Source organism: Hymenobacter montanus (assembly GCF_014699115.1).
Lineage (GTDB): Bacteria > Bacteroidota > Bacteroidia > Cytophagales > Hymenobacteraceae > Hymenobacter > Hymenobacter montanus.
Map to the genome: position 1 here is coordinate 1 of NZ_JACXAD010000024.1, position 57,671 is coordinate 57,671.

At 61.2% G+C, this 57,671-nt stretch carries 43 protein-coding genes and 1 pseudogene (1 of these 44 running past the window's edge); 26 read left to right on the plus strand and 18 right to left on the minus strand.

The genetic code is table 11. The features are described from left to right. A pseudogene (locus tag IC235_RS18185) lies at positions 1 to 2,606 on the minus strand (FG-GAP-like repeat-containing protein); the annotation flags it as partial. Positions 2,607 to 3,687: 1,081 nt separating this feature from the next. Between IC235_RS18185 and IC235_RS18190 the strand changes: the two are divergent. The 4 genes from IC235_RS18190 to IC235_RS18205 all read left to right on the plus strand — a co-directional run bounded on the left by IC235_RS18190 (position 3,688) and on the right by IC235_RS18205 (position 10,944). Further along, positions 3,688 to 8,544, plus strand: coding sequence for a phosphodiester glycosidase family protein (locus tag IC235_RS18190; protein WP_191006633.1), 4,857 nt, complete (start codon positions 3,688 to 3,690; stop codon positions 8,542 to 8,544). Positions 8,545 to 9,055: 511 nt separating this feature from the next. Beyond that, on the plus strand, positions 9,056 to 9,649 hold the full coding sequence (locus tag IC235_RS18195) for a HupE/UreJ family protein (RefSeq protein WP_191006634.1): 594 nt from the start codon (positions 9,056 to 9,058) through the stop codon (positions 9,647 to 9,649). A 270-nt stretch (positions 9,650 to 9,919) separates the two neighbouring features. Continuing rightward, positions 9,920 to 10,378 (plus strand): excisionase family DNA-binding protein, encoded by a 459-nt coding sequence (locus tag IC235_RS18200; RefSeq protein ID WP_191006635.1) that lies wholly within the window; start codon positions 9,920 to 9,922, stop codon positions 10,376 to 10,378. After that, positions 10,375 to 10,944, plus strand: coding sequence for a PIN domain-containing protein (locus IC235_RS18205; RefSeq protein ID WP_191006636.1), 570 nt, complete (start codon positions 10,375 to 10,377; stop codon positions 10,942 to 10,944). The genes IC235_RS18200 and IC235_RS18205 overlap by 4 nt, the downstream gene beginning before the upstream one ends. A 426-nt stretch (positions 10,945 to 11,370) precedes the next feature. Here the strand turns inward: IC235_RS18205 and IC235_RS18210 are convergent, their stop codons facing one another. After that, positions 11,371 to 11,865 carry a hypothetical protein gene (locus IC235_RS18210; RefSeq protein WP_191006637.1) on the minus strand — a complete coding sequence of 165 codons (495 nt, stop codon included), beginning with the start codon at positions 11,863 to 11,865 and terminating at the stop codon, positions 11,371 to 11,373. 434 nt (positions 11,866 to 12,299) lie between these two features. On the opposite strand from IC235_RS18210, the gene IC235_RS18215 reads away from it, so the two are divergent. After that, the gene (locus tag IC235_RS18215; protein WP_191006638.1) at positions 12,300 to 14,660 is read left to right on the plus strand and encodes a M1 family metallopeptidase; all 2,361 of its coding nucleotides are present in this window, start codon (positions 12,300 to 12,302) and stop codon (positions 14,658 to 14,660) included. A gap of 415 nt (positions 14,661 to 15,075) precedes the next feature. On the opposite strand, the gene IC235_RS18220 is transcribed toward IC235_RS18215, so the two are convergent. After that, positions 15,076 to 16,959 carry a T9SS type A sorting domain-containing protein gene (locus IC235_RS18220; protein WP_191006639.1) on the minus strand — a complete coding sequence of 628 codons (1,884 nt, stop codon included), beginning with the start codon at positions 16,957 to 16,959 and terminating at the stop codon, positions 15,076 to 15,078. Positions 16,960 to 17,443: 484 nt separating this feature from the next. Here IC235_RS18220 and IC235_RS18225 point away from each other — a divergent pair, with 484 nt between their 5' ends. Next, positions 17,444 to 17,779, plus strand: coding sequence for a hypothetical protein (locus tag IC235_RS18225; protein WP_191006640.1), 336 nt, complete (start codon positions 17,444 to 17,446; stop codon positions 17,777 to 17,779). A gap of 184 nt (positions 17,780 to 17,963) precedes the next feature. On the opposite strand, the gene IC235_RS18230 is transcribed toward IC235_RS18225, so the two are convergent. The 3 genes from IC235_RS18230 to IC235_RS18240 form a co-directional block, all read right to left on the minus strand. Continuing rightward, positions 17,964 to 18,641 (minus strand): cytochrome b/b6 domain-containing protein, encoded by a 678-nt coding sequence (locus tag IC235_RS18230; RefSeq protein ID WP_191006641.1) that lies wholly within the window; start codon positions 18,639 to 18,641, stop codon positions 17,964 to 17,966. Beyond that, positions 18,638 to 19,897, minus strand: coding sequence for a pyridoxal phosphate-dependent aminotransferase (locus tag IC235_RS18235; RefSeq protein WP_191006642.1), 1,260 nt, complete (start codon positions 19,895 to 19,897; stop codon positions 18,638 to 18,640). Before IC235_RS18235 ends, IC235_RS18230 begins: the two co-directional genes overlap by 4 nt. 79 nt (positions 19,898 to 19,976) lie before the next feature. Beyond that, complete coding sequence (locus tag IC235_RS18240) at positions 19,977 to 20,963, minus strand: N-acetylmuramoyl-L-alanine amidase (protein ID WP_191006643.1); 987 nt, start codon at positions 20,961 to 20,963, stop codon at positions 19,977 to 19,979. Positions 20,964 to 21,859: 896 nt separating this feature from the next. Here IC235_RS18240 and IC235_RS18245 point away from each other — a divergent pair. Next, positions 21,860 to 22,378, plus strand: coding sequence for a 3'-5' exoribonuclease (locus IC235_RS18245; RefSeq protein ID WP_191006644.1), 519 nt, complete (start codon positions 21,860 to 21,862; stop codon positions 22,376 to 22,378). Between the two features lie 138 nt (positions 22,379 to 22,516). Here the strand turns inward: IC235_RS18245 and IC235_RS18250 are convergent, their stop codons facing one another. After that, a complete protein-coding gene (locus IC235_RS18250) occupies positions 22,517 to 25,582 on the minus strand; it encodes a T9SS type A sorting domain-containing protein (RefSeq protein WP_191006645.1) in 3,066 nt (1,021 codons plus the stop codon). 314 nt (positions 25,583 to 25,896) lie between these two features. On the opposite strand from IC235_RS18250, the gene IC235_RS18255 reads away from it, so the two are divergent. Further along, positions 25,897 to 26,256, plus strand: coding sequence for a hypothetical protein (locus tag IC235_RS18255; RefSeq protein WP_191006646.1), 360 nt, complete (start codon positions 25,897 to 25,899; stop codon positions 26,254 to 26,256). 504 nt (positions 26,257 to 26,760) lie between these two features. Here the strand turns inward: IC235_RS18255 and rny are convergent. The 6 genes from rny to IC235_RS18285 form a co-directional block, all read right to left on the minus strand. Then, on the minus strand, positions 26,761 to 28,449 hold the full coding sequence (gene rny / locus IC235_RS18260; protein WP_191006647.1) for a ribonuclease Y: 1,689 nt from the start codon (positions 28,447 to 28,449) through the stop codon (positions 26,761 to 26,763). Between the two features lie 128 nt (positions 28,450 to 28,577). Then, entirely contained in the window at positions 28,578 to 28,871 is a 294-nt protein-coding gene (locus tag IC235_RS18265; RefSeq protein ID WP_191006648.1) for a cell division protein ZapA, read from the minus strand. Positions 28,872 to 28,906: 35 nt separating this feature from the next. Next, the gene (locus IC235_RS18270) at positions 28,907 to 29,203 is read right to left on the minus strand and encodes a hypothetical protein (RefSeq protein ID WP_191006649.1); all 297 of its coding nucleotides are present in this window, start codon (positions 29,201 to 29,203) and stop codon (positions 28,907 to 28,909) included. 208 nt (positions 29,204 to 29,411) lie between these two features. Continuing rightward, positions 29,412 to 32,390, minus strand: a complete 2,979-nt coding sequence (locus IC235_RS18275; protein ID WP_191006650.1) for a M16 family metallopeptidase — start codon at positions 32,388 to 32,390, stop codon at positions 29,412 to 29,414. 158 nt (positions 32,391 to 32,548) lie between these two features. Then, positions 32,549 to 34,987, minus strand: coding sequence for a phenylalanine--tRNA ligase subunit beta (gene pheT, locus IC235_RS18280; RefSeq protein WP_191006651.1), 2,439 nt, complete (start codon positions 34,985 to 34,987; stop codon positions 32,549 to 32,551). 313 nt (positions 34,988 to 35,300) lie between these two features. After that, positions 35,301 to 35,912, minus strand: coding sequence for a DUF1684 domain-containing protein (locus IC235_RS18285; protein ID WP_191006652.1), 612 nt, complete (start codon positions 35,910 to 35,912; stop codon positions 35,301 to 35,303). Positions 35,913 to 36,258: 346 nt separating this feature from the next. On the opposite strand from IC235_RS18285, the gene IC235_RS18290 reads away from it, so the two are divergent. Beyond that, positions 36,259 to 36,888: a hypothetical protein gene (locus tag IC235_RS18290; protein ID WP_191006653.1), complete on the plus strand. Its 630-nt coding sequence runs from the start codon at positions 36,259 to 36,261 to the stop codon at positions 36,886 to 36,888. Positions 36,889 to 37,079: 191 nt separating this feature from the next. Here the strand turns inward: IC235_RS18290 and radC are convergent, their stop codons facing one another. After that, on the minus strand, positions 37,080 to 37,826 hold the full coding sequence (gene radC, locus IC235_RS18295) for a RadC family protein (protein WP_191006654.1): 747 nt from the start codon (positions 37,824 to 37,826) through the stop codon (positions 37,080 to 37,082). Between the two features lie 126 nt (positions 37,827 to 37,952). On the opposite strand from radC, the gene IC235_RS18300 reads away from it, so the two are divergent. From IC235_RS18300 to IC235_RS18320, 5 genes are all read left to right on the plus strand, one after another. Beyond that, positions 37,953 to 39,188, plus strand: coding sequence for a metallophosphoesterase (locus IC235_RS18300; protein WP_191006655.1), 1,236 nt, complete (start codon positions 37,953 to 37,955; stop codon positions 39,186 to 39,188). Positions 39,189 to 39,630: 442 nt separating this feature from the next. Beyond that, positions 39,631 to 40,302, plus strand: a complete 672-nt coding sequence (locus IC235_RS18305; protein WP_191006656.1) for a carboxypeptidase-like regulatory domain-containing protein — start codon at positions 39,631 to 39,633, stop codon at positions 40,300 to 40,302. 82 nt (positions 40,303 to 40,384) lie between these two features. After that, a complete protein-coding gene (uvsE, locus tag IC235_RS18310) occupies positions 40,385 to 41,386 on the plus strand; it encodes a UV DNA damage repair endonuclease UvsE (protein ID WP_191006657.1) in 1,002 nt (333 codons plus the stop codon). An 88-nt stretch (positions 41,387 to 41,474) separates the two neighbouring features. Then, entirely contained in the window at positions 41,475 to 41,825 is a 351-nt protein-coding gene (locus IC235_RS18315; RefSeq protein WP_191006658.1) for a hypothetical protein, read from the plus strand. Further along, positions 41,826 to 42,395: a hypothetical protein gene (locus IC235_RS18320; RefSeq protein ID WP_191006659.1), complete on the plus strand. Its 570-nt coding sequence runs from the start codon at positions 41,826 to 41,828 to the stop codon at positions 42,393 to 42,395. Positions 42,396 to 42,570: 175 nt separating this feature from the next. On the opposite strand, the gene IC235_RS18325 is transcribed toward IC235_RS18320, so the two are convergent. Next, positions 42,571 to 42,948 (minus strand): hypothetical protein, encoded by a 378-nt coding sequence (locus IC235_RS18325; protein WP_191006660.1) that lies wholly within the window; start codon positions 42,946 to 42,948, stop codon positions 42,571 to 42,573. Positions 42,949 to 43,075: 127 nt separating this feature from the next. On the opposite strand from IC235_RS18325, the gene IC235_RS18330 reads away from it, so the two are divergent. The 12 genes from IC235_RS18330 to IC235_RS18385 all read left to right on the plus strand — a co-directional run bounded on the left by IC235_RS18330 (position 43,076) and on the right by IC235_RS18385 (position 54,941). Further along, entirely contained in the window at positions 43,076 to 43,516 is a 441-nt protein-coding gene (locus IC235_RS18330; RefSeq protein ID WP_191006661.1) for a hypothetical protein, read from the plus strand. 443 nt (positions 43,517 to 43,959) lie between these two features. Next, a complete protein-coding gene (locus tag IC235_RS18335; RefSeq protein WP_191006684.1) occupies positions 43,960 to 44,499 on the plus strand; it encodes an RNA polymerase sigma factor in 540 nt (179 codons plus the stop codon). Beyond that, on the plus strand, positions 44,489 to 45,403 hold the full coding sequence (locus IC235_RS18340; RefSeq protein WP_191006662.1) for a HEAT repeat domain-containing protein: 915 nt from the start codon (positions 44,489 to 44,491) through the stop codon (positions 45,401 to 45,403). The genes IC235_RS18335 and IC235_RS18340 overlap by 11 nt, the downstream gene beginning before the upstream one ends. Further along, positions 45,348 to 46,226: a DUF4097 family beta strand repeat-containing protein gene (locus tag IC235_RS18345; RefSeq protein WP_223847399.1), complete on the plus strand. Its 879-nt coding sequence runs from the start codon at positions 45,348 to 45,350 to the stop codon at positions 46,224 to 46,226. Before IC235_RS18340 ends, IC235_RS18345 begins: the two co-directional genes overlap by 56 nt. 17 nt (positions 46,227 to 46,243) lie before the next feature. After that, positions 46,244 to 47,107, plus strand: a complete 864-nt coding sequence (locus tag IC235_RS18350) for a DUF4097 family beta strand repeat-containing protein (RefSeq protein WP_223847400.1) — start codon at positions 46,244 to 46,246, stop codon at positions 47,105 to 47,107. A 234-nt stretch (positions 47,108 to 47,341) separates the two neighbouring features. Then, positions 47,342 to 47,887, plus strand: a complete 546-nt coding sequence (locus tag IC235_RS18355; RefSeq protein ID WP_191006663.1) for an RNA polymerase sigma factor — start codon at positions 47,342 to 47,344, stop codon at positions 47,885 to 47,887. 188 nt (positions 47,888 to 48,075) lie between these two features. After that, positions 48,076 to 48,915 carry a HEAT repeat domain-containing protein gene (locus tag IC235_RS18360; protein ID WP_191006664.1) on the plus strand — a complete coding sequence of 280 codons (840 nt, stop codon included), beginning with the start codon at positions 48,076 to 48,078 and terminating at the stop codon, positions 48,913 to 48,915. Between the two features lie 176 nt (positions 48,916 to 49,091). Next, positions 49,092 to 49,859 carry a DUF4097 family beta strand repeat-containing protein gene (locus IC235_RS18365; protein WP_191006665.1) on the plus strand — a complete coding sequence of 256 codons (768 nt, stop codon included), beginning with the start codon at positions 49,092 to 49,094 and terminating at the stop codon, positions 49,857 to 49,859. A gap of 234 nt (positions 49,860 to 50,093) precedes the next feature. Next, entirely contained in the window at positions 50,094 to 50,837 is a 744-nt protein-coding gene (locus IC235_RS18370; protein WP_191006666.1) for a DUF4097 family beta strand repeat-containing protein, read from the plus strand. Between the two features lie 344 nt (positions 50,838 to 51,181). Next, positions 51,182 to 53,728: a DUF5916 domain-containing protein gene (locus IC235_RS18375; protein ID WP_191006667.1), complete on the plus strand. Its 2,547-nt coding sequence runs from the start codon at positions 51,182 to 51,184 to the stop codon at positions 53,726 to 53,728. A gap of 57 nt (positions 53,729 to 53,785) precedes the next feature. Further along, the gene (locus tag IC235_RS18380) at positions 53,786 to 54,580 is read left to right on the plus strand and encodes a HipA family kinase (RefSeq protein WP_191006668.1); all 795 of its coding nucleotides are present in this window, start codon (positions 53,786 to 53,788) and stop codon (positions 54,578 to 54,580) included. Beyond that, complete coding sequence (locus IC235_RS18385; RefSeq protein ID WP_191006669.1) at positions 54,558 to 54,941, plus strand: DUF3037 domain-containing protein; 384 nt, start codon at positions 54,558 to 54,560, stop codon at positions 54,939 to 54,941. The genes IC235_RS18380 and IC235_RS18385 overlap by 23 nt, the downstream gene beginning before the upstream one ends. Before the next feature lie 96 nt (positions 54,942 to 55,037). Here the strand turns inward: IC235_RS18385 and IC235_RS18390 are convergent, their stop codons facing one another. The 3 genes from IC235_RS18390 to IC235_RS18400 all read right to left on the minus strand — a co-directional run. After that, positions 55,038 to 55,478: a hypothetical protein gene (locus IC235_RS18390; RefSeq protein WP_191006670.1), complete on the minus strand. Its 441-nt coding sequence runs from the start codon at positions 55,476 to 55,478 to the stop codon at positions 55,038 to 55,040. 172 nt (positions 55,479 to 55,650) lie between these two features. After that, positions 55,651 to 56,361, minus strand: a complete 711-nt coding sequence (locus tag IC235_RS18395; protein WP_191006671.1) for a head GIN domain-containing protein — start codon at positions 56,359 to 56,361, stop codon at positions 55,651 to 55,653. Between the two features lie 148 nt (positions 56,362 to 56,509). Further along, positions 56,510 to 57,671, minus strand: partial view of a M1 family metallopeptidase gene (locus tag IC235_RS18400; RefSeq protein ID WP_191006672.1) — the 3' portion only. Its footprint extends 848 nt past the window's final position; 1,162 of the gene's 2,010 nt are visible here — the last part of the coding sequence; its start codon lies off the right edge, out of view — the gene reads right to left on this strand; it ends in the stop codon at positions 56,510 to 56,512.

The window sequence follows — 57,671 nt, forward strand, 5'->3', positions numbered from 1 at the left end:
CCCTCACTCGCTTGGCCATTGGTGTACAGATAGGCTCCGGCGGCCAGGTCGGCGTAGCCGTCGCCATTCAGGTCGCCCGCCCCGGCCACGCTGGAGCCCATTTGGGCACCGGCCTGGTTGCTCTCCAGGCGCAGGGCGGCTGCGGCCGGGTTGGCGGGCACGGTTTGCAGGCCACTGGCCCCGCCGTAATATACGAACACGGCCCCCTCACCTGCTTGGCCGTTGTTGTACCCAATGGCCCCGACGGCCAGGTCGGCATAGCCATCACCGTTGAGGTCGCCGGCCCCGGTCACACTAACGCCGAACTGGGCACCAGCCTGGTTATTCTCCAGGCGCAGGGCGGCCCCGGCCGGGTTGGCGGGCACGGTTTGTAGGCCGCTGGCCCCGCCGTAGTACACAAATACAACTCCTTCATCGGTCTGCCCGTTGTCGTAGAGATTGGCTCCGGCCACCAGGTCGGCGTAGCCATCGCCGTTGAGGTCGCCCACCCCGGCTACGCTATAGCCGAGTTGGGTATTGGCTTGGTTACTCTCCAGGCGTAGGGCGGCCCCGGCCACGTTCGCCGACATGGTTTGCAGGCCGTCTGCCCCACCGTAGTACACGAACACGGCGCCCTGGCCGCCATTCGGGGTGCTGCCGTATCCAGCGGCTCCGGCGGCCAGATCGGCGTAGCCATCGCCATTGAGGTCGCCCGCCCAAGCTACGCTGTTGCCCATTTGGGCGCCCTGCTGATTGCTTTCCAGGAGCAGGGCCGCCCCCGCCGGGTTAGCCGGCACGGTTTGCAGGCCGGTAGCCCTACCATAGTACACGAACACCACCCCCTCGCTGGCCTGCCCATTATTGTACCAGCCAGCTCCGGTCGCCAAATCGGCATACCCGTCGCCGTTGACATCGCCGGCCATGGCTATGCCGTAGCCCATCCGGGCGGCTTCCTGGTTGCTTTCCAGGCGCAGGGCCGCCCCAGCCGGGCTAGCGGGCACGGTTTGCAGGCCAGTGGCCGCGCCGTAGTACACGAACACTGCCCCCTCGTTGGTTTGCCCATTGTCATAGAACGGGGCTCCCGCCGCGAGGTCGGTGTAGCCATCGCCATTGAGGTCGCCCGCCCCGGCCACACTAAATCCTATCGAAGCAAATAACTGATTGCTCTCCAGGCGTAGGGCGGCTCCGGCCGGGTTGGCGAGCACGGTTTGCAAGCCGTTGGCCCCGCCGTAGTACACGAAGATGGCTCCCTCCTGGAACTCTCCGTTGGTATACAGGGGAGCCCCGACCGCCAGGTCGGCGTAGCCGTCGCCGTTGAGGTCACCACACCCACTAATACTATAGCCAAGCTGGCTATCAGCCGTGTTGGATTCCAGGCGCAAGACGGCTCCTCCTCCAGCCGAGCCGGTAGTTTGCAAGCCGTTGGCGCCGCCATGATACACGAACACGGCTCCCTCGTCGGTCTGCCCGCTGGCGTACGTGATAGCCCCGGTAGCCAAGTCGTTGTAGCCATCGCCGTTGAAGTCGGCTCCTGCCACGCTGGAGCCCAATTGGGCATTAGCCACATTGGACTCCAGTCGCAGAGCTGCCCTAGCCGGGTTGGTGGGTACCGTTCGCAGGCCGTTGGCCGCGCCGTAGTACACGAACACGGCTCCCTCGTTGTTCTGCCCGTTGTCGTAGAGATTGGCTCCGGTCACCAGGTCAGCGAAGCCGTCGCCGTTCAGGTCGCCTACCCCGGTTACGCTAAAGCCGAGTTGGGCGCCTCCCTGATCACTCTCCAGGCGCAGGGCGGCTCCGGCCGGGTTGGCGGGCACGGTTTGCAGGCCGTTAGCCCCGCCGTAGTACACGAACACGGCCCCCTCGTCAATCTGGCCGTTGTCGTACAAGAAGGCCCCCGCGGCCAGGTCGCCGTAGCCATCGCCGTTGAGGTCGCCCACCCCAGCCACGCTATAGCCGAGTTGGGCCGAGGCTTGGTTGCCCAGTACTATGGTGCCAGGGGTACTGGCTAGCGGGTCGATGGTGAGCGGATAGCGGGCCCCCTGGTCGGCCACAGCCAGCGTGAGCAAGCTGTCGCCGGGCGCCAGGGTTAGCCTGGCCGGCATCGGCCGACCCGTGGCATCCCAGGCCCGCAGGTCAGCGTAGTGGAGCACGGCTGCCCCACCGGCGGCGGGGTGAAAGGCCAAGGACTGCCCTTGCTGGCGCACCCGCAGCTCGGGCGCGTGCAGGGCCAGCCGCACCCGCACCGAGTCCGTGGCCGGGCCGGCCGGGCGCTGGTGCAGCACGTAGCTCTGGCGGACGCCGGCCGGCGTGTTGTCGTACACCTCGTCATAGGCGGGGGAGCCGTAGCGGAGCTGCCCGCCCTTGGCGGTGGTCGGGGCCGTGGCGGGGGCCAGCGGCAGGCCCGGCTGCCCGGCTCGGCCAATGCCGCGTAGGGCCCAGCTCACCTGCCAGCGGGTGGCCGCGCTCGAGTCCTGGCGGGGGCGCACGGCGTAGCGACCAGGACTCAGGAAGGTAGCCCGTAGGCCCTGGGCGCGGTTCGGGCTTTGGTAAGTTCCCGCTCCGGGCTGGAAGCGCACGTCGTACTCGCTGGCGGCGATGCGTTGCTGGACCTCGGCCATAGAAGCCATCGAGCCGGAATTAGGGACCGCTACCGCCGGTGTGAAGGGAATTGGGCCGGAGCTAGGTGCCACTACCCCGGTCGGGGACTTCGCTAGCGGGGCCGGCGCTGGCCGGCAGGCCGTAATTAACAGGGACAGGACTACCAAACATCGCAGGAGCGAGTAGTTGTATGCCATAGGTGACATGAGCTTGGGAACTTAATAATTTTATAAAGGTATCATGAGCTAATTATTTTTCAAGTTCTTGTATCGTTAAGTCAGCAATAAAGCTTGATATAATGCAGAATGCTATCCTGATAGGTCGGGTTTTGGGCTTTACTGCCGGGGACGGCTCAACGCACCGGCAGATTTGTAGAATTCGTGTTTCTAAGGGCTGCATTAATCAACCCGGGTGATGGGTTTTCCGCAGTTCGGGATGCATCGGGACTGCCCGTTTGGAGTAGGGTAGGAGCTATACCTATGGAGGTCTTTCGTCGGCTCGCTTCGGCGGCCGGGTTTGCGAGCCCCATTTTTCGCAAGCTGCCCCGTGCTGCCTACTACCAGGAGCTGAAAAACGGTGGTGACTGGCCGACTGCCCGAGCAGCGCGCTTGCCGGACGTTTTTGCTGCAAATCTGGCGCAACGAATTTGACTACACCGACTTAGTGGCGAAGCCGCCTTGGCAGCCCTAAAGCTGTCGGAAGCGGCGAATGGAACAGCGGCGGAGGGACCCGCATCGGGTGGGTCGGGGTGGGGGCTTGGCCGGCGCTTCGGGCCCCGCTGACGTAGTGGTTCTTGTTAATATTATACTTTTTTATTTTGTTGGCAGTGATCTACTCTCAGGTACGGTTGCCTCGATCTATTACGTTCCCCTGCCACCTTTCCGCTTACAAATGGGCAGTACCCGTCCGAAGGGGAATATCGGGCGACATCAATTATTCGGAGGGCCTTGGTTTGTGGAGCCCGAGGTACGGCCGGATTAACGGCGGGTTAACTCTTCGGGGAATAGTTTGCGATTCGGTGAAGTCCAGCGCAACCGGCCAGCTAAGGGCTCACAGCGCCATAGCTTTGCAGCATCCATCTGCTCTTTTCCTAATCAATCTACCTGCTCTATGCCAAAACTTACTTTCCCGGGAATGCTGTTGCCAGGGGTGCTGTCGATACTGGGGCTTTTCCAGCCGGCGCAGGCGCAAAGCACACCGCCGCTGAACTTGCGCTGGGTGCCGCGCCAGGATTTAAACGTGCTGCTGCCGCCTTCGGTGCGCGTGTTCGAAACCAACGGCACCTTGCCCGACGGCGCCCGGATCCGGGCGATGTACACCCGCATTGCCCTGGCCGACCGCAACCTGCGCCTGCGCGCTGTCGGCGAAGAAAGAGGACCGGCGTTCCGCCTTAAAACCACCGCTGAATACGCGGCGCTGAACCAGGCTATCTGGGCCGTGAACGGCGGCTATTTCGGTGCTAACTCCTCGGCCAGCCTCGTCATCACCGATGGCAATGGCGTGGCCCCAAACCAGAAAACAATTCCCCGTAACGGTCGCAACTATACCCCCACGCGGGGCGCGTTCGGCCTGGTCAACCGCGTACCCGACGTGGCGTGGGTGTATGGCCTGGGCGGCTCCCTAGATGGGCCCGATAACACTACCTGGGCTTATCCGAACCCGAGCCTCAACGACCCCACCCAGCCGCCGCAGGCAGTGCCCAGCCCCACGTTTCCGGCCGGTGGGGTGGTCTGGAACGCCAGCCAGGCGGTGGGCGGCGGGCCGGTGCTGGTGCACAACAGCCAGGTGCGCGTCACGGCCGCCGAAGAAATCATTGCCCCCGACATTGCCGTAGGCCGCAACCCGCGGACGGCGGTGGGCTACCTGGCCGGCGACACGGTGATTGTGGTGGCGGTGGACGGCCGCCAGGCTGCCAGCGCGGGCGTTACGCTGCAAGAAATGGCGCAAATGCTGGTGGAGCTGCGGGTCCGTGAGGGCCTCAACCTCGATGGCGGCGGCTCGACCACCATGTTAGCCGCGGGTGAGGTGGTGAATAACCCCACGGACCGCCCCGGGGGCGACCGCAATCAGCTGCGCTCGAACGCCTCGTCGCTGGTGCTGTCGGAGGCAGTGCCGAGCCCGCGCCGGCCGGTTATTGTAATTGATACCAACAACCCGCTCTACTCCGAAAGCGGGCTCTGGACCGCCACCAACCATCCCAGCGCTTACCTGCCCACCGCCTCGCGGGGGGCCACGGTGGGTGCGCCGGGCACCAAGGCGCGCTACAGCCTGGGCCAACTGCCCCGCGGTCGGTACCAATTGGCGGCGTGGTGGACCATTGGTACGGGCAACGCCCGCCGCGTGCCCTACGTGCTGCATCGCGGCACGCGGCGCGACACCTTGCTGGCCGACCAAAACGACCTCTCGACTACGGCCCGCTGGAACGTGCTGGGTACCTTCGACCTGGCACCCGGCGATTACGTGGAGCTGCTGGCCCGGGGGCAGGGAGGGACTCGCGTCATTGCCGATGCCTTGCGGCTAGTGGAGCTGGAGCGCGCGCCAACTACCGTACCACCCCGGGGGGACCTGCGCATCGCGGTGATAAGCGACCTGAACGCGGCCCTGGGCTCGTCGACGTACGAGTGGCAAGTCGACAGCATCATGCAGCGCATTCCGCGCATCTGGCAACCCGACCTGGTGGTGTGCGGGGGCGATATGGTGGCCGGCCAGGGGGTGAGCACCGACGCTATTATGCGCACGATGTGGCAGGGCTTCGACCGCTCGGTGACGTCGAAGTTTCGGCGGGCGGGCATCCCGTTTGCCTTCACCCTGGGCAACCACGATGGCACCCGCTCGCTGCCCATGGAGCGCCGCGTGACGCGTGAATTCTGGCGTAACCCGGCCTACGCGCCACCTTTGGCCTTCGTGGATAGCGTGAATTACCCGGCCTATTACTCGTTCCGGCAAGACCAGGTGTTTGTGGTGAGCTGGGATGCGTCGTCGGACGTTATTATGCCGGCCAACCTGGCCTGGGTGCAGCAGCAATTTAGCTTGCCCGAGGCGCGGGCGGCCCGCATGCGTCTGTTGGTGGGCCACCTGCCCCTGTACTCAATCGCGCAGGAGCGCGACGGGGTGGGCAATGTGTTGCGCAACAACGAAGCGCTGCGCAAAATCCTGGAACGGCTCGACGTGAAAACTTACATCAGCGGCCATCACCACGCCTACTTCCCCGGCCGGCGCGGCGACTTGGAGCTGCTGAACGCGGGGGCGGCCGGCTCGGGCCCGCGCCCGTGGCTCACGCTGGACAAGGCCCCGACGAATACGATTACGATTATGGACGTGTACTACCGCCAGGACAGCGTGGCGTATACGACCTACGACATCTTGCAGCGCAACGCCGCCGACATGGCCACCTTCGACCCGGCAGTGCTGCCGCGCATTATCTACGGGTACGACGGCTCATTTGTGGTGCGGCGCGACTTGCAGGCCGAGCCAGTGGCGGCCACGCTCTCGCCGCTGCATTTGGAGCTGGGGCGCCCGGCCGGCTCGGCGACGGCCACAGCCCGGGCGGTTATCGCCAACCAGCGGGTGCGGGTGACGGGCTCGTTTACTAACCTGGCCAGTCCGCTGCTTGACGACCGCGCGGCCGTGGCCATCGGCGGGGGCAGCCACGGCACTGCCGGGCGCCTGCTGGGCCAGCTTACGGTGCTTTCCAGCGACCGGCGGACCGGCACGTTCAGCGGTACGCTCGACGCGAAGTCGGACACCGTGACCGACCAACTGCGGGCGGGGGCCTTGTTCATCCGGCTGCGGACCCAGGCCAACCCCAACGGCGAGCTGCGCGGGCAGCTCTACGGCGCCGCCAACCAGCCACCCCGCCCCACGGCCGTTAGCTCGACGCGCCCCGCCGATGTCTACGCCGTGCGTAACCTGGAAGCCCTGTTTGGCGTGAGCTGGCCGCCGAGCGAGGAGCCCGACGGCGACCCGGTGACGTACTTCTACCAGCTCGCTACTGATTTGAACTTCAACAACATCGTTTTCCAGGAAGGTACCGGCCGGGCCACCACCGTGCGCCGCCGCGAAGATGCCTGGTATGCCTTGCTCGGCAGCTCGGCCCCTGGCACGGCCGTGCGCTTTTACCAACGCGTGCTGGCCACCGACGGCAAAAGCATCGTGCCTGGTCCAGCCCTCGTCCTGCAGCTGACCAAGAGCGACGAGCCCCTCACCGACCTGGTGGAGGTGCCCGCCCCCGACTTTCGCTACGATGGCAACATCTTGCCCGGTGCCAACGGCTACGGAGCCACCACCGACGGCTTCGGCAAGCTGTGGCTGCTCGACTACTCGGGCCGCCTCCACGTGCGGCTGCCCAATGGCCAACCCGCGTCGTTCTCGCCTTTGCTCAACACGAATCCGGCCCTGGGGCTGACATCCCAGAACACCGGCCTCGGCACCGACCGCGACGGCCACATTCTGATTAGCTCGAACGCCAAGCTCGTCAAGATCAATGCCCAGACCGGCACCCTGATTGCCTCCTGGACGGCCCCGGCGCGCGCCGGCGGCCAGGCCAATACCCTGACTACACCTCGGGTCGATAGCTGGGGCCGGGTATTCGTCGCCAGCCTGTGGGGCGACGACTACACCTACATCCTGCGCCAGGCCGGCGCCACCTTCCGACTGGTACGCCGGCTCACGCTGCCCGACCGCATCCTGAGCCGGGCCTTCGCCATGGAGCCCGACGGCCTGACCTTGTACCTGCCCGACCCCGGAACGGCCCAAATTCAGCGCTACACCAGCCCCGATACCGTGAACTACACGCTCGCGGGCACCATCACGAGCCTGGCGGCGGGGTCGAGCGGGGTGCAGGTGCTGCCCGGCCGGCGCCTGTTCGCGGCCGTGCGAGCCGTGGGCTCTACCCCGGCTTCTTTCCACTTTCGCGACGAAACCAATCAGCGACTCTGGAACCTGCCCCTGCCCGAAGTCGGCAACGCCGAAGCCCGCGGCCTCGGCGTATCAGCCACCGGCGACACGCTGCTGTACTGCGCCTGGAATAACGGCGGCATTCACCGCTACGTCCGCGTGCAGACCGGCGCGCCGGCGGCCGTGAGCCCGATTCGTACATACCGCATCGGCCAGTTGCGCCCGGTGCAGCCCCTGACCGGCATAGCCGACTCGGCCGGCGTGTACTGCCGCCTGGAGGGCGTGGTTAATAGCCCCAACTTCCGGGATGCCGGGCTGGACTTCTCGCTCGTGGATGGCGATAAGGCCATTAACGTGGTGCGCCAAACCGACAACCTGGCCTACCCTGTGCGTCCCGGCGACCGGCTCCGCGTCATCGGCCGGGTGGTGCAGGAAAACGGCCTGATTCGCTTCCAGGCCGACTCATTACGGCGGCTGGCGGCGGGCCAGCCACTGTTTGATCCTATCCTCCAGACCGGCCCGCTCGCCGACAGTACCGAGTCGTTGCCCGTGGAGCTACGCGGCGTCCGGCTTGTTGACCCCGCCCAGTGGACTACCGGGCAGGGCTATCCTGGCTTCGGCGTAGATCTGCAAGATGAGGTGCGCACCTACCGCGCCTACATTCACCATAACTCGGGCCTGTATCAGACTGCCGCGCCCACCGGCTTCTTCACCCTGCGGGGAGTAGTGTATCAGTTCAATCCTGAAGCCCCGTTTCTGGGCGGCTACGAGCTGTGGCCCCGCTCGATCCAGGACCTTGGCGTGCTGCTGGGCACCCAGGGGGGGAGTAACCAGCCGGCCTTCCGCCTGCACCCTAACCCCACTACCGGCCTGTTACAGGTAGAAGCCCCATCCGGCGAGAAGCTACGGCAGCTGGAGGTGCTCAACCTGCTCGGCCAGCGGCTATACCGGGAATCGGTGGACGGCGTGCCCACGGCCCAGCTGCGCGTCAGCAATCTGCCCCCCGGCATCTACCTGCTGCGCCTGATGACTAATAAGCAAACCGCAACCCAGCGGTTCGAGAAGCTGTAGGCTGGATTAGGCTGAATAGACATGAAAAAGCCGCCTTTCTGATTTGAAGGGCGGTTTTTCATGTCTATTCAGGCCTGCCTGCCAGGCATAGTGGCGGTGCCCGGGCTATTTCCGCTACCTGCCGGCCCCTCAGTTGCCCCTGGGCTACTCTTGCGCGCTTTTGATGCTGGGCAATGGCTTCGTACGACCAGGGCTGTTACGGCCGCGAGGGGTTAGCAGCGGCTGGTCAAGAAAAGTACCCCGCCGAAGCGCCGGGGCGTAGGTGGGGCTTTCCCACTAAGCAGCCCACCGCTGTAGCTGCCTGGACAATTACCTGGTTCTGGTGCTGCTGGTAGTTTTCGCCCTACGACCATCGTATCGGCGGGTCGCGGTGGTTAAGAACATTATTGGGGAGAGCAGCGGGCCACTTCTTTTCTCTCCCAGGTAAAGGGAGCCATTTCTGGGTTCATCCACATTGGATAAAAATCCGACCTTCGCCTTTTCGTCTTGCATTCAACTGAAAAAAATAGGAATGTCCGTTTTTCAAACCTACCTCCATCTTGGTTTCTTACATATCTGCACGCTACGGGCGGCCGACCACCTCACCTTTCTGCTGGCGCTGTGCGCGCCCTACGCGCTGGCCGACTGGCGCCGGGTGCTGGCCCTGGTCACCAGCTTCACTGTTGGCCATTCCCTCACCCTGGCGCTCGCTACGTTGGGCATAGTGGCATTGCCCTCCGCCCTGATCGAAGCGTTAATACCGGTTACTATTATGGTTACGGCGCTGGGCAACATGCGCGGGGCCAACCGGGGGCTCAAGGGCAGGAATCAGGAGGCTAGTGTGGCGTTCAATGGTTGGGCGCTGGCTTTTGGGCTGATTCACGGTCTGGGCTTTTCTAACTACCTGCGGGCCTTGCTGGGCCCGGCCAGCCGCCCCATCAAGGAGTTGCTGGCTTTCAACGTTGGGGTAGAGCTAGGGCAGGCGCTCATCGTGAGCATCATTCTATTCGCGGGCCTGGTGGTGTTGCGAATCTTCGGCGTGGCCCGGCGCGACTGGCTGCTGACCACCAGTGCCGCCGCCCTTGGCATTGCCGCCGTTCTGCTGGTGCAGCAACTGACCCATTGATAGCTGAATAATTACTCCAGGTGTTTCGCATCGCACTGTTCAAACTGCACGAAGTAGTTCATCAAGTTGCCAGTGCTTTAGAAGGCGGAGTACGCCGTCTTCCCACGCGGCCTGCACATTATCCGGTTCCGGCGCAGCGGTGGCCTTAGTTAAAAATTGGATACAAGTGCTACACGCAAATCAGCCTAAGTTCGTCACTTAACTAAATTACCGGGAAATCTTTGTTTCGTTTATTTCGTTTATAAATTGCATACGATAATATAACCGGCTATGGAAGCAATACTAGAGAAGCCATCTTTACAAGACCAACGTGTGGCCAGCGCCTCGTTGCCTTATTTCGACGCTTTTCACAAGAGAGGGCTAAAGAAGGGCGGCGACCTAGTTGAGCTCCGATTGCAGGAGCACGACGAAGCTGTGACCATTCCCCGTAAGGCATTGGAGCTGTTGAAGTTCATTCTGTTGAGCATGGCCGAGGGCAAAGCCGTATCCCTCATTCCGTCCGATTCTGAATTGAGCACCCAGCAGGCCGCCGACATGCTCAACGTTTCACGCCCCCACTTGGTCAAACTCTTGGAGCAGGGGGCTATCCCCTTCAAAAAGGTGGGCAGCCACCGCCGGGTGCAACTGGAGCACCTGTTGAGCTATGAGCAACAGCAAGCCCAGCAGCAGCGGCAGCACCTGCAGTTTTTAGTCCAACAGGCCCAGGAGCTTAACTTGGGCTACCAATGATTCACTCGTCCCGCTTTGTTGCCGTGCTGGATGCGTGCGTGCTCTATCCTGCGCCCATCCGAGATTTACTCCTGCACCTGGCCAGCTTAGGACTTTATACACCCAAGTGGACGGAAATTATTCACGACGAGTGGATGCGCAACCTGCTGTTGAATAGGCAGGACCTCACAGCTGAGCAGCTGCGAAAGACCAAAGACGCCATGTGTGGAGCCTTTCCTGATGCCGATGTGGTAAACTTTGAGCCGCTGATAGAGGCGCTGGAGTTACCCGACCCGGATGACCGCCATTTGCTCGCGGCAGCTATTCGGTGCCAAGCAGACGTTATCGTTACGGCCAATTTGAAAGATTTCCCTGCGATCGCGCTGGCATCGTACGACGTGGAGGCCCAGCACCCGGACGCCTTTATCTCCAACCTCATTGACTTGAACCCAGAAAAGGCCCTGGAGGCGTTTCGGACGCAGGTCGCCTTTCTTAAAAACCCGCCCCGGACGGCCGCTCAGATTTTAGATAATTTTCGAAAAGTGGAGATGCCTGTCACGGCCGACAAACTGGCCACCTTGCTGTAGTTCGTCCCGTACTCCTTGTATCATGCAAACTGATTAAAGGGCTGCCTGTGGAGCTTTTGCAGGGCTGCCCGGCCGCCGGTTCAGTCGTTTTCGTTGGCCGGGCCTACGTGCGTGGCCAACAGCAAGCCGCCGGTATCAGGAGTTGGCGTGTGCGGCCCTGGATTTTTTATTTCCATCAAAGCCCTTATCTACTACGCCCCGGGCGCGACTGGTTGCTGACTACCAGTCCCGTCCGGGGCAGTGCCTCCGTTCTGCTGGTGCGGCATCTGGTCTCCTGATGGTTGAATGGTTACGGCTCGCGGCTCCTTGCGAAGTCCCCAATGGCATAAGCCCGGGTTGTGTTATCCGCTTGCTGCCCTGGGCCCGCCCGTATTTACGGGACTGGCCGCTGCTAATGCGGGTAGGGGAGGTACAGTAGGTTTTTTGCTACGGCTGCCGCACCAGTTCCAGGTATTTCGCGTCGCACTGCTCAAACTGCACGTAGTAGTTCATCGAGTTGCCGGTATTCTGAAGGCGGAGTACGCCGTCTTCCCACACGGCCTGCACATCATCCATTTCCGGCGCCACCGCCGACGGCTCAGCGGCCTTCAGGCCAACGAAGGTGAAGCCCGTGGTTGAGCCCTCCCGCGATACCTGTACTTTACCGCGTACTCCTCGGCAAGAGAAAAAGTAGTCGTCCGCCTGCTTGTTTATGATTATCGACAAAGGACACAGGGCCGTATCCTCCACGGTATAGGTTCCGGCGTAGTTGGGAGTGGCCGCCATGCCTGAGCCAGACGCTGTTGTGGGGGTGGAATCGGTGGCGGGCGGTTGAGTCGGGCGCGCGGTAGCCGCAGGAGCAGAGGTAACGGGTGTTTTTGAGTCGCAGGCCGCGAAGGCCAGACAGGTTGTTGCAGTGAGGAGGACGATACCTGTTTTCATCTGACTGAGGAAGCAGACTGGTTTTGCCAACGTAAGTATACGACGAGCGGTAGTCGGGTATTAGCTGCCAGGCCCGGCCGCTGGCCCCGACGGATAGCCATCCGGCCAAGCGCTGGATGTTCCTTCATACCAAACCTGCCCTCCTGGCGCAGCCTTGCGTTCTCTTGCCGGCTTTAGCAGGATGGGTGAGGTCAGATGCTTTCGACCATCAGTCCAGAGCCGGTAGCCGCCGCGCATCGAGCTCCTATACCGCGGAGGCCCGTGCTGCTGGCGTTGCAAATCCTGGGCTCCAGTGGTGGCCGATTAGCTTGAGGCCCGCCCAGCTCCGGCGCCCGTTTCTGCCAGCTCCAATGCCCAATGCCGCTGTCTGCCTACCTTGCTGCCTCATTCCTGGCGGGTGTTTTAGTTTTGTTTTCGCTTTTTACGCTCTTTCTATGCGTCGTTTTTTGTTTGCCGGCCTGCTGCTGGCGTTGGGCACCTCTCAGTTCGCCGCAGCCCAGACCACCAACTCGGGGACCGATAAATTCGCGCAGCTCGAAACGCTGCTGCCCACTGCCAACACGTACCGTACCGCCAGCGGGGCCCCGGGCAAGGACTACTGGCAGCAGCGCGCCGACTACGACATCAAGGTCACGCTCGACGATGACAAACAAGCCATCAGCGGCCGTGAGACCATCACCTACACCAACCTGTCGCCCGACGTGCTGCCTTACCTGTGGATGCAGCTCGACCAGAACATTCTGGACAAGAACTCGATGACGACGGCTACGCAGGTGGGGCAACTGCAAGAAAAGGTATCCTTCCAAACGCTGGAGGGCTTGTTGTCGGACTTCGATGGTGGGTTCAAGATTGAGAGCGTGACCGGCAAGGACGGCCAACCGCTGAAAACCGTAATCAATCACACCATGATGCGCGTGGACCTGCCCACGCCCCTGCGCCCTGGCCAGGCGGTGTCGTTCGACGTGAAGTGGCGCTACAACATCAACGACCAGCTCAAAATCAACGAGCGCAGCGGCTACGAGTACTTCCCCGAGGATAAGAACTACCTCTACGAAATCGCGCAGTTTTATCCGCGCATGGCCGTGTATTCCGACAACCAGGGCTGGCAGCACAAGCAGTTCCTGGGCACGGGCGAATTTACCCTGCCCTTCGGCGACTACCGCGTGAGCATCACGGTGCCCGCCGACCACGTGGTGGGCGCCACCGGGACGCTCCTCAACGCGGCCCAGGTGCTCACCCCCACCCAGCAGAAGCGGTTCGCCGAAGCTAAAACGGCCCGGAAACCGGTGCTCATCGTGAGCCAGGAAGAAGCAGTGCGCAACGAGGGCAGCCGCGCCACCGGTACCAAAACCTGGAGCTTCGCCGCCAAAAACGTGCGCGACTTTGCCTGGTGCAGCTCGCGCAAGTTCATCTGGGATGCCATGGGCATTAGCCAGAGCGGCAAGCCGGTGATGTGCATGTCGTACTACCCCAAGGAAGGCAACCCCCTCTGGGGCAAGTACTCGACCCAGGTCGTGGCGCACACCATCAAAACCTACTCCAAGTTTACCATCCCGTATCAGTACCCGGTGGCCATCTCGGTGCACGGCCCGGTGGGCGGCATGGAATACCCCATGATCTGCTTTAATGGCGGCCGGCCCGAAAAGGACGGTACCTACTCGGCCGAGCGCAAATACGCCATGATTTCGGTGATTATCCACGAGGTGGGCCACAACTTCTTCCCGATGATTATTAACTCCGACGAGCGGCAGTGGACGTGGATGGACGAGGGTCTGAACTCGTTCTGCCAGTTCCTGACCGAGCAGGAGTGGGAGCGCAACTACCCCTCGCGGCGGGGCGAGCCCCGCGGCATCGTGCCCTACATGCTGATGGATAAGAGCCTGCAAAACCCCATCATGACCAACTCGGAGTCGATACTGCAATTGGGCTCCAACGCCTACGGCAAGCCCGCCACGGCGCTCAACATTCTACGCGAGACGGTGATGGGCCGCGAGCTGTTCGACTACGCTTTCAAGACGTACGCCACGCGCTGGGCCTACCGGCATCCTACCCCGGCCGACTTCTTCCGCACCATGGAAGACGCCTCGGCCGTGGACCTGGACTGGTTCTGGCGCGGCTGGTTTTACTCCACCGACCACTGCGACCTGGCCCTCGAATCCGTTAAGTTCTACTCAGTGAGCACGAGCAACCCGGTGGTGGAAAACCAGCGCCGGCAGCAGCAGCAAGCTGGCACGCCACCCTCCATCTCGGCCCAGCGCAATGCCACCGACATCAAGCAAACCCTGGTGGAGGCTAATCCCGAGCTGAAGGATTTCTATAACACCTACAACCCGTTGGCCGTAACCGAGGCTGACCAACAGCGCTACACGGCCTACCTGGGCACCCTCAAGCCTGAGCAGCGGCAGCGCCTGGGCGACCCGCAGCACTTCTACGAGCTGAGTTTGCGCAACGTCGGCGGGCTGGTGATGCCCGTCATCCTGCAGCTCACCTACGCCGACAACTCGCAGGAACTCCGCACCCTTCCCGCCGAAATCTGGCGCCGCAACAACGAGCAGGTGACCAAGATCATCGTCACCAAGCAGCCGGTGATCAGCTTCGTGCTCGACCCCTTCCAGCAAACGGCCGACACCGATCAGTCGAACAACGCCTTCCCGCGCCAGCCCACGGCCTCCCGCTTCGAGCTGTTTCAGCAGCAGGCCGCTGGCAATAATGCTCCCCAGGCGCCCAACCCCATGCAGCAGGCGCCAGCACCCGGCAGATCTCCGCAGCCGCCGGCAAACGGGGGCCCTAAGTGAGCCAGCCAGCTTCCTTGGCCAGGGGAATGCTGTTCCGTCTTCTATTTAAGTATATGCCAACAAACCGAGTAGGACCTGAGGGGCTGCCTTGGTGAAGCCATCACGTTGCGAGCGGTGGTCCATGCCTAACTATGCTTACGTGAACGGCTCATCAGGATGGCCTTTTTGCTGAGGACGTATTTTTTCGGATGGGCTCTAAGTGGCCCTCCCAAAGTACCCGGATCAGCCAAGTGACTACGCCGGCCTTCGGTTCGCGCCACATGACCGCCTCTCATATCCGTTTACTCAGGTTCGGGTAGCCGGGTAAAGGACTCTGCCCGCGGTTGTACCACCACGCATATTCAACTCGCTACCTCATGAAAAAGCCCCTGGAAATATTTCCAGGGGCTTTTTCCGGCCTTCGATGGGCAAAAGCCTATTCGCGTGCCAGCGACAGGGTCAGATTTACGTCCGGGCCGACAACGTGCACCACGTAGCGGCCCGGCGGTAACTGCTCGACGCTCAACGGCTGCTTGCGGGCGCCCTCGAATACGTAAGCCCCCAACTGCCGCCCCATTAGATCAAGAATCCGGACCTGGTAGGTCCCGGCCGGCAACTCCGTCAGGTCCAGGGCGGCGCGGCCGGGCGTCGGGTTGGGATAGAGCTTCGCGCCGCCTTTAGTGAGGCGGGTGAACGTCACTGCCCGTACCGGGCCCCAACTGGCCGTGCCGTCGGTGTCGACTTGGCGCAGGCGATAGTAGACCAGCGCGTGGCCCTGATGCCCCACCCCGGCATCGGTGAAGCGATAGTCCGTGGGACGGGTGCTGCTGCCTTGGCCGCGCTCGGCGCCCACGCGCTCAAACGAGCGGGCGTCGAACGAGCGCTCGATCTCGAAACGCTCGTTGTGGAGTTCGCTGGCCGTCGTCCAGTTCAGCAGCGCGTCGCTTCCCTGAGCCTGGGCCGCGAAGTCCTGTAATTCCACTGGCAAAGGTTTGGGCAGTTGAGTGGTGATGCTGGCGCTGTTGTTGGGGGTGTTGTTGTCGGTTCGCAGGCACGAGCCCACGTTGCTGGTGACCGTCACCGGCGCGTTGGGCATGGGGAAGCTGATGGTGTTAGTCACCAGGTTGGAGCCCGCCGTCGCCTGAAGCGTGGTCGTGGGCGCAAAGGTGACCACCCCGGTGGTGGCGTTGTACGTGGCCCCGGCGGGCAGTGTCACCGTGCCCGCCGCGGGGGCCGGCGTCAGCGTCAGGGTAGGCGTCACGTTGAGGGCGGGGTTCGAGCCGAGGTTGGTGGTCGTGTGGGTGTAGGTCACGGGTTGGCCCGCCGGGGCCGACGCCGGGCCCGTGGGCGCCGTGCGCAGGTCCGCCGTCGGAGGCGTCGGCTGGAGCGTGAGGCTGGCGTTATCGGGGATAGCGCCAGAGGAAGAACTCGGAAGGTCTGGTGAGCTCGAGCTCACACTGGCAGCGATTGATAACGGTGTGTTATCGGTAGGGGGCACGGTGAAGCGGACGATGACATAGTCATAGTACGACCCGACGGGAGCGGAGGGCGACGATTCATCAGAACCGCGTAGGGTGTCCCTGGGGGCCAGCGTCATCACCCCCGTAGCGGGGTTGTATGAGGCCGGCAGGTTCGGGATCCGCTGGATCGACACGATGTTCAGGTTCGGGGGTAGGGTAAGGGTAGGTACCACGCTAATGGCTGGCAGGCCGCCGCCGTTAGTGAAGAGGCATTGCAACCGCACCGTCTCACAGTGATAGGGGTTTGTGTTGCTAATGCTGGTGGCGCCACTAGCAGACAAGGTCACGCCTAAATTCTGCGCCGTCCGCACCACGATGGAGGCGCTGGACGCGTTGTTGCCCGGCGGGTCGTTGACTGCTGTGGCCGAGCTGACGTTGCCGGAGGCCGCAACGCCATCAGGCCTCTGCAGGAGGAAGCTGACCGTGGTGACGGCGCTCTGGCCGGGGCCCAGGCTGATGACGGGCAGCGACACTACCCCGGTGTTGTAATTGTAGGAGCCCTGGGGCGCTACCGTCACGTTATTGAGTTGCCCCGGCAAGGTCAGGGTCCGCACCACGTTGAAGACGCTGGTACTTGCCGAGAGGTTGCGGGTGGTAAAGGTGAAGCTTACGGGCGCGTTAAAAGGGGCTTTGCCGTATCCCGGAACGTGGCCATTGGGGACCAGCTCGGTTTTCAGGTCCTGCGCGGCGACCGAAAAGCCCAGCGCCAGGTTAAGCAAGAGCGCTCCTGCTAGCATCGCGAATACGCGCCGGCCCGCAAAGGCAACTGGCGCCAGCCAAGGAATAAAAGATGTTTTCATAGGAAGCAATACGGTGGAAAGGGTGACTTGGAAAAGCAGGCCAGCGCCATTACTTGCGTAGCAGCCTTGTTATACTCCAAATCTGGTTACAAGTTAAACAGAAATTATTGGGCTATGTTCCAATTTCTTCCTGTAACTTATTGCAATTTTTTTATTTTATTGAACACATCTGCTAGCTGATGTTCAGCGCTCTCACAAGTATGCTAGCGTAGGTAGCGCATGGGCCTAGAAGGTAGCAGGCCTTGCGCCGGCCCCAAAGCTGGGCCAGCTCTCTAGCATTCAGTTTGGGCCGTAGTCTTTATAGTGGCCTGCCCATCTGTTGGCTGGGGTATTGGTAGAGCCGACGGTGCGATGATATCCCAAATGATGGATGTATGGGTAAGACCCGGAAGGCAGGTAGTGGCGGGGGAAAGTTTCTCGAAGTTTAAGCTTGGTAGCGTTTGTCAGGGGGGCCGGCCCGGACAGGGGCACTATATTAGCCACCATGAAAAAGTTATTCGCAATGGGGGCGTGTCTGCTGGCACTAATGGGTAATCCAATTGGAGTTTATGCCGGCGATACAGAGGTTGTGGTGGTCCGCGTGTACGAGGCGGGGCAAAAAGGGGAGATCGTGCTTACCGGACCGAATGGGCGGAAGGAGACAGTCTTGTTCGAAAGCGGAGCGGGCACTAAAAAGCTGGCCGCCGCGGGGAAGGCTTACCACGCAGTTGTGACAAAGCTCTATCAAGAGGGCTATGGGTTGACCAGCACCTTTACCACCAGCGGTAATGGTACCACGCGTTACAACATCACTACGTTGATTTTCACGAAGGGGGACTAGGACCCGTGCTGCCGGCGACGATGCGGGTTAGGTCGGGCTGGCTATGTTATCCCTGATGGTTTTGATGTTGCATCTACCCAGAGCAGTCCTGCCCTAAGCGAGGGCTGTCAGTCATGTCTCATTCGGGTAGCAGGAACAGTATACCTTACCACCGCTTACCTGATGGATGGCGCACCAGCCAGGGTCAGAAAGAGCGCGTTTCCCGCGCTGCACCGCCCACCATGCGCGAAATCAACCCGTGGTCGGTGGTGATTTCGGCCCACACCACGCCGACCACGTGCACCGCGAAAAAGGCGATGATGAAGTACATGGTTACGTTATGAATTTCTTTGAGGGTGTGCTCCAGCTCACCCAAAAAGGGCACGTCATCAGCCCAGGTAAGGCCCAAGCCGGTGATAGCTATGATGGTCAGTGCCAGGTAAAATAACGCGTAGCTGCTCTTGATAAACAGTGATTTACCCATCCTGCCCTTGTCGGCTGCCGGCGCCAGCCGGTAGCGGCGGGCCACCTCCCGCAGCCGGGCCGTAAACCGTAGCTCCGAGGGCCCACGCAGCTCCAGCCCCACGCGCAGCAGCCAGAAGGCCGCCAGCGTCAGCCCAATGTAGATGTGCCACTGCCAAATCCGCTCACTAATGATGTGGGCGAACGCATTAGCCTGCTTCACGGTCAGCTTCACGTTCTCGTGGCCCAGGGATTTCAGGAACTCGGGTACGGCTGAGCGGGCGTCGACGATGACTTTCAAAAACAGAATGGTGAGCAACTGTCCACTCACGAGCAGCGTGTTGCCCCAATGCCACACCCGCAACGGCGCCGTATAGTCGTGAGTGGGAGCTTCGGTGGTAGAGGCAGCGGCTGGGTTCATTGGAGTTGCGTTAATAATGGGGCTGTGAAGGCTGAAGCCACTTCCGTAGTGGTGAGCGGCGGCTCGGTACGGCCGGGGTAAGCCAACAGCGCGCGTTCCAGGCAGTCGAGGGCGGCGGCCAGGTCGGTCCGGTTGATGACGTAAGCCAGGCGCACCTCCTGGCTGCCCAGGCCCGGCGTCTGGTAGAAGCCGTTGGCGGGGGAAAGGAGGAGGGTTTGATTTTCGTAGGAGAAGCTTTCCAATAGCCACTGCCCAAAGGCTTCGGTATTGTCGACGGGCAGGTGAGCCAGCACGTAGAAGGCGCCGCCGGGGCGGGGGCACACCACCCCGGGCATGGCCTGCAGCCGGGCCACGGTCAGGTCGCGCCGGGCCTGATATTCGGCCTTGCTCTCGTCGAAATACGATTCGGGCAATTCGGCTGCGGCCTCGGCCAGCAACATGCCCAGGCCGGGCGGACTCACCCGCATCTGCGCGAAGCGAAAGGCGGCCACGTACACCTGCTTGTTTAGCGTGACTAGCGCCCCCACCCGGGCCCCGCAGGCGCTGTAGCGCTTCGAGATGGTGTCGACCACCACCACATTGGGCTCGGCGCCGGCCAGCTCCAGGGCACTCACGTAGGGCGCGTCGTAGCAGAACTCGCGGTAGGCCTCGTCCGAAATCAAGTACAGGCTGTGCGCTTTGCACAGGCCCAGGATACTTTCCAGCTCGGCGCGGCGGTACACGTAGCCAGTGGGGTTGCTGGGGTTACAGATGAGAATGGCGCGCGTCCGGGGGGTGAGGGCCCGCTCAAAGTTAGCCAGCGGCGGTAGGGCGAAGCCGTTATCGATGCGGGCCGTAACGGGCACGATATTCACGCCGGCCGCAATGGAGAAGGCGGTGTAGGTGCCGTAGAACGGCTCAGGAATAATGATTTCATCGCCCGGGTTCAGGCAGGTAAGCAGGGCGAACAAGATGGCCTCGCTGCCGCCCGTGGTCACGATGATGTCTTCCATTACCACCGGCAGGCCGGCCCGCTGGTAGTAGGCGGCCAGCCGGTGGCGGTAGCTCTCGGTACCGGCGCCGTGGCTGTAGCCCAGCACCCGGATGTCGGCGTTGCGCACGGCGGCCAGCGCAGCCGGGGGCGTTTCGATATCGGGCTGCCCAATGTTGAGCGGATAAACAATCCGGCCTTGTTGGCGAGCCAGCTCGGCGTACGGAGCCAGCTTGCGAAACGGAGAAACGGGCATGGCCTGCCCCCGTCGGGATATTTCTAACATAACCTAAAATTAAACCTTTCGGCAAGCATACGGCCGAAGCAAACCGCCTCGAACTGCGAAATATACGGCCCGATAGCGTTTACAAGTACTTCTTGTAGAGGTTATATAGGATGCGGTTGTCGGCCTCGGTGAGCGGCCCATTAACATTCTGTTGAATGAAATGGCGCTTAAAGGCCTGAATGGCAGCCGGCAGGTTGTGCGTGTCGTAGCCGATGATGCGCAACGCCTCCTGCGGATTGAACGGCGCGGCCGGGCTGTTCAGGCGGGCCAGGTAAGCATCTGCCGCAGTGCTATCCAGCACCGGCGGAACCTTGCCGGGCAAAGCCGGAATACGGGCTGGTCGGGCAGTACTATCGGCTGGCAGTGGTCTGTTAAGGTAACTCCCCATCGGGTCGTACCCCGGAGGGCTGGGGAGCGGCCCGGCATCGTACCACAGGCCAAAGCCCTGGTCGGCCAGCCGCTTCCAGGGGAAAAGCACGCTGGGGTCATTCTTGCGGCTGGGGGATATATCGGCGTGACCGATGAAGTTGGCGGCGGGAATGCCGTAGGCTTTTTTCAATCCCGCCAGCAGGCGTAGTAAGCTGGCTATTTGCGCCTCGGCAAACGGCTCGGTGCCGTTGTTATCCAGCTCGATGCCCAGCGAGCAGGAGTTAATGTCGGTGTTGTTGCCCCACTTGGCCACCCCGCCGTGCCAGGCGCGCAGGTAGTCGTTCAGCAGGTGGTACACTTCCCCGTCGCGCCCGATAACGTAGTGGGCGCTCACCTGCGTGCTGGGCAGGGTAAAGGTTTTGAGGGTCTGGGCCGTCGAGCTCTGCGCCGTATGGTGAATGATGACGTAATTCGGTTTGCGCAGGTTGAAATTGGTGGTGCCCACCCAGTACTGGCCCAGCAGTAGGCTGTCGGTTCCGGGGGTAGGCGGGGGCGTGGCCCGCAGCGACTTGGCGTAGGCTTTCACCTGCTGCTGGTACGAGCGGTTGGTGGTGGCGTAGGGGCTTTGCACGGTGCAGTTGGCGAGGGCAGCAGACAGCGCCGTGAGTAGCAAGCAGAGGCCTTGGTTTCGGTTCATCAGCCGCGAAGTTCGCATCAAACAGGATTATGCCGCCCAGTAAGGTGATAACGTGTCGCATTAGCGGGTCATGTACCGCATTCAGGAACGTATCTCGAAGAAAATTCGCACCACGTGACCAGGGCACCCATGGTCGTGGGTAACAAGGGCGCCGTAAAAATTTATTCCAGGTCTATGTTGAGCCTTGGGGAGCAAGCTCGAAGACAGTAATTCTTACACCCACAAGTCATAGCAAATGCCAGGGTAGTAACGTTATCGTTAAAGTGTATTTACTACCTGGCTTCGGTCAGGTTCATGCTCCCCATCCACCTCGCTTGATAAAAGGTTCTTCCATGACAGCGAAGCGATAAGTCATCTTTCGCGGGGTAATAGATTAGAGTGTATCGCCTATATACAAGCACTTGCTAATCCTTTCGCCGCTTTATTTGAAGAGTTGACCGAGAAAACAGGGTGGTTTAGCGAGGTTGCTACTGTTACGCTTCTGCTCAGTATACTTTTGACCTACAAGTATCCCTGCACGGGGTGGAAATGTGGAAAGGAAGGACCTCTCGTGCAGTGGCGTGCTGGTTGAACCGGTGGGGTAGACACCGCTCAAGCCGAGCCGCTACTTTAGGGCCGTCGCAGAAATGCGACGGCCTTTTCTGTATTAGGCGCTCGTAACAACCGCCAGCCCCAACCTCGCAAGCGTAGCCGTGTGGCTCTTGGGTAACGAGCCAGTACAACGACCCTTACTTGGCTGGGGTAGAGCCGCTGAAAAGCTGCCGCTAAGGACTTAGCACCGGTCGTCTGCCAACTGGTAAAGCGTTCCTTGACTTTATTTAGGTGTGCCTTTTCCTACATTCACTTTCATATTCACATAATCGACCCTCCTTCATCCCATCTCAACAGCAGTAGCAATGGCTTACATTATGGTGGATATCGAAAGTGACGGGCCAATTCCTGGTGACTACTCGATGATTTCTTTCGGAGCAGTGTTGGTGAACGAGGCCCTGGATCAGACCTTTTATGGGAAGCTAAAACCTATCTCCGAGAAATTTATTCCTGAAGCGTTGGCCGTATCGGGGCATTCCCGGGAAGAAGTGCTGACGTTCGATGAGCCTGCCCGGGTGATGGCTCAGTTCAAGGAATGGATAGAAAGGGTTTGTACCGATCGTCCGCTCTTTATCAGCGATAATAATGGCTTTGATTGGATGTTCATCTGCTGGTATTTTCATCATTTCCTCGGCCGTAATCCTTTTGGCCATAGCTCGCAAAACTTAGGTAGTTTATACAAGGGAATCGCCAAGGATACCTTTCAAACCTTCAAGCACCTGCGGCAGACTGCCCATACCCATCATCCCGTAGACGATGCCAGGGGAAATGCCCAAGCTCTGTTGCGCATGAAAAAAGAGTATGGCTTAAAAATTAAGTTTTGAGCTTAGCTTTTGAGTTATACCCGTTCTAACAAGTTAGAGCCGTTTCCTAGTGAGTGTACCCGACGTCTGACTCCCCTCTCCTGAGGCTTCGCGCCTCCAGCGAACCGGGCAGTTGGGACCCGGCCGGCCCCGCTGGGCCTAAGGCTGGAGCAACACGAGCGTGTGCTTACTCGTTTGCGTGCCCGTAGTCAGATGCAGGAAGTATAGGCCCGGGGCCTGGCCCCCGAGGTCCAGCGCCTGGGTGTGCACGCCGGCTGGCTGGCGGCGGGCGTCGGCGGCTTGCACCACCCGGCCCAGGCCGTCGTACAAGGCCCAGCCCACGGGCTGGGCCTCGGTTAGCATGTAGCGCAGCGTGGCGCGGCCGGTGCTCACCGGGTTGGGAAATACGTCCACCGCCAGCGCCGGTTTCGCCTGTGCTGCGCCGGTGGCCAAGGCGATGGGCTGGCCTTGGACCCCGAGGCAGACCGAGAATTCGGTCAAATTGCCCAAATAGTGCTTGCCCCCCCAGAGGAAGCGGACGTAACGGTAAGGCGTGGTGCCCGTCACGGCAATGTAATTCATGCCAGCGGAAGCATTTTCGACGGTATACAAGTCCACGTAGCCCGTCGTGGCGCTCTGGTTAGAGCCTTGGATTTTACCGCCCAGGATGTATTCTCCGGTCTGGTATTGTGGGCTCGGGGCAAAGCCAATAATGCCTAACAGCTGCGGGCTGCCCAAGTCAAAGCCGACTGCCTCCACGTGGTCTTGCGCCGTGCCCGTTGAAATGTCGCCATCAAAGATTTCTGCCGGGCCAAAGGTCGTGCCCGGGGTAGCGCAGGTCGGCTGCCCCACGTAAAACCGCACGGTTTGCGCTTTACTCGTGCCGCCCGTGTCGCGGGCGCGGACTTCGATCGTGTGGTAGCCGACGGGGATATTGGTTAGCTCCAGGGCATAGTTGACCCCCGTGCCCTGCCCGATCTTGCGATTGTTTTCGTAGTACTCAACTGCGGCGACGGGCTGGGGGAAATTGGCCGCCATAGCCGCAAACTTCAGCGCTTCGGCGGGGCTGTAGACGCCGCTCTCCTGGGGCGCCAGCACGGTCAGCGTGGGGCCCGAGGCCGGCGGCTCGGTGCAATTGGGCACGCGCACCGCGCTCCAGTCGTTGTTGGGCCACATTTCCTGCGCCCAATCGGCGAGGCCGTTAATCAGTTGGCACGAGGCCCCCAGCTTAGCGAAATAAGGCAAAGCAGCATAGATATGATCGGGCGCCAACCAGCGCTGGGATCCATCAAGAGCGCTAAGACGATAGTTCGAAGGGGGCCAGGCGCCACTGACATTCCTGGGGTCGCGTACGTACTCGGCGGGCGTCCACCGGCGGCAGTGCTGCAGTAATGCGCCCAAGTACGCGTCGATGATCTGTTTGCGCAGGGCGGGCGACGTATTCTTCCAGAGCACGTTGCGACCGGCATACCCCGGGATGGCGCCAATTCCCCATCGCTCTGGCGACCAGGACCAATCGAAGGGCGCATCCGTGCTGCCGGGGGAGTGTTCCCCGGGTTTAAGCCCAATGTTGCACCCTTGTACGCCGGCAATGAGATGCACCAAGTAGCGCATCAGTTCGGACTCTTTGTTAATGCCAGCCAGGCCGCTGAATTGACCAGTGGCATACGCCCAGTCATAGGGCCCGCCTCCACCGGGCTGGCGCCCGCCCAGCGTCAGCAGCAGTTGCGTATGATACCACATCTGGCCGATGTTTGCGTCGTTCTGCACGGAGCGGCCCACGCGGTTTGGGCCCGGGCCATTATCGATCTTCAGCATGAAGGGCGAGACGGTGAAAGCGGCGTAGGTACCACCCGTTAACCACATGCGGGGCTCGCCGCCCACAGCGCCGTACTTCTGCTGACCCAAGCCTTCGAGGGCAAACTCCTGGTGCAACTCCCATAGCTTGACCATCTTCCAGAGCTGAGTGGAGTACACGGCTTCAATCTCTTCTTTGGTGTTCGCGCCATTTCGAGGAATCCGATCCGAGAACCTCTGCACCGCGGTCTGAAAATGCTCTGACTGAGATTCGAAGCCGTACCGGTCAACTTTGTAGTCGGTCCCCCGTGTGGCCAAGTTGTTGCGCAAGGTTTGATAGAGGCTGTCCATCTCCGAAACGTCCCCGCCGACTTGGTCGAGCGGGTGCACGGTCGGCAACCAGTGCTTCCAGTCCGGCAGCATCATAGTCACGGGGATCTCGCGCGGGCTGAACTTACCGGTAAAGTCAAAGCCGGCGGCGGTGATCCCATTCGGGAACAGGTAAGGCAAGGCCTCCTCATTGTTGTCGAGCACGGCGTCAACCCCGGCCCCGGCGGCCCATTCGTCCACGGGCTTGGAATCCAGCCCGGGCCCGGGCTGGTAGGGCGGGTTCCAGGGCCGGCCGGGCTGCTTCATGTTGAGGGAACGCACGTAGCTGGCGATTTTCTCGCCCTGGTCCTGGCTCAGGCCGTGAAACTTGACCCGCTCAATGATGCTCTTGTTGGAGTAGGAGAAGTACTTCAGGTCGCGGGCGTTCTTGGCGTGGCAGTCCTCGCATTTAGCATTGAGCACGTGGTTGTTAGCCAGGTAGCTGCTGCGTAAGGTGGCCGTTTCCCACAGGGTTTTGCCGGCGGCAATGGCGGCGGCATTGTTTTGCGGGGCCACCCAGGTAGCGGGGTTATCCTCCACGAAGGTGGTGGCCGGCACGAGCTTATGTCCGCCGTCATCGACGAAGTTGAGCTTGAGGACGCGGTAGCCGATGGAAACGCCATCGGAATTATTGAAGCGGAAGGCCACCGTGTTGGGGCCGCTACGCACGGCGCCCGGGGCCAGGGGCAGGGTGAGCTTAATCGTGCCGAAGAAGGCGCGGGCCCCGCCGATGCCGCCGAGGTTACGCTCGCGCTCGGTAAAGCGCACGGTGCTGTTATTCAAGGCTATCCACGGGCCGTCGTTGAGCCGGACGCTGCCCTTATCGGCATAGGATAAGTTGTTGACCTGCAGCCACAGGCCGCTGGCGGTGCTGCCGGTGGGCACGTTAACCGTCACGGTTTCCACGGTGCCTTCCGCGCCGAGCACCTCAATGGGCAGCGTGACGGTTTGCGCCGCGGCCAGGTGGCCCAGCAGCCAGAGCAAGGCGGTGGTGAAGGCCCACCGAGCTCTCAGCGTGCCGAATTGCCCTTTTCCAAGTTGGGAATCATTGTTTCTCATAGGTAAAGGAATTGATGAAGGTTGAATAATGAACGAGGATGATGAAGGGAGGTAATCATCATTCTTTGCTAGCAAATAGATAGTTATAAAAACACTAAGCGCGGGTTAAGGCCGCATCGTTAGGGTAGCGTTGTTTCAACTTAACGTTACAACTTTTTTTTCACATTTAAAAATATTCCCTTTTTTCAAGGAAATTCGCCCTTGTAAAGCGGACTCAGAAGCCGGAGCTGTGAATATCCTGGGCCTGTAAATAGGCAGCAAGGTGCTGAGGGGTTGTGGGACCGGCCCACGAACTGCATCGTCCATACCACGCAGTGCGGTTGCTAGAGGGCACGCTCACCCAGCGCAGCTTCGTCTTCTGCGGTGCCCACATACCGGCTCCGCAGTGGCGTCGGGGCGATGTGCTGGTAATCGTCGACAACCTGACGGTGCACAAGCGCGGCGGGCGGCGGAAAGAACTGACCGGGCAGGCCCTGCTGGGCATCGACAGGGGTGACGAGCAGCCGAACCGACGTAATTGGCTACTTTGCTTCAGGCAGCTGCTAACACTGGGTGGTCTGACGCTCGCCTCCATTTGCTGCGCGCCGCCCTGCCCGAAGCTGCGGCCTCACACCAAAGCGCCGATTTCTACTGCCACCCTCGGCGGCAAGCCCCACGACGGGAAAACGGGGTAGCGATGCTTGCTATACTGAGGACGCTCACCACCACTGACGGAGCCGGCCCCAAACGCACCGGCCAAGGGCCGAAGAGCGGGCAAGATATCCCCCTCGCTAAATCCGTGTCCCTCGCCGCTGCTACTTGGTCTGACCGTTGCCGTGCCCGTGCAGCCCTCTGCACCTTGCCGGCGCAGCCGCTTCCCGATGACGCAAGCCTGTGCTTACCCATTCTGACATTCTGAAAGCCGCGCCAGTTCTGCTTGACAGGCCCGTGCTGATGCCCGTTACCCCGCCCGAATCCTGCCGCCATTTGGGCGGGAACCTAGGTCCCCGCCCCCGCCAACCTGGAACAAATCTATGCCGAGCAGCTGGAGGCGCTGCTTTCCTTCCTAAGCGAACATGGAGGCAACACAGTGAGTTGCCGCTTCGCCGCGGCTGGCGCTGCTCCCCGAATACGTAGTCGCCCACATCCGGATACTCGTGCTCTGCTTTGGCACCAGCCGAGGTTCGCGCTACGACGCGCTACTTCGCGTAAGCCACGGCGCGCATTTCCCGAATCACGGTGATTTTGATTTGACCGGGGTACTGCATCTCCTTCTCGATCTTTTGCGAGATTTCGAAGCTGAGCTCAGCGGCGCGCTCGTCGGTCACGTTCTCGGCGTCGACCATGACGCGCAGCTCGCGGCCGGCCTGGATGGCGAAGCACTGGTTGACGCCCTTGAAGCCGTTGGCGGTTTCTTCCAGCTGCTTGAGGCGCTTGATGTAGCTCTCCATCATTTCGCGGCGGGCGCCGGGGCGCGAGCCCGAGATGGCGTCGCAGGCCTGCACGAGTGGCGAAATCATGGCCGTCATTTCAATCTCGTCGTGGTGGGCGCCGATGGCGTTCACCACATCGGGGTGCTCTTTCCACATCTTGGCCATTTCCATGCCCAGGATGGCGTGGGGCAGCTCGGGCTCCTCGGTGCTCACCTTGCCGATGTCGTGCAGCAGGCCGGCGCGCTTGGCTTTTTTCACGTCCAGGCCCATTTCGGCGGCCATAGTGGCGCAAAGGTTGGCCACTTCGCGCGAGTGTTGCAGCAGGTTCTGGCCGTACGAGGATCGGAAGCGCATCCGGCCCACCATCTTAATCAGCTCGGGGTGCAGGCCGTGAATGCCGAGGTCGATGATGGTTTTCTCACCGATCTCAACGATTTCCTCCTCGATGTTTTTGCGAGTTTTAGCCACGATTTCCTCCACGCGGGCCGGGTGAATCCGACCATCTTTCACCAGCAGGTGGAGCGAGAGGCGGGCAATCTCCCGGCGTACCGGGTCGAAGCCCGAGATGATGATGGCCTCGGGCGTGTCGTCCACGATGATTTCGACCCCGGTTGCCGCTTCCAGCGCCCGGATGTTGCGGCCCTCACGGCCAATGATTTTGCCCTTAACGTCGTCGCTTTCAATGTTGAAGATCGATACGCAGTTCTCAATAGCGTGCTCCGAGGCGGTGCGCTGGATGGTTTCCAGCACGATCTTCTTCGCGTCCTTGGTGGCGGTGAGCTTGGCCTGGGCCACGGTATCCTTGATGTAGGAGCTGGCTTGGATCTGCGCCTCGTTTTTCAGCGACTCCACCAGCTGCTCGCGGGCCTCGGCGGCGGTGAGGTTGGCAATGGTTTCGAGCTGGCGCTGCACGTGGTGCAGCTGCTCGTTGGCAGCCTGCTCTTTGGCGTGCAGCGCGGCCAGGGCCGCTTCGTGCGTCGCGCGGCGCTTCTCTTCCTGGCTTTCCAGCTTCTCGCGAAGCTGCTGGCTTTCCGTCTGAATCCGTTCGCGGGTTTTTTCCAGGTCCTGCTCCTTGCGTTGGAGCTGTTCGAGCTGCCGCTGCGTGGTTTCGGTGAGCAGCTTGATGCTTTGCTCTTGCTCCAGCACCCCCTGGCGGCGCTCGGTTAGCTCCTGCTCCAGGGCTTGCTTGAGGCGGCGGCTTTCTTGGTCAAATTCGTTCCGGAGGCTTTTAAACTTATTCTTGGATTGTTCGAGCCGCTCGTCGGCCTGTCTTATTTTGTCGTCGCGGAGGCGGTTACCTTTCTCTTCCGCCTCGCGGATGATTTGTTGGGCGCGGGCCGTAGCCTCGCCTTCGTGGTCCAGCCGGGCTTTACCGGCCAGCTGCCTGCCGATCAAGAGGCCCGCCCCAAGGGCGACCACCGCGGTCAGCAAACAGTACATTATCAAAAGGGTCATAATCAGTATGGTTTTGGATGGGTGAAAACCATGGCTGAGTGGAACCGTTCTGCCCGGGCTAACGCGGCCGCGGCCGATTGCCGCGCCGCCCTGCCGGGCCAACGAGTGTGCGGTGCTACGCGGGAAGATCAGCCCGTCAGCACCACGCCGGAGAGCAGCTCGTCGAAGCGAGCCAGCCGCTCGGTCAGCGCCGCATCGGTGCCGTCCTTTTCCTTGCTCACTTTCAGTTGATCGGCCATCACCGACAGCGCAATCATGGCGAGCAGGTCCTGTTTATCCTGAATGCCGTAACCTTCCCGAAATTCGCGCAGCTTATCGCCCAGCAGCCGGCCGGCCAGGCGCAACCGTTCCTCATCCTGCACGTCGACGCGCATGGGATAGTCCCGGTCAGCAATACGAATTTTGATGGCTAGTTCGCTCATAAGGCGGAGTTACGGTGGTGGGGAGGGTCAGTGGGTTAGTCTCTCAAATAGGCAAGACACTTGTCCAGTTCGCGGATATATTCGTTGAGGCGCAGTTTTAATTCGTTGGCTTGGGTGGGTTCCCCAGCTATGGTGTGTACAAGTTTAACAATATTTTCCTGGTTTTGGCGCTCCTTGAGCTGCCGGTCGCGCTCGCGTACGTCGGCGCGGAGCTGTTGCACGGTGGTATTCGCGTCGGCCAACTCCTCGCGCAACTGCTGATAGGCAGCCAATAAGGTGGTGATCTGCCGTTCCAGGCGGTCGAGTTGCGCAAGCTGTTGGGAAGAGGCCACGGTCGGGATAATTTTTGAGTGAAGATAAAGCGGGCCCCCGAAAGCTACGCTTTACCAGGGACCCGCTCGCTCCTTGTTGCTCAGGCAAATTAAGCAATCGGCCCATTTGACCGCGAGTAAGGCCCGCCTGGTTTCCGCCTCGCGCCGCCGATGGGCGACTGGTTGAGCTTTTCTGGAACCGACGGCTCGCTACTCTCCGGGCTAACGGCTAAGACTTGCCTTTCTTGGTCTTGGTTTTGATTTTACCGCCGTCGGTTTTGGACTTCGTTTTCTCGTCGACCGGCGCGGCAACCGGAATGGGGCTGGCTGCCGTAGCCGCCGCTACGCGGTTGCCTTCGAGGTCTAACTCCACCACGGGATAGCCCAGCTCGCTCAGCCTGGGGAATGCTTTGTCGCGGTCGCCCACCACCACGATGTACATCTTGTCGGCCGGCAGGTATTTCCGGGCCGCGGCCTGCACGTCTTCTTTCTTCAGAGCCTTCAGAATGTCGCTCTGCTGCTGCACGTAGCTGGGCTCCAGGTTGTATTCCACCAGCCGGGCCAGGAAGCCGGCTTTCTGCTGGCCGGTTTCGTAGCGGAGGGCATCGCTCTGACCCACCGACGATTGCAGGAAGGCCAGCTCCTCATCGGAAATGCCATTCGGGTAGTTCGTGATTTCGCTCATAAACTCTTTCACCGAAGCCGCGGTGGCGTTGGCGCGCACGCCGGCCTGGGCCGTGAAGGGCCCCACGTAGCGGCTGCTGTTAAAGCCCGAGCGCGCGCCGTAGGTGTAGCCCTTATTCTCGCGCAGGTTCAGGTTGAGGCGCGAGTTGAAGGCGCCCCCGAGTAGGTAGTTGGCCAGGTAGGCGCGGTAATAAGGGCCCGTGGCGTCGTAGGGAAGGTCGGTGAGGTAGCCCACCCGGATTTCGGACTGCGCGGCCCCGGGCTTGTTCACGAAGTACACCGTGGTTTTATCAGGCTGCCCACCGGCCACATCACCGGGAACCGTCACGTCCTTCCGGGCCCAGTCCCGCAGAAAGCCCAACTGCGGGGCCAGGGTTTTCTGGTCGACGTCGCCTACCACCACGAGGTAGCTCACGTTAGGGGCGTAGTACTGGTTGTAGAAGTTCTTCACGTCGTCGAGCGTGAGGCTGCTCACCGAGGCCGTGGTGCCCGCCACGGCCGTGCCCGCGATGTTATTGGGTCCGTAGAGGAGCTTGTTGTACGTGAGGTCGGCAATAACTGCCGGTTGGGTGGTGAAGTTGCTGATTTTCTCCAGCTGCTGCTTTTTGAGGCGGGCAAAGTCCTGGGGGTCGAAGCGCGGGTGCAGCAGGCGCTGCTCCAGCAGGGCCAGGGTGGCGGGCAGTTGAGCCGTAAGGCTCTGCACGTACACGGTGGTCTCGTTGTCGTCGCCCGACACCGAAACGCGCGAGCCTAGCTTATCGAGGGCCGCCGCCATCTGTTCGCTGGTGTATTTTTCCGAGCCCTCGTTGAGCAGGTTGGCCGTGAGCTCGGCAATACCGGCTTTGCCGGGCAGGGCTTGCTCCAGGCGGTGCCCGCCCCGAATGGTCAGCCGCATCGTCACGGCCGGAATCTCGGTGTTTTGGGTGCCCACGATTTTCAGACCGTTAGCCAGCGTTTCCTGGTACAGCACCGGTACTTTCACTACCGGGTTGGCACCTGCGGCGGGCTGCTTGCCGCGGTCGAAGGTATCGAGGGCCTTCACGTACTTCAGGCCCTCGTAGCCGTAATCCGGTGCCTTGTAGCCCGCTTTGTCGATAGTGTAGTTATCGGGCTTGGCAGCGGCCACGCTGCCGGTCTTGGGCACTACGCTCAGGATGACGGCGTGCTTGCCCCTGAGGTACTTGTCATAGGCTCGCTGCACGTCGGCTTTGGTCAGGGCCTTGAGCTCTTTGGTTTCGACGGTGAGGTAGTTGGGGTTGCCAAAAAAAGTTTGGTAGGAGGCAAGCTGGCTCACTTTGCCCTGCACGCTGGCCAGGCCGTTCACCCGCTGCGCTTCCAGCTGCGCCTTAAAGCGTTGCAGGTCCTCATCGGTTACGCCCCGCCTTTCAAACTCGGTCATCGTGTTGCGCACGATGGTTTCCAGGCTGTCGAGACTCTTGCCGGGGAAGGGCAGGGCCACGAAGGCAAACTGGCCGCCCAGCTCCGAGTTCTGCTGGTAGCTCTGGGCCTGCACGGCGAGCTGGTTCTTCACCAGGTTTTTGTAGAGGAGCGAGTTCCTGCCGTTGCCCATGATGTCAGCCAGGGCATCGAGGGGCAACTCGTCGGGGTGGCCGTGGGGGACGGTGGGGAACACCACTTGCAGCATCGGGAAGCGCACATTATCCTGGTAGCTCACGTAGCGGTCGGTGCTGAGAACCGGGGCGGGCAGCTTGGCTTTGGCCACGGCCGGCCCGCGCTTGATGGGGCCGAAGTACTTCTCCACCAGCTTCACCACCCGGGCGGGCTGCACGTCGCCGCCCACGGTCAGGGTGGCGTTGTTGGGGCCGTACCAGCGCAGAAAGAAGTTCTTCAAGTCGTTTACATCCGAACGGTCCAGGTCCTCCAGGTAGCCGATGGTTAGCCAGGAGTAGGGGTGGCCGTAGGGGTAGAGCGTTTTGGCGATGTATTCCTGCGCGAGGCCATAGGGGCGGTTGTCGTAGTTCTGGCCCCGCTCGTTTTTCACGGTGGCGCGCTGAATTTCAAACTTCTTCTGGCTCACGGCATCGAGCAGGAAGCCCATGCGGTCGGCCTCCAGCCACAGCCCGGTTTCGAGCTGGTTGCTGGGCAGGGTTTCGAAGTAGTTGGTGCGGTCCTGGTTGGTCGTGCCATTCAGGGAGCCACCGGCCGCCGTCACCAGCTTGAAGTGCTGCTGGTCGCCCACGTGGTCGGAGCCCTGGAACATCATGTGCTCGAAAAAGTGAGCAAAGCCCGATTTGCCAATCTGCTCGCGCGCCGAACCCACGTGGTAGGTTACATCAACGTGCACCAGCGGGTCGGAATGGTCTTCGCTAATGATGAGGGTGAGGCCGTTGGGTAATACGTACTTCTCGTAGGGAATAAGGAGCTGGCCGGGCTGCTTGGTAACTTTTTCCACCAGCTTGGTGCCGCTCGGCGTAGCGGCCTTTTTGGGGGCTGGTTTTGGTTGGGCAAAGCCAGGTGTGGTGAGTAGGGCTAGGCTTAGGATTGATAATAATCGAAGCTTCATTTTTGGGAGAGGTGAGGGGTTTTGCGGGGCGAAAGATAGAGTGGGTTTCACCGCAGAAGACGCAGAGGATTCCGCAGAAGGGGCGCAGAGGACGTTCTTCTGCGTTTCCTCTGCGAAGCCCTCTGCGTCCTCTGCGGTGAAACCATCCGACCCTATCCCTAGCGCCGAATAACCGCCCCCGCCTGCTTCTCAAATTGCCCAATCAGCCGCTGCATCACCTGGTCGATAGCCTGCTCGCTGAGCGTCTGATCGAAGTCTTGCAAGGTGAAGCTCACCGAGTAGGACTTCTTACCCGCGCCGAGGTTTTCACCAGCGTACACGTCGAATACATTGACGCTCTGCAACAGCTTCTTCTCAGCGCGCTGCGCAATCTGGCGCAGCTGGTCGAAGGTCACGCCAGCATCCACCACCAGGCTCAAGTCGCGGCGCACCTCCGGGAAACGGGGCAGCTCGCGCGCCACCAGCACGGGCTTGTATTTGCGCGACAGCGCATCCCAATCCAGCTCGGCGTACCACACGGGCTGGGTCACGTCGAGCCGCTTCAGCACCGAGGCTGCCACGGCGCCGAGCTGCGCCACGGGCTGGTTGTGCACCAGCAGCGTGAGGCCGCCGGCCAGGTAGGGGTGCTGCACCGGTTGCGAGGCCGCGCCGCCAAAGCCCAGGGCCGCTAGCACTTGCTGCACCGCCCCGGCCAAGTGGTGGAAGGTGGCTTTCTCCGATTTGTGCTGCCAGGTTTCGGCGGTGGCGTGGCCGGTCCAGTAAAGCACCAGCTTATTCTGCTCCAGGTATTTGCCCGCGGCCGTTTGCTGGTAAGCTTTGCCGAACTCGTACAGCTTCAGATCCCGCTGGCGGCGGTTGAGGTTGTGGCGAATGATTTCCAGCCCGGAGTGCAGCGGCGTGGGCCGCAGGACATTCAGCTCAACGCTATTGTAATTGAGAATGCGTACCGGCGACTCATTCGCGCCGTTTTCTGACTCAAAGTACTGCGAATTGGTCAGCGAGTTGGTCAGAATCTCCGAGAAGCCCTGCCCACTCAGCAGGCTGGCAATTTTCACCCGCGTCACTTCGGGGTCGGGGTTCGGGAACCGCGCCAGGAACGAAGCCGAATTATGGGGCCGCAGCGCCACGTTGTTGTAGCCGTAAATCCGCAGAATTTCCTCAATGATGTCGGCTTCCCGGGTGACATCCACCTTGTGGGGCGGCACCGAGAGCGTCCAGGTATCCTGGTCGCCGGCATCCGGGTTTTCCTGGGTAATAACGATTTCCAGGTCGCTCAGAATCTGGCGAATGCGCTCGGGTGCGATGTGCTGGCCCACCAGCCGCTCCACGCGGGGCAGGCGCAGGCGCACGGTGGCGGGGAGCACCGGCGTAGGGTACTCATCCACGACGGGCGCGGCCACGGTGGCGCCGGCTACTTCCTGCAGCAGCAGAGCCGCCCGTTGCAGGGCCATCGGCACCATGTTGGGGTCGGTGCCGCGCTCGAAGCGAAACGAAGCGTCGGTCTTCAAACCATGCACCTGTGACATACGTCGTACCACTGCCGGATGGAAGTATGCGCTTTCTAAAAATACTCGGGTGGTACTTTCGCTTACGCCTGAATTCTTGCCTCCAAAGACGCCAGCTAATGCCATTGGATATCCTTCGGCGTCAGCAATGACTAAATCCTCAGCCGTAAGATTGCGCACCACTCCATCCAGTGTTGCAAACTGATTTAAAAAGCCAGTTGCGCGCTTCACCCGAACCTGACCGCCGTCAATCTGGTCGGCGTCGAAGGCGTGCATGGGCTGGCCCAGCTCGTGCAGCACGAAGTTGGTTACGTCGACCACGTTGTTGATGGGGGCGAGGCCAATGCTGCGCAGGCGGCGCTGCAGCCACTCGGGCGACGGGCCAACATGTACGTTGTCGAGCAGCAGGCCGGCGTAGCGCGGGCAGGCGGCGGGGTCCTCAATCGTCACGGTAATGTTCGACTCCGCCGCGGCCGGCGTCCGGAAGCCGCTCACGTCGGGCAGGTGGCAGGGCTGGCGCAGCAGGGCGCGCAGCTCGCGGGCCACCCCGTAGTGCGAGGCCGCGTCGGCCCGGTTGGGGGTGAGGCCGATTTCGAACACCGTATCCGAGCGCAGGCCAAAATAGTCGGCGGCGGGCGTGCCGTTCGGCAGCTCGGTTTCCAGCACCAGGATGCCCGCGTGCGAGGTGCCCAGCCCGATTTCGTCCTCGGCGCAAATCATGCCTTCGGAAGCGGCGCCGCGGATTTTGCTTTTCTTGATTTTGAACGGCTCGCCCTCGGTCGGGTAGAGCGTCGCTCCTTCCAGGGCTACCACCACCCGCTGGCCCGCGGCCACGTTGGGGGCCCCGCACACAATTTGGCGCGGGGTGCCGTCGCCCACGTCCACGGTAGTCAGGCTGAGTTTGTCGGCATCGGGGTGGCGCTCGCAGGTGAGTACGGTGCCCAGCACCACCCCGCGCAGGCCCCCCGGAATGCTCTCCAGCTCCTCCTGGCTTTCTACCTCCAGGCCCGACCCGGTGAGCAGGGCGCCAATTTCGGCGGCGGTTTTATCAGTCGGAATGAGGGTTTTAAGCCAGGCTAAGGAAATGCGCATCGGGAAGGGTGGTTGAGTATTGAAGGGGTCACCAGGACCAGCCAACCACCACAAAGGTACGGCGGGCGCGGAATGACCTGACGGCGACTAATGGCTTGGATATTTTTGGCGATGCTGTGTACAAACCTGATTCTGCTAGGCGTCGTGGAGCAGGACGTTTCATCCAAGCTCAACTGCTGGCCCTTCATGGCAAGCTCCTCCTAAGGCCAGTTGGCAAAGGCTGCGCACCCAGTGGCCGCTCATAATCAAACACTTGGTTGAATACCCAACAATGCCATTAGCACCGCAGGGTTTGAACCGATGAACAGCGCCCCTATTCGTGAAAGGCTTTCTCCCCCGCCGGAATGGCGACTTGCAGCCGGTTTTCAGCCGGTGGTACCGGGCAGCTGTACTCGTTGTTGTAAGCGCAATACGGGTTGTAAGCCTGGTTGAAATCCAACTGCAGGGTTGTAGCGTCGGCCTTGGGCAGGGGCACGTCGAGGTAGCGGCCGCCGCCGTAGGTTTCGTGGCCGTTGGTGAGGTCGGTGAACGGAACGAAGAGCGTAGAATCGGTGCCGGTGGCCTTTACATAGAGACGTAGCTGCTGCGGCTGATGGTCGACCTCAAACGTAGCCAGGCCCCAGTTGAGGTACTTCTCCTGCCGGTTGTCGCTCATCTGAATCAGCGTGGTATCGGGGTGAGCGTGACGGGCAATGCGGCCCTCCAGCACGAAGGCTGAAGCGGGAGAATAGTACTTCAGGCTGTCGAATTGAGCCTTTTGGGGCGGAGCAAGGGGCGAATCTGGAGACTGGCGGAAGGCCCGGTTTTTTTCCGTCCGAGCCTTTTGCAACTGCCGGGCATACGCGCTGCCATCGGGCTTTAAGTCACTTATGGAGTAGAAGATAATGCCGAGCAGGGCCGCGGCAATCAATAGGTTTTTCAGCACGGCTGGTGGTGGTGCGGCAAGGGGCCAACGAAGAGAAGTACAAGCGCAAGATACTAACCACCCAGGCAGCCCAGCGACTGGCCGGGCGGGGGTGGAAATACTACCGGTGTGCCCCTGGTAATCCTGAATATTTTGTGTTGAACCAAGTCATGGCGTCGTTGGTCATAGTCTTAAGGTTGTTGGTCCTAATGCGCTATACATTCTGATAATAATGTGGTTCTATGAGAATAGATTTGTAGCAGTTCCCAGTGGCCGCCGGGTTTTCTTCATCACTTTTCCGCTTTCTATCACGCCCTTCCTACCCAAGCGTAGCGGATCCTTACCACCATATTTTACGTCCTGATACATGAAGAACTTTTCCCTGAAGTCTGTCCTCTCTCTATTCACATTCATTGCCGTGCTGTCGGGCTGCTCCAAGAAGGACGTGGCCCCGCAGCAGCCCGAAGCTGCGGTGACCACCCAGGATGCCGTTGTCACGAGCTACATGGTGAAAGGCTACCTGTTTGTCCGGCTGCCCGGGCCGTTCAATCTGGGGCACACCGGTGTAGGATACGAAGTACGCGAGATGAGCGGCACCAAAGTATCGCGCACCTACACCTACTGCGGCGGCGTGGAAGGCTATGCCAGCCTGCCTGTCATCCCGAGAGGGGTGAATAACGGTGGCTGGAACCAATTCGGCTATACCAACAACGCGACCATGCTGAGAACCATGCGTGCGCCGTACGGCTACACCGCCTACAAGTTTGAAAGGGCCTTCCGCACCGTTACGCTGGCCCAGATTCACCGCGCCGAGGGCATTATTAATGGCTTCGCTGCCCGGGGCTATAACGTGAGTGGCAACAATTGCATGAACGCCTCTTATGAAGTTCTCCAAGCTCTTGGTGCTCCCGGCATGGCCTGGCCCCTCACTAACTGGGCGCCCAAAGACCAGTACAGCCGAACCGTAAACGGTTGGTCGGGCTCGAACAGCCTGTAACAAGCACGAAGTTGATTTCATCAAGTCGGCTCCGGCCGGAAATCATGTAACCAAAGGGCCCGTCGCCACCGCGACGGGCCCTTTGGCATTTCACTGAGTTCAGGGGCCACGCGGCACGGTCTTCCGTTTACCCACCCCGATTGTTTACCCACCCGGGCTTCCTGGTGCCATACTTACAGGACTCCCTCGACTTACAGGACTCCCTCGTCGGCAAAGCTGTAGTAGCCTTGGTCGGTATAAATCAGGTGGTCAAGAATCGGGAGGTCCAGGAAGCTGCCGGCTTCTTTCAATTTCCTGGTCAGCTGTGCGTCGGCGGCGCTGGGGTTACGGTTGCCGCTGGGGTGGTTGTGCACCAGAATAATGCTGCTGGCCAGCTGCTCCAGCGCTTCTTTGAAGATGAGCTTAGGGTCGGCCACGGTACCGGCCACGCCGCCGCGGCTAACGGCCGTTTTGCGCATCACCACGTTGGCCCGGTTCAGCAGAATCACCCAGAACTCCTCGTGCGGGAGGTCCATCAGGTTGGGCCGAATCAAGTTGTAGATGTCGCGCGAGCAGGTGATAATGGTGCGCGGGACCGCGTCGGCTTCCTTACGGCGGCGGCCCAGCTCCAGAGCGGCCACAATGGTTATGGCTTTGGCTTCGCCGATGCCCGGGTGGCGGCAGAGCTGCTTCACGCTTTCGCGGGCCAGGGCATTGAGGTCGTTGCCCACGCCCTGCAGCATGAGCTTGGCCACGTCGACGGCCGAAAGCTTCACCGTGCCGGACCCGAGCAGGATGGCAATGAGCTCGGCGTCGGTGAGGGTAGCGCGGCCGTTGGCCAGGAGCTTTTCACGGGGCCGGTCGGCCTCGGCCCAGCTCTTGATGCCCAGCGCGCCCGACGAGGCATCGGGTGGCGTCGGACGCGTATCCGGGAGGGCCAGGTAGTCAGCAGATTCCATGCGGAGCGGAGTGGGTAGAAGGCAAATTATTGCTTAAATGTAAAGCAAAAGTGGGCCGGGTGCGTTTAAACCCCAAGCCCGCCGCGGCGTTATGCTACGGCAGCCTCGTTGGCTTTACTTCTGATTATGCGAAATCCACTAGGATGGTTGTTCCTGACCCTTATTGTCTTGGCCGAATGGTATGGGTATCAAGCCATGCGCACGCTGGTTCAGCCCCTGTCCTTAAATGCCCGGCGGGGCAGCGCGGCCGCTTACTGGCTGCTCACGCTGGGCCTGTGGGGCCTGGCTTTCTGGGCCGGCTGGACCCGCCAATCGGGCAACACGTCACTTAAGAGCTACCTGATGGCCCTGCCCTTGCTGCTGCTGGGGGCCAAGCTGATTATTTTGATTCCGCTGCTGCTGGAAGACCTTACCCGGCTGGCCCGCTGGGCCGTGGGTTCGGCCACGCGGCCCCCCGGGATGGAAGCCGAAGCTATTCCGCGCAGCGAATTCCTGGCCAAGCTGGCCGTGGGCCTGGGCGCCATTCCCTTCTTCGCCTTGTTGTGGGGGATGATAAAGGGCGCGACCGACTACCAGGTGCGCCGCGTAACCCTGCGCTACCCCAATCTGCCACCGGCCTTCGACGGCTTCAAAGTCATCCAGATATCCGATTTGCACACCGGCAGCTTCAGCTCGATCGAGCCGCTGAAGCGGGCCGTGGCTCTGATTAACCAGCAGCAGGCCGACCTCGTGCTGATGACCGGTGACCTGGTAAACAACCGGGCCACCGAAGTTGAGCCCCACATTCCGGTCCTGCAACAGATTAAATCCGATCTGCCCATTTTCTCCAGCCTCGGCAACCACGATTACGGCGACTATGTGCAGTGGGAGAGCCGGGCCCACAAGCGCGAGAACCTGGAGCGCCTGATGCGCAACCACGCCAAAATAGGCTGGACGCTGCTGAACGACACCAGCCACACCATCACGCGCGGCGACGACAAAATCGCCATTCTCGGCGTGCAAAACTGGAGCAGCCACGCCAACTTCCCCAAACACGGCAACCTGGCCCGGGCCCACGCCGCCAGCGGCGACGCTCCGTTCAAAATCCTGCTCTCCCACGACCCCTCGCACTGGGAAGCCCAGGTGCTCAACTACCCGGACATCGACCTGACGCTAAGCGGCCACACCCACGGCATGCAGTTCGGCGTGAACTTGCCGAGCCTAAAGTGGAGCCCGGTGGAGTACGTCTACAAGCAGTGGGCCGGCCTGTACGAGCAAGGCCGCCAGCGGCTGTACGTCAACGTGGGGCTGGGCTACCTGGGCTATCCCGGCCGGGTGGGCTTCCTGCCGGAAATCACGCTGTTTGAACTGCGGCGCGCTTAGCAGCGGCTAGCGTTAGCTTGCCATAACCAACTACCTCAAAGCCACGAGAGGGAGTGGTCTTTTCGCTTAGCAGGAAGGCCTTTGCCCTTTATTGACAATGAATTACGGCGGTTGGTACTCGGCTTGCCCTGACGCGCTTCCTTCGGCTGGCTGCCTCTCTAAAGGCTTCGCGCCTCAAGCGAGCTGAGGGCCAGCCCCGGAGGTGGCACGCCTCTGAAGGCAAAGAAATAGCCGCCAAACAGGAGCAAGAAAACGCTAAGTGAAAACCGGGAAAACCACTGGTACCAAAACAAAAAAACGGGGGTTTGGTCGGTGTAATCGGCCGAACCATCGGCGGAAAGCCCGCGCCTGCAACGGCGCGGGCTTTTTTTGGCTCATTGGGTTGCTTCTTTGTAGTCGCGTTTCGTGCGGTGATCAGATGTTTTTTGGTGTAGAGTATTGTATGCGTGTTAGTTGGCTAGCATTAAGCCGGGGGCTGAGCATGCTGGCGGCGTTGTGGCTGCTGGCGGGAGGCGCACAAGCCCAGGCGCCGTCGGTGCGCGTGAGCGGCAGCGTCTCGGAGGCCAGAACGCAGCTGCCCATTCCGGGCGCCACGGTTCGGGTGCAGCGCACCCGGCGCGGCGTGGCCACCAGCACCACCGGCGAGTTTGCCGTTGATGCCCAGCCCACCGACACCATCCTGTTTCGGGCCCTCGGCTACAAGGAACAGCAACTCCGCCTGGGAGGCATGGGCTTATCGCAACTGGTGGTTCGCATTCAGCTGGTGCGCGACAGCGTGCGGCTGGGCGAAGTGCAGGTTACCGCCGACCGGCCCGACCGGGCCATCATCAACCGGGCCCTGCGCAATATCAAGCGGCCCGCTCCGCCGGTGGTGAGTGGAGTCAAGCGTCCACCTAAGCCCCAGCCGCTGTTTGCCGTCGACTCCACCGCGCCCCGGGCCCCGGTGCCCACCATTGAAAGCCCGGTGAGCCTGATCTACGATCAGTTTTCGCGCGCCGGCAAGCAGCGCCGTAAGATGGAGCAGATTGAAAGCCAGCAAAAGGCCGAGAAGGCCCGCAAGGCCCGTGCCGAATACAATAAGTCGTTCAAGGATAACCGCGGCTACGAGCCGTAGAGGGCGCCGGGCCCGGCCGGATTCGCCCGGCGCCTCCTACGGCCCGGATAACTGAGGGCTGCGCTTTCCCGTAAGTTCAGGTATGAAAATCGGTTATCCCTGCGTGAATGAGGCCATGGATTGCAGTGCCGCCAATACCTTCCGGCTGGCATCGTACTCGGAAGAGCGGCTGGTGGCGGCCGTAGCGGCTAACCTGACCTGCCTGCGCCGGATGCTGGAATGGAACGTGGCCCAGGGCCTGCTGTTCTTTCGGATGGGCTCGGGCATCGTGCCTTTTGGCTCGCATGAAATTAACACCTTTCCCTGGCAAAAGCACTTCGCGGCCGAGTTTCGCGCAATTGGCGACTACATCAGGGCCAACGACCTGCGGGTAAGCTTCCACCCCGACCAGTTTGTGGTCCTGAATTCACCCAGCCCGGACATTGTCAGGCGCAGCATTGAGGAGCTTATCTACCAGGGCTCGATGCTGGATCTGATGGGCCTCGACGGCACGGCCAAGCTCCAGATTCACGTGGGGGGGCTGTACGGCGACCGAGAGCTGGCCCTCAGCCGGTTTGCCGCGGTCCACGCCACGCTGCCCGAAGCCGTGAAAGCCCGGGTGGTGGTGGAAAACGACGACCGGCTGTTCTCGCTGCGCGACTGCCTGCACCTGCACGAGCTAACGGGCGTGCCCATCCTCTTCGACAACTTCCACCACGAGTGCCTGAACCACGACGAGCCCATGCCCGAGGCCCTGCGCCTGGCCGCCGCTACCTGGCACCCCGCCCGCGACGGCGTACCAATGATGGACTACAGCTCGCAGGCCGTGGGCGAGCGTAAGGGCAAGCACACCGGCGACCTGGTCGACGACTTATTCCGGGGGTTCCTCACGGAGCTACGCGGGCTGGACATGGACCTGATGCTGGAAATCAAAAACAAGGAAGCCAGCGCCCTGCGTGCCGTGGCCATTCTGCGGGAGCTGGGCCTGAGCGCCCCCGCACCCAACGTACCCAGCCCGCCGCTCACCCTGCCGCCCGACCCCAAGGCCCCGGCCAAAGCCAGGCGCGGCAAAAAAGAGGCAGCAGCGAAAATGGAGGAGTCGTAAGCGCTCCCGCATTTCCGGGCCCGGGCCCATGGCCGGTTATTGCCTGGCTGTCCCACTACCGTTTATTTCCTCACTATCTTATCAGCCAATGTCTTTCGACCATCTCAACGCCACCGTCAGCGCCCTGAAAAACGGCCTCACCAGTCTGCCCCTGGGCTCGGCCATCGACAATGCCGAAACCTGGCAGCAGCAACTACTACAAAGCGGCGAGCCCGGCCTCAAGGACATTGCGCGCGAAATCGGCAACCTGCAGTCGTTGCTTAGCGGTGGCCTGCTCAGTGCCAGGAGCATTGGTAACTCCCTCACCATCCTGGGCAGCCAAACCAGCCAGGCCAGCGCCCAGGCGCCCGCCGAATTAAAAAAGCCTCTCACCAAGCTGGCCGATTTGCTGCGCCAGCGCGGCAGTGACTTGTTGGCCCACGCCGAAAAGTCTAAGTAGATGAAAACAAGTAAGCTGGCTTCTTGTCCTCGCCGGCTTTTCAGCGCATTAATGCTGTCATTCCTGCTGTTGGGCTGCGACAACAGCGCGACTACTCCCCACGAAAGCGCTAGGCTTAAGCAGCGCCAGCCGGCCAGCCGCTCGGAAGGGCATCCGCCGGACAACCCCCAGCAGATAACCACCGAAGAGGCAGTGCGGCTGGCGCAGGCTAAGTTCGACGCCTACTTACCCAAGATATGTTCTTCCCACGATGCGGGGCTGGATGGCAGAGAAGCTTTTACCGGGGATTTTACGGGCGATGGTGTGGCCGATGTAGCCATTTACTTTGTACTGGTTCCGAAAGAGGGGGGGAATACCATTGTTGGCCAGGGACTCACCTTGTATAAAAATACGGGCACTGGTGTAGAAGTAATGGCTGGCTTTGAACCTAATTACCTGTTTGGCTTCAATCGGATTGCCGAGGGTAAGATCGTGATTGAAAGGATAGCTTATGCGGAAAGCGACGCGCATTGCTGCCCATCCATCAGAGAGGAGAAAACATTGACAATCGAAGGGACTAGGGTTTATTGAAGACGGGCCAAGGCAACGATAAAGTAGGTGCGGCAGAAAATAGTCGGTGCGAGAAGCCCCACCTGGTGTAATCGGGTGGGGCTTGCTTATTTTAGTGTGGTGGGGCCTGGCACGCGCAGGATAACCGACAGTGAACCACGAGCGAAGCGGCTCGACTGGGTTGACCAGCCGGCTCTTAGTTCGGGGGGGCGCTGCTACTGCGGCTGCTACGAGAGCGGCTCGGTACCACCTCCGTCGACTGGCGCGGGCGGTTGTCTCTGATAAGGGGCTGTTCGCGTATGTCGGGCACGGCCGTCGGCGACAGCTCGGGCGTGGCAGCCGGGGTAAACCCGCTTTCGGGCAGCTGGCGGCTGGGCTGGGCATCGCGGTTGGTGGGAGTACGCTGCACCTCCGAGGGACCCTGAATGGTGCTTTGGTTCAGGGCCGGGTTCACGGGTGGGATGGTGGTTTGTCCTTGGCTACCACCCCGCACGGGCGCCGTGGGGTCGAAGGGAATCGTTTGGGCGTGGGCCGTGCTCGCGAATAGCAAACCGGACAATAGGTACGTTTTCATGGAATTGGTGGCAAAGAGGTAAGGCAGTAAAGCAAAAACCGGCTGCTTCGAGTGAAACAGCCGGTTTAGAATTACCTACGGCATTATACCGCGAGGAGTTATTTAATGAGATTTCTTCGACGTTTTTTTGGTTTTCGTCGATTTCGTCTTGGAAGAATGGGTGCTGGAAGTCGAGCTGCTGGGAGTGCTACCGCTGGGGCTGCTCATCGAGCCACTGCCCGCGTCACTGCCACTGGTTGAGCCCATCGAACCGCTGGTTGACCCCATGGAACCGCTGGTCGAGCCGCTGGTGCTGCCCATCGAGCCACTGGTGCTACCACTGGTGGTGCCGGCCGTCGAACCGCCGGTAGTGCCCATCGAACCGCTGGTCGAGCCACTGGTGCTACCCATCGAGCCGCTGGTCGAGCCCATGGAACCGCTGGTGCTGCCACTAGTCGAGCTCATCGAGCCACTTGTGGAGCCCATGCTACCACTGGTGCTGCCCGCAGCAGTACCACGCGAACCGCTAGTTGTACCGCTTGAGCGGGTAGAGCTACCACCAGTCGAACCCGTTGTGGTTCCGGTTTGAGCAAACGCAGCACTGCTCAGTCCTGCTGCCAACAAGGTGGCCAATAAGATTTTCGTGGTTTTCATGGTTTGGAAATTAGAGTGAAAAGGAAAGACTATTAGGATGAAGGAAAGACAGAATGACTGGTTGCGAAAACAAGTATTTTACAAATGTATCGCGAGGCCTTTACGGCTATTAGATGGTCTTAGGTTACAAAAACCGGGTGAATTATACGGGCCAATAATTTTAAGCTAGACTGTCTTACGATTATAAGCTTGACCTTATTGGTGATTTATGTTACTGATTATAAAATATATGAACTTGATAGCGCTCGGCTTAGCGGTTGTTTCAGATAAAAAAGAGCAAATTTTCTGTAACCTTTCCGGATATGGACGGTGTCCACATGCAAATACCCTAAAATCCAATTTGCTTAAAGCTTGGACTCGCTCTCGGATAATGCGCTAATGTTGCGGGTGAAAGCCGGCGAGGTGGACCGGATGGGCCTGCTCTTTGAGCGCTATCACCGCCCCCTGTTCGGTTTCCTCTACCACATGCTGGGTCGGGCGGATACCAGTGAGGACCTCGTGCAAAACGTGTTCTACCGCATGCTGAAGTACCGCCACACCTTTACCGGCGCCGGCGAGTTTCGCGCCTGGATGTACCACCTGGCCCGTAACGTGCTGGCCGACCACGTCAAGAGAAACCGCTACGCCAGCCACCATGCCGATGTGGCCGACCTCGCCGAGCACCTGAGCGGGGGCAGCAGCGCCGATGCCAGCCTGGAGCAAACCCAGGAAGTGGCGCTGCTGCACCGGGCCCTGGCTTGCCTAAGCCCCGAGCACCGCGAAGTGCTGGTCCTGAGTCGGTTCCAGGAGATGAAGTACGCCGAAATAGCCCGCGTGCTCGACACCACCGAAGGCGCCGTGAAGGTGCGCGTGCACCGGGCCATGAACGAATTAAAATCCAGCTACCTACGCCTCGAAAACCAGCGCTATGAACTGTGAACGCACCAAAGAGCAATTAGTCGACTACCTGAGTAAGCAGTTGACGGAAACAGCCCACGCTGACCTGGCGGCGCACTTGGTCGAGTGCGCCAGCTGCCGCCAGGAGCTGCAAGCCACCCAGCGCCTGTGGCAAATCCTGGGTAAGGTACCCGTGCCCGCGCCCGGCCCGCGCCTGCGCCCCGAGTTCTACGCCATGCTGGCCTCTTTTAAAGCCGAGGCCGAAGCGGCGCCGGATTACTCCCTCCGAGGGCTCCGGCAATGGTGGTCGGGGCTGCGGATCGCGCAGCCCGCACGGCGGCTGGCCTACAGCCTTGGCCTGCTGGGCGTGGGCGCGCTAGGCGGCTACTGGCTAAGCGGCCAGCGCCAGGTACCGGCAGCTGACCAGCAGCAAATCACCGCGTTGGCGACCCAGGTGGGCGAGATGCGCCAGGTGCTGCTGCTCTCGCTCATTGACAACCCCTCGGCTACCGAGCGGCTGCGGGCCGTGAGCTACACCAAGGAGCTGAACGACCCCAACAGCCGGGTAGTGAGCGCCCTGTTGAGCACGCTTAATAACGACCCTAACGTGAACGTGCGCCTGGCCACGCTCGAAGCGCTCGTGCCGCTGGCCCAGGAAGACGCCACCGTGCGACTGGGCCTGGTGCACTCGCTGCCCAAACAGCAGTCGCCGCTGGTGCAGTCGGCCCTGGCCGATGTGATGGTGCAGCTGCAAGAGCGCCGCTCAGTGAAGCCGCTGCGGGAGCTGCTCAAGCAAGCTGACCTCGACGAAACCGTCAAAGACAAAATCGAACAAACTATTCAAACCCTATCCAATGGCCGGCCCGCCGCGCCCTCAACTCCTCCCCGCCATGACCAGACCCACGTTTATCCCAAGCCTGAACACGCTCCTTTTGCTGCTGTATAGCAGTGCCTGTCATGCCCAAGGTACCCAGATCAAAGAGCAAATCAACCGGGAGTTTACGCTGACGGCCGATGCGGCCCGCAGCACGCTGGCCCTCTACAACATCAGTGGCTCGGTGCGGGTGCAGGGCTACGCTGGCAACAAAGTGGTGGTAGAAGCCACCAAAACCATCACGGCCGATGACGCCAAAACCCTGGAACTTGGCAAGAATGAAGCGAAGCTGGGCTTCACGCAGCACGGCGACAGCGTAGTGGTGTACCTGGCCGGACCCTTCGACTCGCGCCCGCTCCAAAACGACCACCGTAGTAGGGGTAGGAACCACCAGGAGATTGATTACCGCTACGATTTCGACTTCGTCGTGAAAGTGCCGTACGAGCTCAACTTGCACGTTTCGACCGTGAACCACGGGGCCGTGCTGGTGCAGGACGTGGCGGGCCTGCTGCACGTGGCCAACGTGAACGGGCCCATTACGCTCAAAAATGTGAAGGGCGCTACCCAGGCCCACACCGTGAACGGCGACGTGGATGCCAGCTACGCCACCAACCCAACCGGGGCCTCGTCCTACCACACCATCAACGGGCGGATTCGGGTGCACTACCCGGCCAGCCTGGGCGCCGACGTGCAGTTTAAGAGTATGCACGGCGAGTTTTACACCGACTTCCCCAATGCGGAAACGATGCCGGTGCAAGTCACCAAAAACAAGGAAGGGCAGGGTGGTGGCACCGTGTACCGGCTCAGCAAGGATACGGCCGTGCGCATTGGGAAAGGCGGCGCCAACCTGCGATTTGAAACCCTCAACGGCGACGTAACCGTGGCCAAGCTATAGTAAACCAACCAGCTACGATGAAGAATCTCATGCAAATGGCCCTCGCCCGGCCCGGGCGGCGGCTTAGCCTAGCCCTGCTGCTGCTTAGTAAAGCGCTGCCCGGCCTTGGGCAAGACGCCAAGGAGCAGTTGACGGTGGCGCTGAGCGCGCCCGACAAGCCCGGCTCGCTGGAAGTGGAACAGGTAAACGGCTTCATCCACGTGGTGGGCTACGGCGGCAAGGAAGTGCTGATTGATGCCGTAGCCCGGCCCCGGTCGAGCAGCCGGCGGCACAACCCAGATGCCGAGAAAGCGGCTCCGACGGGTATGCGGCGCCTGGCTGCCGGTACCAGTCTCAGCCTCACGGCCGAAGAAAAAAATAACCATGTCGAGATTTCCACCGATTCTCACCTGCATCCGGTCGACCTCACCATCAAAGTGCCCCAGCGGTTTTCGCTCAAGGTTAGCACCGTGAACAATGGCGACATTATTGTCGAAAACGTGAGTGGCGAGCTGGAAATAACCAACGTGAACGGGCCAATTCAGCTCCGGCAAGTATCGGGCTCGGCCGTGGCCAACACGGTGAACGGCAACCTCACGGCCACGTTTACGGGCCTCACGGCGGGCGCTCCCATGGCCTTCTCCACGCTCAATGGCCGGGTGGACGTAACCTTCCCGAGCACGGCCAAGGCAACTCTGAAAATGAAGTCGGAGCGCGGCGAGGTATACAGCGACTTCGAGGTGGCCGTGGACAAAAGCCCGGCCAAGGTGACCCGCACCAGCGAAAATGGCCTCACCCGCCTAAGCACCGACGCCTGGACCTACGGCAAGGTGAACGGGGGCGGCGCCGAAGTGATGATGAAAACCATGAACGGCGACATCTTCCTCCGCAAAGCCAAATAAAGCGGTTTCAAACTGCCGTCTATAGATAAGCTCGTCCTGCCGAGCTTGCCGGGGCCTCTTTCCCGCGTCACGATTCCAATTGGTGGAATTGCTCGCGCCGCAAAGGGGGCTTCGACAAGCTCGGCAGGACGTTTTTATTAGGACTGGTTCGACCTTGCAAAAAAAATTGAGGCCCGCTGTAACGAATGGCCCTAAGCCGGGTACTCCTTTCATTCCAACTCCTAACTCTGTTCTGTGAATCCCGCGAGCGACGAAGTACTAATGGCTGCCGTACGGGCCGATGACCTCGACCAACTCGTGCCCTTGTTCGAGCGTTACCACGGCCCCTTGTTCAACTACCTCACTCGCCTCACCAACGACCGCGAAACCAGCGAAGACCTCACCCAGACCGTGTTCGAGCGTATCCTGAAATACCGTAGCAGCTACCAGCCCACCCAGCCCTTCAAAGCCTGGGTGTACCAGATGGCCCGCAACGTGCACGCCGACTACTGGCAGCGCAAGGAAAAGCTGCGCGCCGCTGACGTAGACGAGGTGGAGCGAACCGGCGGCCTACGCGGCGCGGCTTTCTCCCAGATGCGCGTGAGCAGCCATCACGACGACCTGCACGAAGCCCTGGCTCTGCTGCCCCCCGCGCAGCGTGAAATCCTGGTGCTGAACCGCTTCCAGGGATTCGGCTACGAGGAAATCGGCAAGCTGCTGGGCTGCACCGCCGAGGCCGCCCGCGTAAAAGCCCACCGCGCCCTGCAAGCGCTCCGCAAAATCTACTTCGCCGGCGGGTAGAATGGTGCTTGGTTTTTGGTGCTTGGTGCTTGGTTTTTGAACAAGTGGCAGCAAATGAATAAGAAACAGCAAAACCAAGTCGGGCTTCTACTCACAAATACTTAGCAATCAATCACTAGAGCGGTGTCGGCAGACCAGCAGCCAAGCACCAGGCTCCAAGCACCAAGCACCAATAAATAAGCACCAATATGAAAACGCCCGAACTTTCTGCCTGCCACGAGATGGAAGCGTTGCTGCCGGCCTACGTCGAGCGTAGCCTGCCCGCTGCCGAGGCCGAACGAGTGGCTGCTCATTTGACCACCTGCCCGACTTGCCAGCTGCAAGTAACCCAGCTCCGCGCCCTCGGCGACGACCTGGACGCGGCCCTGCCCGAAGTACCCCGCACGGCCCTGCGGGCCAATTTCATGGCGATGCTGGAGCAGCAAAAAGCCCTGTTGCCGACGGCTCCGCCCCTCGCAGCCCCGGCGCCTCCCGCTGCCAGAGTGGTATCGATGTGGCCCACGGCCCTGGCCAACAACTGGCTGCGCGTTGCCGCCAGCCTCGTGCTGATTGCCGCCGGCATCCTGCTCGGCCGCCAGTTGCCCTGGGGTACCCGCGGCAGCGACGGTCTTGCGGCTGGCAAGCCGGCCCCGGCCGCGCTCGCTGACGCCCTCGTCGGCGACAACGGCCAACCCGTTTCGGCCAGCGACCGGATTCGGCTCGTCGCCAATTCGACCAAGGAGAAAGAGCCCGGCGATGCCACGGTACAGGTGCTTCTCAACACGCTGAACTTCGATGCTAGTCCAAACGTGCGGCTGGCGGCCTGCGAGGCCCTATACCGCCTCCGCGACGACCCCCGGGTTCGGGAAGGGCTGGTGCAATCGCTATCCATCCAGACCGACCCCAACGTGCAAATCGCCCTCATCGACATGGTCGTCTCGCTCCGGGTGCGCCGGGCCGTGCCGCAGCTCCAGCGCCTGGCCAAGCGCCCCGACGCCCTGCCCGTAGTGCGGACCCAGGCCGAAGCCGGCATTGGCAAACTCATCTAAGCTTTCAGGCCCGGTGGCCGGCCGGGGGCGCCTCAAGTTAGGACGTCGCTCTCTCGATTCGCAGTGCGCGACCTACCCATCGAAAGAACTCTTTTTCTCCCGCTTTTCTCACCCTCTTTCTGCACGCGGTGCCGGCGCCGGCACCCCAGACTTCACATTGCTTACATTTTCTCGCCATGAATAAGCTCATTTTCTTCACCATCGCGGGCCTGCTGGCGGCCCAGGCCGGGCGGGCCCAGGAGTATAAAACCAAGCTCAGCGGCAAAGACCGGAAAGTCATCATCAACATGCAGGGCAGCAACGTAACGGTGGAAGGCACCAACGGCGACGACCTCATCATTAGCGGCGACGGCTTCGAGGAAATGCCCAAGCAGGCCCAGGGCCTGCGCCCCATCTACAACTCGGCCGTGGACAACACCAAAATCGGGTTGTCGGTCACGCAAACGGGCGGCACGGTGCGCATCGCGCGGGCTTCCCGCAAGGATGCCAGCTACACTATCCGGGTACCGCGCAGCACGGCGGTGCAGTACAACCAAACCGGTTGGAACGGCGGCGACATCGTGGTGCGTGACATAACCGGCGACCTGGAAGTGAGCATGAAGACCGGCGACATCAAGCTCCTCAACGTGCCTGGACCCGTAGTAGCCAATACCGTGAGCGGCGACATTCAGGTGCGTTTCGCGCCCTTGCGCCAAGGCCCCAGCTCTATTTCCACCGTGAGCGGCGACGTGGATGTAAGCCTGCCCGCCAATACCAAAGCCACCCTGAAGATGCGCTCGGTATCGGGCGAGGTTTACACCGATTTCGACATCAACATGGGGAAAGACCAGGATGATATGCGGCATATCGGTGGCCAAGTGGTTGATGGCAGCATTAACGGCGGCGGTACCGAGCTCTCGCTCAAAACGGTGAGCGGCGACATCTACGTCCGCAAAGCCAAGTAAGCCGGGCTGGTCGCCCCGGCCCGGCGAATGGAAAAGCGCGGCGCCGGGAAAAGCAACCAAACGCCTTGTACCAGAGCCTTTATTAAAAGACAATATCCGGCGGAGTCGAAGGATTTCAGCCACGAGGCTAACTCGAAGATGCCGACGAAGCAGCAGGGCTGCTTCCGCTCCGCCGGGCGCTCAGGAATTTCACTACTCAACCCAGCTAACTGCTCACCTTCATCTTTCTGCACCATGCGCCGCTTTCTATTCCTCCTGTTGCTGGTTCTCGCCGCGAGCGGTAGCCAGCGGGCCTCAGCCCAGAAAATCATTGAGAAAACCGCCAATCTGGCCGCTGGCCAGCGCTTATACCTTAATCTGCGGCAGGCCAGCAGCATTCGTGTGCGAGCCGGGGCCAGCGGTAAAATGACGCTGAAAGCCTCCGTCAGCATCAATCAAAACAAGCTCAACGAGGCCCTGCTGCTCACCGTGGAGCAGTCCGGCGACGAACTCAGGATGGTCTCCGCTTTTGATAAGGAAGTGTTGCGCAACTCCCAACCCGGCGACTGCCCCAACGGCGGCTCCTACTACGGCGATACGTTCATCATCGACGGCAAAAATGACGGCGGGCGTAAGGACGGCTGGTCGGCAAACCAGGTGTGCGCCGTGATCGACTACGAGATTACGGTGCCCGCCGAGGTGGCCCTGCGCGTAAACACCCTCAGCGGCAACATCGACATCGCGGGCCTCACGGGCCCCATTGAGGCGAAGTCCTTAAGCGGATTTGTGGACGTGGCCTGGCCCGCCACGCGGGGCGCCGAGCTGTCGCTCAAAAGCATTACCGGGGAAGTGTACACCGACCAGGAAATTGCCTTCACCAACCTGCGGGAGAAGAATCCCATTGTGGGTTATCAGCTTCATGGCACGCTCAGCGGTAGCGGTCCGCTCGTCAAGCTGGAATCCATCAGCAATGACGTGTATTTCCGCAAACGGAAGTAACCATTCCTACTAGCTGCAGTTTCCACGCGAAATGGGCCCGGTTTGGCTGCCGTTGGGAAAATTATTGATTGGCTAACCGAAAACCAACCGGAGCTTATGCCTGCCCTGCGCGTGGGGTAGGCGCAAAACAGTGGGACCGGGGCGCTGCCGGGAGCTGAGTCTGCAAGCTCGCTCCCGGCAGTAGTGGCTGGGGGCTGCATACTGGTGAGTGACTAGCAGTCCGACTAAGCCCGCCCCGCCCCGTTGTTTGGGCGTCATGCCGACCAACAGATTAATTTTGAAGTATTTTGGAACACCCCTTACAACTATAGCTCCGTCTTATGCTATTTCTTTTTACTCGGCGTGTGCTCTTTCTGCTATTAGGGGCTTGGGTGGGGGCCCTACCGGCCACTTGGGCGCAAACCCTGCCGCCCGGGACTACCCCTGCGGCTACGGCGGCCCCCAAGCGCCAGTTGGCGGCCGTGCGTATCAACGAGCCGATTAAGCTCGACGGCACGCTCAATGAGGCGGTGTGGCAGCAGGCCCGGCCCGCCACCGACTTCATCCAGAACCGGCCTAACCCCGGCCCTCATGAAAAGCACCCGACCGAAGTACGCGTGCTCTACGACGACGCAGCTATTTACGTGGGGGCCGTGATGCACGACGTCTCGCAGGATTCCATTCCGCGGGAATTGACGGCGCGCGACAACTTCGGCAACACCGACTTCATCGGCATCTTTCTCGACACCTACTTCGACCAGCTCAACGGGTACGCCTTCTTCGTGACCACCGGGGGCGTGCAGATGGATGCCCGCTACTCGCCGGCCGGCGGCGAAGATTTCAACTGGAACGCCGTGTGGGAGAGCCGCACCTCGCTGCGGGGCACCGATTGGGTGGCCGAGATGCGCATTCCTTACTCGGCCATCCGTTTCAGCACGGCGGAGGAGCAGCGGTGGGGCCTGAACTTCATGCGGCAGCGCAAGCGCGACAACCAGGCGTTTTTTTGGAACGAGGTGAAGCCGGCCGTCGACGGGTTCGTGAACCAGTGGGGCGAGCTAACGGGGGTGAAAGGCGTAAAGCCGCCGCTCCGGCTTTCGCTCACGCCCTACGTGTCGAGCTACGTCAACCACAACCCGTTGAATGCTGAAGGCACCAAGCGTACCAGCACCAGCTTCAACGGCGGGGCCGACGTAAAGTGGGGCATCAACGAAAGCTTCACCCTCGACGCCACGCTGGTGCCGGATTTCGGGCAGGTGCAGAGCGACAACCAGGTGCTCAACCTTTCGCCCTTTGAGGTGCAGTTCAACGAAAACCGGCCGTTTTTTACCGAAGGCACCGAGCTGTTTAACAAGGGTAACCTGTTTTACTCGCGCCGGGTGGGGGCCCAGCCCGTGGGCTTCGACGACGTGAAGGTCGGCACCAACGAGTTTGTGCTGCGCAACCCCGCCGAAACGCCGCTGCTCAACGCCACCAAAATCTCGGGCCGCACCAGCAAGGGCCTGGGCGTAGGCGTGTTCAACGCCCTGAGCAACGACGTATACGCTACCATCCGCAACCGCGAAACCGGGGCCGAGCGCGAGGTGCTGACTCAGCCGTTCAGCAACTACAACATCGCGGTGCTCGACCAGAGCCTGAAAAACAACTCCTACCTGAGCCTCATCAACACCAACGTGACGCGGGCCGGCCAGACCTACGACGCCAACGTGACCGGCGGCCTGTTCCGCTTCGCCAACAAGGCCAACAGCTACGCCCTCGACGGCCGGGTGGTGTACTCCCGACGCCGGGGCACCAAATTCGGTTCCGAGGAGCAAATCGATGACCAGGACGGCTACAAGTACCGCGTGGGCTTCGGCAAAATCGGGGGCACCTTCACCTGGTACCTGAGCCACGGCATCGAGTCCAACACCTACAATCCGAACGATTTAGGCATCCTGTTCGGCAACAACAACATCACGCAGTCGCTGGACCTGAGCTACAACAAGTACCAGCCTTTCTGGAAGGTGAACAACTTCTACCTGTTCGGTAACCTCAGCCACACGCTGCTCTACAAGCCCACGCTTTACCAGGCGGTAAACTTCTATCTGGGCGCGAACACCACCTTCACCAAAAGCTTTAATCAAATAGGCTTCGACTTAAATGTGGACCCGGTTACGCACGACTTTTTCGAGCCCCGGACTAATCCGCTGGGTGAGTACTACGTGCGGGTGCCCGGCAATGCCCGGATAGTGTGGTTTATCAATTCCGACTCGCGCAAAAAGTTTGCCTGGGGCCTGAATGCCGGGGTGCAGCATTATAACCTCGACGGCCGCCTGCCCCGGGCCCGCCGGGGCGGCTACAGCTTTGGCGCCTACCCGCGCTACCGTCTCAACAACCACCTTACGTTCCGCTACAGCGTGGATTGGAGCCTGCGTACCAACCAGATCGGCTACGTCAACGGCGGCCTCGATGCCGGCGAGCCGCTCGACCAGCCGTTTATCGGTCAGATTATGCTCGGCCGGCGTAACGTGACCACGCTGTCGAACATCGTGTCCGCGGCCTACACATTCACCAATCGCATGTCGTTCACGCTGCGCTTGCGTCAGTACACCAGCAACGTACACTACCACGATTTTGCTGCGCTGGGCCGGGATGGCGAAGAGCAACTGGTCGCTTACCAGCGCAACCGCGACAACACCTATAACGCTTTCAACGTCGATGCGGTGTATTCCTGGTGGTTCGCGCCCGGCTCGCAGCTGAGTATCGTTTGGAAAAATGCGGGCACTACGTATCTGAAGGCTGAGGAAGCTACACCCCAGTTTTTCGATAATTTCAATAACACCATCAACACGCCCCACAATAACTCGGTGTCGGTGAAAGTGCTGTACTTTCTCGACTACCTGGCGCTGCGGAAGCGGCCGATGAACGGCGGGTAAGGCCGCCAACCCGGGCGCTCCTACCTTTGTGCGTCCTTTGCTAACCCCTCGCGCAGCATGCCGGCCCCCCGCGCCCCCGAACTCCGAACCGTCGCCGTGACGCGCTACGTGACCCCGCTGCGGGAGGGTGGTTCGCTGCCCGCCCTGGTGGAGGCCGACGATGGCTTCCTCTACGTGCTGAAGTTCCGGGGAGCGGGGCAGGGCGTTAAGGCCCTGATCGCCGAGCTCATCGTGGGCGAGATAGCCCGGGCCCTGGGCCTGCGGGTGCCCGAGCTAGTGTTCTGCGAGCTCGACGAGGCCTTCGGGCGCACCGAGCCCGATGAGGAAATCCAGGATTTGCTGCGCGCCAGCACCGGCCGCAACCTGGCCCTGCACTACCTGTCCGGCGCCATTACCTTCGATGCTCTGGTGACCACGGTCGAGGCCCGGCTGGCCTCGCAAATCGTGTGGCTCGACTGCCTGACCCTGAACGTGGACCGTACCGCCCGCAACACCAACATGCTGATGTGGCACCAAGAGCTCTGGTTGATTGACCACGGCGCGGCGCTTTACGTGCACCATGCCGGGCCCGATTGGGCCCAGCCGCGCCCGCGCCCCTTCCCCCAGGTGCAAGCCCACGTGCTGCTGCCGCAAGCCAGCGAGCTGCTGGCCGTCGACGCCGCGAGCCGCGCCCAGCTCACGCCCGCGCGCCTCCGGGCCATTGTGGCCCTGGTGCCCGACGAATGGCTGACCAGCGAGGGGGCTTCGGCCGAGGAGCAGCGCGAGGCCTACGTTGGCTTTTTAGTAAACCGCTTGGCGGCATCAGAAACCTTTGTTCAGGAAGCCCAGGATGCCCGACAAGCACTTATTTGAGTACGCCGTCCTGCGCGTGGTGCCCCGGGTCGAGCGCGAGGAATTCCTCAACGTCGGCGTTATCGTGTACTGCCGGGCGCTGGGGTTTCTGCAAACTCGCTACGAACTACCCACCGCCCGGCTGCTAGCCCTGGCTCCGGACCTGGACTTACCCGAAATAAGCGCCCGCCTGCTGGCCTTCGAGCGCATCTGCCAGGGCCGGGCGACGGGCGGCACCATCGGTCAGCTCTCCCTCGCCGAGCGGTTTCGCTGGCTGACGGCCACGCGCAGCACCATTGTGCAAACCTCGCCCGTGCACCCCGGTCTCTGCGTCGATGCGGCCCAAACGCTGGCCCGTCTGCATGCTCAGCTGGTGCAGTAGCATTGCTTAGACCACTAGTCGCGTTGGTTAAAGAGCTTGCTATGGGCTATTCGCTTCAACTAAGCCGACGGTGGCTGGGCCTGACTCCTGACTAATTCAAAACTCCACCCGGTAATTCAGGACGGGTACCAGCGAGGTTTGGTATGCCGTCTCGATCTGCTGGGAAGACCGGTCGTAAAAGCGGCCGAAGACGTTCTGGTTGTTGGTGGCGTTCTGTAGGTCCAGGGAAATGATGTGGGAGGCGTGGGGGCGGTTCCGGCGGTAGCTGGCCCGCAGGTCGAGGCGGAAGTAGCTGGGACCCTGTTCCGACCAGGCCTGGTCGTCGATATCGATGCCATAGCCGGCCTGGCGCGAAGCGGCTAGGTCCACGGGCGTGTAGCGGTTGCCACCGGCCCAGAGTAAACGCAGGTTCAGGCCTATGAGGTTGTTGTCTGCCCGGCCTACTTTGAATTCGCGCCCACCCAGAGCGTTGGCCACGAAGCAGCCGTTGTAGCGGGTGTTGCGCCATTTGCCGTCGGCGGCGCGGTAGAAGCGCAAGATGTTTCATGAGGAAAAGACCGGCGCAAATGCGAGACAACCGGCAAAGCAGCGCCAAACGAGCCCGTCGCGGCAGGCCGCCACAACGGGCCGTTGGGCTCAGGTTAAAGAGAAAGACTAACTGGAGAAGGCGCGTTTCGACTAGCTAACAGCCCCAACCCAGGGAGCTGCGCTAGTTGCTGTTGATTACCCGGCCCGACCCACTGACGGTGGCATTGATGCTGGGCCGGCCTTTGTAGCGCACGTTGCCGCTGCCGGCGATATCGGCTCGGAGCGTGGTATTGGCGGTTACTTCCACCTGGCCCGAGCCGGAAATACTTACCTCGCACTGATCGCTACGCAGGCCAAAGCCGCGGTAACTGCCCGAACCGCTGATGCGCACGGATTGGCTGGGGGTGCTGCCACTGAGTTCGATGTTGCCCGACCCACTGATGCCAGCATCCACGGTGGTGGCGGTCGTGGCCAGGACGGTATTGCCCGAGCCGTTCACGTTCACCGATAAATCCGAAGTGGTGAAGGTGCTCAGCCCCTGAATAGACCCCGACCCGGAATTGACCACTCGCCGCAGCCGGGGCAGGGTGACGTACACCGTCAGCTTGTCGTAATCGCTCACCCGGTTGTCAAACTCAATTTCCCAGGTGCCGTTGTCTACCGCCGTTTTCAATCGGTTGATGATGTTTTCCTGGCCCCGTACCTCCACTTTTTGCGTGGCTCCTTCGGTGAGCACCACGTCGGCCACGATGCGGAGGTTGACGCCCTCGAAAGCCGGCACGGTAAGCTGGCGGGTAACGATGTCGCCTTTTCCTTTTTCCCCACAGCTCGTGAGCAGCAGCGTGGAACAAAGAACGAAAAGGAAAGACCGCAGGAATGAAGGATTTTTCATGAAACTGGAAAGGGTAAAGTGGTGAGGTAAGGATTATTCTGAGGCGCAAGACGCTGGGTTTTTGGCTTCCCTTACGTGCTTTTATAAAGACTTTTTAGCCTCGCTGCCGCAGCCAACCAGGTTGCGACAGCGAGGCTTGACGCGGGGGCTATTCGCGAATGAAACGGGCCTGGCTGACCTGTCCCTGGCCATCGAGTAAGCGCAGGTGGTAAACCCCCGCCGGCAAACCGGCGGTGACCAGGCGGTCCGCCCCGGCCGACAGGGGTTGGCGCAGCACCACCCGGCCCGTCGCGTCCCAGACTTCGGCTTGCAGCGAGCGGGCGGGCACGTCCACCAGGCGCAGGTATTCGCGGCACGGAACCGGATACACGCTCAGCCGGGCTGCCGCGGCCCCGCCGCGCGTGCCCAGCACCAGGGCGGGGTCGCGCGTGACGGTGCCTTCGCCGTTGAGGATCCACTGCTGGGGGTCCACCTCGAGGCCCGTGACCGTGCCCGCCACAGCCAGGCTGTACCCCGAGACAGGCTGGCCCTGCCGCAGGCGCACTATTTGGCTCGTACCGTCGGCAAAACTCAGTTTGTAGTCGACCTCGGTGTCAAAGAAGGGGGTGACGGCGGGCATGGAAACGGTTTCGCTGCTTTGCAGGTAGAGCGTGTTGCCACTTTGGTTCCAGCGCACGGTGAACGTGGGGTAGCCTTCGCCCTGGTACCACTGGTCGAAGAAGTACTGCAGGGAGCGGCCAGCCTCCGCCTCGAAAATGCGCTGCAAGTCGCGGGTGCGGGCCGCGCGGCCGGCGTAGGTGCTTTGGTAGGTGCGCAAGGCCCGGAAGAACTTGGTGTCGTCGTTCAGCAGGTACCGTAGCATGTGGATCACCAGGGCGCCTTTTTTGTAGCTCAGCCGTTGGTCGAGGATGCGGCGCGCGTTCAGGGTGTCCGATACCCGCATGGTGCCGCCGGGCTCCGACATCACAAGCTCGGCGGCCCCATCGAGCAAGGTTCGGGCGTCGTCGGGGCTCGTCGCGGCCGCGGTCAGGTAAGCGCCGTAATCGGCGAAGCCCTCATTTAGCCATATGTCCTGCCAGGAAGCGCAGGTTACGTTGTTGCCAAACCAGTGATGAAACAGCTCGTGGGCCAGGAGCAGCGGATTCTCGAAGCTGCCCAGCGTTGTCATGGTCTGGTTTTCCAATGCGTCGCCTGGTTCGGCAGGTACGAGGCAGTGGCCGTACTTCTCGTTGGCAAAGGGATAGGGCCCGACGAGGCTGGCGAAGTTTTCGAGCATGGCCGGCACCAAGTCCAGCTGCGGACGGGCTTCG

Coding starts and splice junctions, on each gene's coding strand:
- IC235_RS18190 (WP_191006633.1), top strand. CDS start 3,688: ATGCCAAAACTTACTTTCCCGGGAATGCTGTTGCCAGGGGTGCTGTCG.
- IC235_RS18195 (WP_191006634.1), top strand. CDS start 9,056: ATGTCCGTTTTTCAAACCTACCTCCATCTTGGTTTCTTACATATCTGC.
- IC235_RS18200 (WP_191006635.1), top strand. CDS start 9,920: ATGGAAGCAATACTAGAGAAGCCATCTTTACAAGACCAACGTGTGGCC.
- IC235_RS18205 (WP_191006636.1), top strand. CDS start 10,375: ATGATTCACTCGTCCCGCTTTGTTGCCGTGCTGGATGCGTGCGTGCTC.
- IC235_RS18210 (WP_191006637.1), bottom strand. CDS start 11,865: ATGAAAACAGGTATCGTCCTCCTCACTGCAACAACCTGTCTGGCCTTC.
- IC235_RS18215 (WP_191006638.1), top strand. CDS start 12,300: ATGCGTCGTTTTTTGTTTGCCGGCCTGCTGCTGGCGTTGGGCACCTCT.
- IC235_RS18220 (WP_191006639.1), bottom strand. CDS start 16,959: ATGAAAACATCTTTTATTCCTTGGCTGGCGCCAGTTGCCTTTGCGGGC.
- IC235_RS18225 (WP_191006640.1), top strand. CDS start 17,444: ATGAAAAAGTTATTCGCAATGGGGGCGTGTCTGCTGGCACTAATGGGT.
- IC235_RS18230 (WP_191006641.1), bottom strand. CDS start 18,641: ATGAACCCAGCCGCTGCCTCTACCACCGAAGCTCCCACTCACGACTAT.
- IC235_RS18235 (WP_191006642.1), bottom strand. CDS start 19,897: ATGTTAGAAATATCCCGACGGGGGCAGGCCATGCCCGTTTCTCCGTTT.
- IC235_RS18240 (WP_191006643.1), bottom strand. CDS start 20,963: ATGAACCGAAACCAAGGCCTCTGCTTGCTACTCACGGCGCTGTCTGCT.
- IC235_RS18245 (WP_191006644.1), top strand. CDS start 21,860: ATGGCTTACATTATGGTGGATATCGAAAGTGACGGGCCAATTCCTGGT.
- IC235_RS18250 (WP_191006645.1), bottom strand. CDS start 25,582: ATGAGAAACAATGATTCCCAACTTGGAAAAGGGCAATTCGGCACGCTG.
- rny (WP_191006647.1), bottom strand. CDS start 28,449: ATGACCCTTTTGATAATGTACTGTTTGCTGACCGCGGTGGTCGCCCTT.
- IC235_RS18265 (WP_191006648.1), bottom strand. CDS start 28,871: ATGAGCGAACTAGCCATCAAAATTCGTATTGCTGACCGGGACTATCCC.
- IC235_RS18275 (WP_191006650.1), bottom strand. CDS start 32,390: ATGAAGCTTCGATTATTATCAATCCTAAGCCTAGCCCTACTCACCACA.
- pheT (WP_191006651.1), bottom strand. CDS start 34,987: ATGCGCATTTCCTTAGCCTGGCTTAAAACCCTCATTCCGACTGATAAA.
- IC235_RS18290 (WP_191006653.1), top strand. CDS start 36,259: ATGAAGAACTTTTCCCTGAAGTCTGTCCTCTCTCTATTCACATTCATT.
- radC (WP_191006654.1), bottom strand. CDS start 37,826: ATGGAATCTGCTGACTACCTGGCCCTCCCGGATACGCGTCCGACGCCA.
- IC235_RS18300 (WP_191006655.1), top strand. CDS start 37,953: ATGCGAAATCCACTAGGATGGTTGTTCCTGACCCTTATTGTCTTGGCC.
- IC235_RS18305 (WP_191006656.1), top strand. CDS start 39,631: ATGCGTGTTAGTTGGCTAGCATTAAGCCGGGGGCTGAGCATGCTGGCG.
- uvsE (WP_191006657.1), top strand. CDS start 40,385: ATGAAAATCGGTTATCCCTGCGTGAATGAGGCCATGGATTGCAGTGCC.
- IC235_RS18315 (WP_191006658.1), top strand. CDS start 41,475: ATGTCTTTCGACCATCTCAACGCCACCGTCAGCGCCCTGAAAAACGGC.
- IC235_RS18320 (WP_191006659.1), top strand. CDS start 41,826: ATGAAAACAAGTAAGCTGGCTTCTTGTCCTCGCCGGCTTTTCAGCGCA.
- IC235_RS18325 (WP_191006660.1), bottom strand. CDS start 42,948: ATGAAAACGTACCTATTGTCCGGTTTGCTATTCGCGAGCACGGCCCAC.
- IC235_RS18335 (WP_191006684.1), top strand. CDS start 43,960: ATGTTGCGGGTGAAAGCCGGCGAGGTGGACCGGATGGGCCTGCTCTTT.
- IC235_RS18340 (WP_191006662.1), top strand. CDS start 44,489: ATGAACTGTGAACGCACCAAAGAGCAATTAGTCGACTACCTGAGTAAG.
- IC235_RS18345 (WP_223847399.1), top strand. CDS start 45,348: ATGACCAGACCCACGTTTATCCCAAGCCTGAACACGCTCCTTTTGCTG.
- IC235_RS18350 (WP_223847400.1), top strand. CDS start 46,244: ATGAAGAATCTCATGCAAATGGCCCTCGCCCGGCCCGGGCGGCGGCTT.
- IC235_RS18360 (WP_191006664.1), top strand. CDS start 48,076: ATGAAAACGCCCGAACTTTCTGCCTGCCACGAGATGGAAGCGTTGCTG.
- IC235_RS18365 (WP_191006665.1), top strand. CDS start 49,092: ATGAATAAGCTCATTTTCTTCACCATCGCGGGCCTGCTGGCGGCCCAG.
- IC235_RS18370 (WP_191006666.1), top strand. CDS start 50,094: ATGCGCCGCTTTCTATTCCTCCTGTTGCTGGTTCTCGCCGCGAGCGGT.
- IC235_RS18380 (WP_191006668.1), top strand. CDS start 53,786: ATGCCGGCCCCCCGCGCCCCCGAACTCCGAACCGTCGCCGTGACGCGC.
- IC235_RS18385 (WP_191006669.1), top strand. CDS start 54,558: ATGCCCGACAAGCACTTATTTGAGTACGCCGTCCTGCGCGTGGTGCCC.
- IC235_RS18395 (WP_191006671.1), bottom strand. CDS start 56,361: ATGAAAAATCCTTCATTCCTGCGGTCTTTCCTTTTCGTTCTTTGTTCC.